Source organism: Sphingobacterium sp. IITKGP-BTPF85 (assembly GCF_001006065.1).
In the GTDB taxonomy this organism is placed as follows: Bacteria; Bacteroidota; Bacteroidia; order Sphingobacteriales; family Sphingobacteriaceae; genus Sphingobacterium; species Sphingobacterium anhuiense.
Genome location: NZ_ASZT02000024.1, coordinates 1 through 52,499, shown reverse-complemented (window position 1 = coordinate 52,499; position 52,499 = coordinate 1). Strand labels below are relative to the sequence as shown.

Sequence of the window (52,499 nt, the reverse complement as noted above, 5' to 3'; positions counted from 1 at the left end):
GAGTGATACAATAAAAGTAAAGCAGCTATTCCGTTAAAGAATAAGCTGCTTTACTTTGTCCCCAATTCAATGATTGGTAATAGACAATGATAAAAGCTCGCTTACTCTAAAATATGCTATTTTTTAACCATGTTTTAGTTTTACTTGCTTCTTGTCTTACCATCGTTATTGAATAAATTTGGAAGTTATATTTCTCTTTTTTATGTAAAAGTCTAAAACGCGTCCCGCTTCTAGGGGTCTATCGGTGCTCAAAATATCTGCGCCATTTTCAATAAAGCGGGCATATAGTTGATCTCCTTTTTGTTTAGCCTGGCGGTCTAAATTTCCTAGTGTACCTAATATACACATGATACCATGTTCATGAAGTAGCTCTATTAAGTTTTTATCCGCTTCTCTGGTGCCGAGAAAGGCAATAATGCGATTATCTGGAATATCTCGATCATTGAGCCGCACTAAATCTGCTTCATTTTTTATAGGTGCAGATAGCATGAGGTCAGGGGCTAAATTATGCACAACAGCAGCCTGATTTGCGGAATACGTAATGATTATGGCATTACTTTCAGCTTTTTGACTGCGAATAGCACGGATCACCAAATCATAGGGAACTCCTTGTTTAATATCTAAGGTGAAGATGACTCTACCTTTGCCCCATGCTAAGGCTTCTTCCAAGCTCGGAATTCGATAAGGGGTTAGCTTTCCATTAGGATCTTTTAATCTTAAACCTTTTAATTCATTTTTAGTTTTAGAATCTACTGATCCCGAGCCATTAGTTGTTCTGTTTAAGTTGCTGTCATGCATCAATATTAAAGCAGAGTCCTTAGTCAACCTAACATCACATTCCACAATGACAGGTCTGTAGCTCGCGTTAAATGCAAAAGTTTCTACTGCATTTTCAGGATAACCGGTTGTAGGGCCTCCTCGATGTAAGCTGATGAGCGGATATCGGTTTTCATCGTATGTTAAAAATTGATAAAGCTCCTCTGCTGTTTTTAAATTGAGTGTTTACTACCCGCCAGAACATCCGAAGATGTGCCGGTCCGAAAGCAGGATGCTAAAAGTGCGGTTGTAAAAATTAAAAAAGGGAAGAGATTTATTCTTCTAAACATACAGTGATTTGTTATTGGTTTTTCTTTAATAAAATGATGAGATCATCTATTGGCGTATTGATATGATCAATAATTAGATGAGCTTGTTGATAAAACGGTTCTCTTTCAGTTAATTTTTCAGTAATAAAATTAAATAGTTCCTCTTCAGTTTTACCGATTAAAATAGGTCTTTTATTCGGTTTTGACTGAGACAATCTATCAAATAGCGATTTTGGTGACATCTGTAAATATACCGAAATACCATTTTCATTCATCCACTGCATGTTATCAAAAAACATGGAGAGCCACCTCCGGTAGAAACGATTGCATTTTGTTGCGCAGTTTTTAGTAACTGCTTGCGTTCTAATTCTCTAAATTTTTCTTCCCCGTGCAACTGAAAATATTCTGTGATGGACATGCCTATCTCTTTGACAATTTCATCATCAGTATCGATAAAAGGTAACTCTAATTTACTTGCTAACTTTTTGGCTAAAGTGGTTTTTCCACTTCCCATATAACCAATTAAAAAAATAGGTTTTGGCATATTATTATTTATCTAAACTTAAGTATCGCTCTTCTATATCTTTTGCATCGGGTATAGCATTGTAATGCCATTTGTCGATTACGGTTCCTGATTTTAATAAAAGTACCCCAGGATTTGCACGGATCATGCTTTTCAACGGAATAAGATCAGCATAGAATATTTCTGAAATTAAGTGTAATTTATCACTTAGGTAGTCTGAATCTTCAGAAGAACTGGCCGTCAATAACACTATTCGTAGATTGTAATCTTCAGTTAATTTTGTCGCTATTTTATTGATTTTATCTAAAGCCTCTACATTAGCTTTGGACAGGTCTTTAGCAACAATAATTAAATTATAATAAGGATTATTGATTATTTCTTGGGTATGGTCATTTCCTTCAGCATCTGTAATCAGTAGATCTGTAATCGGAATCTGATAGCCTTTCTTCACCAATTTACTTTGCGGTTCGCCAACGATTTCCCAGTTTGTGTCTTCCCAGACTTTTTCAGACATGTAAATTTTATCGGTAATGGTTTTTGTTTCCCCCGTTTTAACATTTTTCATGCTGTAGATCTGTTCATAAACATCGCCTTCTTTTCCTTCAGGTAGAACCATTAGGGATGGGATATTATTACCGATTTTATAAGGTAAAAAATCTATAAACGGTAAATACATGAACGTATAGATTCCAACGCCAAAAGATAAGACTGCTGTAAATGTTGCTACGAGGCCACGATTGGTCGGATCTTTGATGAGTGGTGTAATTTGATTGCGGTAAACAAAAATGATTAAGATCAAAGCAAGCAATACGAGATCCTTGCCAAAGGACTGCCAGGGTGTCAACGGAATAGCGTCGCCAAAACAACCACATGAAGTAACAACTTCAAAAAAAGCAGAGTAAAAAGTAAGGAAAGTGAAGAAAATGATCAGCAGTAATAAACCCCACGCTACAAGCTTTTTGTAAAAACCTAACAAAAGCCATATACCCAATATTATTTCTAGTGCACAGACAACGATAGCAATCGCTGTAGCATAGTCATTTAAAAAGTCGGTATGAAAAACATGAAAATATTCTTCGAGTTTATAACCAAAGCCAGTAGGGTCATTCGCCTTTATAAAACCGGAGAAAATAAAAAGAAGACCTGTAAAGATGCGCGCAAAGCAAAGTAGATAGTTTGTTTTTTGCGATTTATTATTGATGACTGCTGACATAATTTTAGTTTGATTGAGCTAACCCCATTTTTATAAGTGCAAAAACGGCATAATTTAACATATCTTGATAATTGGCATATATTCCTTCGGAGGCGATGGTGGCGCCGTTATTGTCTTCAATTTGTTTCACACGGTGAATTTTCATGAGTATCAGATCTGTTAACGAAGAAATCCGCATATCGCGCCATGCTTCGCCATAATCGTGATTTTTAGCAAGCATAAGGTCACGTGTTTCATTTACTTTTTCCGTGTATTTTTCATTTACAAATTCTGGACTTAAATTTTCTTCACCATCTTCACCTAATTCGAGCTGAATCATACCCATAATACAATAATTGATGATACCCACATATTCTTCCAAAATACCTTCCCCAACTTTAGATACTTTTTTGACCTCTAAAGTACGAATGCGTTGTGCTTTAATATAAATTTGATCGGTTATAGAAGGAAGTCGCATAATACGCCAGGCTGTTCCATAATCTTTCGTTTTCTTGATAAATAAATCTTGGCAGTGCTCGATAACTGTATTGTATTCCTGAGTCGTATTCATAACTATTATTTGCGTATTTCACGAGAAAGTGAGTGAACTATTGTTACAAATATAATTAGAATTAACCATTTTTATACGTCACAATTATGTCCAATTTAGCTGAATATCGCTAATAAAAAATAAAAATGTTGATATTTGATTTAAGGATTTATCGCTTGAGTATCGGTAAATTATAAAAGGATGACAGATGATAATTAAAAAACCTGAAATAAGAGAAGTTAGAATTACCCGCTACATACAGCCTTTTCGTGAAGGAGGTTCTTTGCCGGCATTGGCCGATGCAGATGATGGCTTTAGTTACGTGATTAAGTTCAGAGGTGCCGGACAGGGAAAGAAAGCTTTAATTGCAGAGTTGATAGGCGGAGAGATTGCCCGTGTTCTTAATCTCAGAATGCCTGAAATGGTTTTTGCAGATTTGGATGAATCTTTTGCCAGAACCGAACCTGATGAGGAAATTCAAGATTTATTAAAATTTAGTGTTGGCAAAAATCTAGGTGTTCATTTTTTAAATGGGGCCATTACTTTTGATGCCAATGTTGATCAGATAAGTCCTGAAGAAGCATCTCGAATTGTCTGGCTCGATGCGTTGTTGATGAATGTTGATCGTACGGTCCGTAATACAAACATGCTGATCTGGCATAAAGAATTATGGTTGATTGATCATGGAGCTTCCTTATATTTCCACCATAGTTGGGACAATTGGGAAGAGCAAGCTATAAAACCCTTTGTGCAGATAAAAGATCATGTGTTATTAAAGAACGCCAACCAAGTTGAATCGGTGGACCGACAATACCGTTCTTTATTAACCGAAGAAGTGATCCGTAATATAGTGGATATCATACCAAGTGAATGGTTAGTTGATGAATCGAGAGATTTATCTGCAGCTGAGGCGGGAGAAGTTTACGTGTCCTTTTTGATGAAGCGCTTAGCACATGCTGATCATTTTTTAAATCAAATTGAAGATGCCCGAAAAAACATTATATGAGTATGCGGTGGTACGCTTAGTACCACGTGTGGAGCGTGAAGAGTTTATTAATGTTGGTGTGGCGTTATATTGCCGGAAATACCGATTTGCAAATGTTCTGTTTGATATCGATGAAGTGCGCGCCAGATCTTTATTTCCGGATATGGATATAGAAATGATAAAGGCTCATCTTGAATCTTTTGTGAAAATATGTACAGGAGCAAAAGATGGTGGCAAATTAGCTGCGTTGGATCAGACAGAACGTTTCAGATGGTTGACCGCCAATCGAAGCACAATTATCCAGTGTTCTCCGGTACACCCCGGATTATGTGAAGATCCGGCAGAAACTTTACAACTTCTTTTTAACAAGCTGGTTTTATAAATTGTATATTTTATCTACCATATAAGTATAGTATATTTGTACTATTACATAAAGGGATTACACCCATGAATGATTTTTACGAACACATTTATCAAAAACAATTGGAGGTATTTGAAATGCCTTCCAATAAAAAAATATCAGGCTGGGCGGTAGGGATCTTAGATCTGTTATTTCCAGAGCGAAATGCAGGTGGGATAAAATCTGTCGCAGAAGTGCAACTTGCTTTTCAGCAAGCTGAGCTTGAATTAGAGCAACTGTTAAGTAAATCAAAGGCTTGTGAAGCATGTGATCACTCGCTTGTTGCACGTGATTTTTTTCAATCATTACCACAATTATATGAATTGATGTGTTCAGACGCTGACGCTTTAATCGCAGGCGATCCGGCGGCAAAGAATCAACGGGAAGTTATTCGTACATATCCCGGTTTTTTCGCAATAAGTATTTTTCGGATCGCAAATAGACTTCACCGTCTTGGTGTTCCTTTGATACCCCGTATTTTAACAGAGCACGCGCATTCGAAGACGGGTATTGATATTCATCCGGCAGCAACTATCGGCCATCATCTTTATATTGATCATGGTACAGGTTTAGTCGTAGGTGAAACCTGTGTTATCGGTAATTATGTAAAGCTTTATCAGGGGGTGACGCTAGGCGCATTGAGTGTAGAGAAAATTTTATGCAATGTGAAAAGGCATCCTACAATCGAAGATCATACCATTATTTACTCGGGAGCAACCATATTAGGTGGCGATACTGTTGTAGGCCATCACTCCGTTATCGGGGGAAATGTGTGGTTGACAAATTCTGTAGAGCCTTATACAACTGTCTATCATCAAGCAAATTCTAAATTTATAGATTCCAAACCTTTAATTTAATATGGGAAATATCATTGATACCATTGGCAATACTCCTTTAGTTGAAATCACAAAATTTCATAGTAATCGAAATGTGAAGATTTACGCTAAAATGGAAGGAAATAATCCTGCAGGTAGTGTAAAAGACCGTGCTGCATTGAATATGATTCGATCGGCTATGGAAAGAGGTGAAATTACGAAGGATACAAAGTTGATTGAAGCAACGAGTGGAAATACGGGTATTGCACTCGCTATGATTGCAGGTATTTATGGCCTAAGTTTAGAACTAGTAATGCCCGTTACTTCTACGCGCGAACGGACATTAACGATGCAGGCATTTGGTGCACAGGTCACATTATTAGAGAGCATGGAGATCTGTCGTGATTATGCGGAAGATAAAGCTGCCACAGGAGATTATTTTATTTTAAACCAGTTCGCAAATCCCGATAATTATAAAGCACATATTAAAACTACAGGTCCGGAGATCTGGCGTGATACCGGAGGAAAGATTACACATTTTGTTAGTGCAATGGGTACTACAGGTACGATAATGGGGAACTCTATATATCTGAAGGAGAAAAATCCGGAAGTACAGATCGTCGGTTGTCAACCAACTGAGGAGTCATCCATTCCGGGGATTCGTCGTTGGCCTGAGGAATATCTTCCGAAGATATTTGACGCTTCTCGTGTCGACCGTATTCTAGATATCTCGCAGAAAGAATCTACTGAGATGGCTCGTGAGTTAGTGAAAAGGAGGGTATATTTGCAGGTATGAGTTCCGGAGGAGCATTTGCAGCCGCATTGAAGGTAGCAAATGAAATTGAAGAAGGAACTATTGTATTTATTGCATGTGATCGGGGTGACCGTTATTTAAGCTCAGACTTATTTGCCTAAGTAGCATTTTTATAATTTTAAAAAAAAGAGTCATCCGTCCGGATGACTCTTTTTACCTTGCTATTTCATTTTCTAGATCTTTACTTTTTAAAAAGATTTGATGATTCTCTACTTGAAGTTATCAACATTGTGAATTAATATTGTTGATAACTATAGGGCTTGTATTTTATGTTATCCACATTTTATAACAAAAATGTGAATAAGGTATTTGCCGGATTTATTGCTTTGTGGCTGATTAAATGGTATTTAATGCTGTATTTTTTAAATTTAGGTTTTACAAAAAAAGTATTAAACATTTATACTTCTTTTGATAATCTTTTTAAACTCATTTATACTGTCCATAAATAACTAGAATATATGTGAATAGCCAAGTGTTAATAAGTGGAGTTTACTACAATTATTAACACGTTATGTTAGTTATTAACATTAAATTGTTAATAACTTATTGCAACTAAACATCTGTTACACGGTAAAAAAACTCTTCAACTTTTACTTTCCTGGTAATGAGAAATTTAACTATTTTTTTTATAAAAGGATATATTTTTCTTTTTAGACAACTTTAATTTGATATAACTTAGTTGGTGTACATAATACAGCCTTAGTGTTTTGTATACATTACCAATTTAAACCGATTAAATTAAATAACGGTCTTGTTTAATAGACTATTGGTATACTTCCAATAGAAACAGTCTGTTTACCTAATTTAATTAACATCAACTATTTTAAACCAAACTAAAAAATTATGAGCAATCTTAATTTAGGTCAACAGCAATGGAAGAAAGCCTTTTGGATGGGAGCTATCGTCTCTTTATCTACAATCTGCCAATCACCAGTGCTTGCAAATCCAAAGAGTTTAACTTTTATGAGTTCGGCTCAAGAAAAGATTTCAGTTAGTGGCATTGTCACTAATACAGATGATGGTTCACCAATTGAGGGTGTCACTGTATCTGTTGTAGGGACAAATATCGCTACCAAGACAAATCAAAAAGGGGAGTACGTTTTGACAAATGTTCCAAGTGACGGAAAGTTGAATTTTCGAATGATCGGAATGACTTCTACAGATGAAGAAGTTAAAGGAAGAACCAGCATTATGGTGAGTCTCATTAGTTCCAGCGCCAACCTAGAAGAAGTGGTTGTCGTTGGTTATGGGGTGCAAAAGAAGGAAACTGTTACAGGATCTGTAGTCGCTGTAAAAGGTTCTGAACTATCAAAATCACCAGCTCTCAATGTTTCCAATGCTTTAGCAGGCCGGGTGCCGGGGGTAATTGCGACGAATGGATCTGCAGAACCCGGCTATGATGGGTCAACTATAAGTATCCGCGGAACCAATACCTTAGGAAATTCGAGTCCACTAATTGTTATTGATGGAATTCCCGCGCGCCAAGGTGGTTTTGAACGATTAAATCCGGCAGATATTGATAATATTTCAGTTTTAAAAGATGCCTCTGCAGCCATTTATGGTGCCAGAGCGGCAAATGGAGTTATTTTGGTAACGACAAAAAGGGGAACAAACGGAAAACCTAAATTATCGTATAATTTTAATAAGGGATTTTCACAACCGACGGTCATTCCAAAACTGACAGATGCCGTTGAATATTCCGAATTGCGAAACGAACTCGAGATTTATAAATTACCGGTAGCAGAGTGGGCAGCGGCACAAAATGCCTTCAAAACGACCGGTACTTTTATCCGTCCAAACAGTACAACCGTTTCCGCTCCTTTTACACCAGAAGATGTTCAATTATTTAAAGATGGCAGCGATCCCTGGGGACATCCTAATACAGATTGGTATGGGGAAACCTTAAAGAATTGGTCTCCTCAAGAGAAGCATAATGTCCAGATTACCGGAGGAAATGATGCGGTGAAATATCTAACTTCAATTGGATATCAGAATCAAGATGCCTACTATAAAAATCTGCAACCGGATATAAGCAATATGACTTAAGAATTAACTTGGATGCCAAGATAAGTAAATACATCACAACCAAATTTGGAGTTTTGGGGCGTCAAGAAAATAGAAATTTCCCAACCAAAGGAGCGGTACCATCTTTAGAATGTTGATGCGAGGTAACCCTACACAACCTGCTTATTGGCCAAATGGAATGCCTGGACCTGACATTGAAAATGGTGAAAATCCGGTGGTGATCACGACTAACGAAACAGGTTATGAACGCGATAAAAGATATTATTTTCAAACCAATGGACAGATTGATATCACAATTCCTTGGATAGAAGGTTTGAAGTTTTCTGGTAATGCAGCTGTCGATAAATACATTAAGAAAATTAAACGTTGGGAGACGCCGTGGTACCTGTATACTTGGCAGGGAGCTTATGAAGCTGATGGAGTAACTCCACAATTGGTACCGGGCAAAAGAGGTCCGGCAGATCCACGGTTAAACCAATCTGATGAAGATCAGTTGAATATATTGCTGGGCGGTGTGCTGACTTATGATAAGGTCATTGGTGATCACACGTTCAATATACTAGCTGGGGTAAACAGAGAAACAATCCAAAATGATAACTTTTCAGCTTATCGACGTTATTTCTTGTCAGATAATATTGATTATTTATTTGCTGGTGGTGATGCTGAGAAGAATAATGATGGTAGTGCATGGCAGCGAGCAAGATTGAATTATTTCGGAAGGGTAAATTACAATTATAAATCGAAATACATTGCTGAGTTGCTATGGCGTTATGATGGTTCTTATATGTTCCCTCAGAAAACGCGTTACGGATTTTTTCCTGGCGCAATGTTGGGATGGGTAGCATCAGAAGAAAAGTTTTGGAAAGATAATATCAAAGTTGTCAATTATTTTAAAGTTCGTGCTTCTTACGGTCAGATGGGTAATGATAATGTTGAATATGATAATATTCTTCAAGAATATCAATATTTTTCAACGTATAAATTTGGATCTTATATTCTTGGCGATGAAATGATTAAAACTCTATACGAAAGCCGTGTCCCAAATAATTTCATTACTTGGGAGGTTGCTAATAACTATAATTTAGGTATTGATGCGCAGCTTTTGGGGGGCAAGATTAACTTTGAGTTTGATGTTTTTAAAAATAGAAGAAACTCAATCCTATGGAGACGTAATGCATCTATTCCTCAAAGTACGGGTATGACGCTACCTGCTGAGAACATCGGCAAAGTTGATAACAAAGGATGGGAGTTTAATTTAGGTTATCGCGATCAGAAAGGCGATTGGGGATATAGTGCTTCCATCAATGGCGGGTATGCTAAAAATAAAATTGTATTCTGGGATGAAGCTGCTGGAGCACCATCTTGGCAGCAGACAACTGGTAGAGTGATCAATTCCGGGTTGTATTATCAATATGATGGTGTATTTAAAAGTCAGGAAGAGATCAACTCTAATACCTTGGATTATTCGGCAATTACGAATAATCTAAGACCTGGTGATATGAAGTATAAAGATTATGATGGAGACGGAAAGATTACGCCGGATGATCGTGTGCGGACAAATAAGAATACTAATCCAACTTTTCAAGGTGGTTTGAATCTGGGATTACGGTATAAGAATTTTGATCTATCCATCTTATTTCAAGGGGCTATGGGTGGAGAAGTTCGGATAGCGACAGATGAATCTGGTGCAATTGGTAATTACTTACATGAATTTTACGAAAATAGATGGACGATCGATAATCCTAGTTCTGAACATCCGCGTATCACCGATCGTTCGGATCAGTATTATTCCAAAGACAATACCTATTGGTTGCATTCAAACAATTACCTGCGTCTAAAAAATGTGGAAATAGGATATAATCTAAGTGCGAAACTTGTGGAACGCTTAGGTATTTCAAGTTTTAGAGTTTATGCGAGCGGTATGAACTTAGTTACTTGGTCCAAATTGAAAATGTATGATCCTGAATCGACTAATACTTTAGGACATTACTATCCTCAAGCTCGATTAATCAACACCGGGATACTTTTATCTTTTTAATTCGCTATCATTATGAAAACAATAAAATTATTTTATATACCGATTTCTGCATTATTATTTACAGGATTATTTGCCAGCTGTAATGATGATTTTGTCAATACCAAACCATTGGCAGAGGTTCCAAAAGAGCTTGTATGGACTGATGCAGGACTCGCTCAAGCATTTGTAAATGATCTATATAATGGATTTGGACAGGGAGGTTTTAATGAACAGATGTTAGCTTCGTTAACAGACGAGTCCATGTTTACCCATCCGGGTAGAGGAATCAATACCATTACGGAGAGTAGGTCCAATCCAGCGGATCAGGCTGGATTGTTGATTCATATGAGTATGGGAATATGTACAAGCGTATCCGCGCGACTAATATTGCGATCGAAAATCTTATTACGCCAAAATTCAATAATGAAGCGCTAGCGAAACAGATGTTGGGAGAGGCTTATTTCTTAAGAGCCTATTACTATCAGCAACTTTTGCGTTTCTATGGTGCAATTCCATTGATTACCAAGATTTATACGCTTGAAGATACGGATTATACTGCTGCTCGAAATACGTATGAAGAGTGCGTCAATTTCATTGTTAAAGATTGCGAACAGGCAGTTACTTTATTGAGTGGGGTGGCAAAAGTAGATGGTCGTACCAATGAGGCTGCAGCTTTAGCTCTAAAAGCTCGTGTGTTACTTTATGCGGCTTCCGATTTGCATGATGTACCAACGGCAAAGACCAAATCTTCAACTATATCAGCATATGCTAACCCAGAACTGCTAGGTTATGTATCTGGAAATCGTACAGAGAGATGGACAAAAGCTAAAGCAGCAGCAAAGGCGGTGCTGGATAAATCTGAACTGGCATATAAACTAAACTTATCAGAACCGGTTTCTCCTTTAGAAGGGAGAGCAAATTATATCGCGTTAGCGATGGGAGGGAATTCAAAAATTGCCGATGCTGATGCAAAACGGGATTTAATTTTAGGAAGATTCTTTAATGACTTGAAAGATGAAGGTGGTGCTTATGTAGGGCGTAACAATGGACCTAATGGCTATCATAACTGGGCAGGGAATAGTCCTACGCAATTGCTGGTTGATGATTATGAAACTTTGTCCGGTGAAAAATTTAATTGGAATAATTCTGTTCACGCAGCAAACATATATACCAATCGTGATCCTCGCCTTGGAGCTTCTATATTATATGACGGTGCTACTTGGAAACCAAGAACAGATGATGTTAAGAAGAGAGATCCTGCGAATCAAATCCAAACAGGTCAATATGAGGTAATCAATGATAAGGGAGCGAAAGTCATCCAGTATGGGTTAGATACGCGTAATTCTCCGGTTGAAGATTGGAATGGTAGTTATACGGGATATTATATGCGTAAGTTTGTTGATGCGGATCCTGCGATTGTTGATCAAAATACCAGACAACGTGTGCCGTGGCCAGTACTTCGTTATACTGAGGCCGTACTGAATTATGCAGAAGCTTGTCTTGAATTGGGAGAGGATGCTGAAGCACGTACATGGCTCAATAAAATTCGGTTCAGATCCGGAATGCCTGCAATTGATAACGATGAATCTGGACAAAAATTAAAAGATCGGTACCGTAATGAAAGACGTGTTGAATTGGCTTATGAGGAACACCGCTTCTTTGATACACGCCGTTGGATGAATGCCAAGGAAACGATAGGGAGACAAGTTACTTTAATTAATATTTTTGGGACTTTAAAAGCGGGTAAGCTTGTGAGTCTTTACCAATATAATACAGACAATTATAGCTACTCTTATAAAGTGAATACAATTGCACCTGGGATAGAAAATAGAAATTGGTTGGATAAAATGTATTTCATATCCATTCACCGAGATGAAATGAATAGAAATACCAAGTTGATTCAAACCCGGGTTACTAGTTTTAATTAGCTAATTAATAAATGGGTTATCTTGAGTAAGTCATGACTTTAATTATAAAAGTTTCATCGTGCTTATTTGAGATAACCTTTTTTTTGTTAAAATAAATGAATGCGAACCAATTGTTCCCATTCGTCGTCAAGTGAGCCTATAAATTCAGATTTCTTAGCTCGGTTATACCAGTAGCGTGCATTCCAAAGATCTTTTTCTTTGCGGTGTAGGTAAGCATGCACATGTGCCGATTTTGAATCTTGTAGATGATCGATTAAATCATGGGCTTTTTGCCAATCACCTTTTTTATCCCACCAAAGTGATTCGAGCCATATAGAAAGTTCAGACGGTGGAACTGCCAATACGGTGGAAGATGAAAATTTTTCAAATGTTAACATGCTTCTAAAATAGCGAATAATGTCAACATAAAAGGGTGATTTTATTAAAATCACCCTTTTATGTTATTTAAATCTGCTTGCTAATGCGGCTAATTTTGAAGCCATATCAGTCTCAGGTTCTTTTTCTTTTCGCTCTTTGTTGTGACTTTTTGGCTCACGCTTCTGTTTTGGTGATGAGGTTGCGTCATTTGTTTTCATAGAAAGGCCGATACGATTTCTTTTCTCATCAATTTCGGTTACTGTAACCTCTACATGTTGTTGTACTTTTACTACTTCGTGCGGATCAGAAATAAAACGGTTCGACAGTTGCTCAAATGTACCAGTCCATCTTGGTGAACGCCAATATCAACGAAAGCACCAAAATTGGTAATATTAGTGATGATACCCGGTAATTTCATTCCTACCCTTAAATCCGATACTGCATTTACACCATCAGTAAAAGCGAAAGCTTCGAATTTTTCACGTGGATCCAGTCCTGGTTTTGCCAATTCGGCGATAATATCATTCAGTGTCGGAAGACCAACTTCATCTGAAATATAATTTTTTAGTGGTATTGTTTTCCTTAGTTCGGCATTATTCAACAGCTCCTGAACACTTGTTTTAAGATCTTTAGCCATTTGCTCGACTAATTTATAGCGTTCAGGATGTACTGCTGATGAATCTAAAGGATTTTCAGCATTGCGAATTCGTAAAAATCCGGCGGCCTGTTCAAAAGCTTTATCTCCCAACCTAGGTACTTCTTCAATTCACGACGTGATTTGAAAGGTCCGTTTTCTTTTCTGTAATTGATGATTGATTGTGCCAAAGCAGGACCTAAACCAGATACGTAAGCTAGAATTTGTTTTGATGCGGTATTTAATTCAACACCTACATTATTCACACAGCTCATAACTGTATCGTCTAGTGAGCTCTGTAATTTGTTTTGATCAACGTCATGTTGATATTGTCCTACACCGATCGATTTTGGATCGATTTTCACTAACTCTGCTAACGGATCCATCAACCTGCGACCAATAGAGACAGCGCCACGCACCGTAATATCCTGATCCGGGAATTCATCTCGTGCAGTTTCTGATGCAGAATAAATAGAAGCGCCACTTTCATTAACCATCACAATAGTAACTTGATCTAGATTCAGTTTACGGATGAAATCTTCTGTTTCCCGACCTGCTGTACCATTGCCGATAGCAATGGCTTCGATATCATATTTTTTACCAAGTAAGGTATAGTCCGCGTTGCTTCTGCCAGACCTCCGGCACCACTATGTGGAAATATAGCAGTATTTTCTAGTAAAGCACCTTGCTGATCCAACACGACAGTTTTACAGCCCGTTCTAAATCCAGGATCGATTGCTAAAATTCTTTTCTGTCCTAATGGGGCCGCCAAAAGTAGTTGACGTACATTATCTGCAAATACTTTGATAGCTTCTTCATCCGCTTTCTGACGTGTCAAAACTCGAATTTCAGTTTCCATAGAAGGTTTTAATAGTCTCTTAAAGCTATCTGTTAAGGCTAAGCGAACTTGCGCAGCTGCTTCATTATTCGCTTTGATATAAATGTGGTCAATTGCAGGAATAACTTCTTCTTCAGCAACTTCGATATCCAAATAAAGAAGTTCCTCTTTCTCACCACGTCGCATGGCCAAGACACGATGTGAAGGTGCATTTTTTAATGATTCTGACCATTCGTAATAATCTTTATATTTTAATGCAGCTTCTTCTTTTCCTGGAACTACTCGAGATACAAATTGACCTTTGTCCACAAAAATTTTACGCGCTTTATCTCTTACTTCAGCATTTTCAGCAATAGTCTCTGCAATAATATCGCGGGCACCTGATAGTGCCTCCTCGATCGAGTTGACACCTTTTTCTTCATCAATAAGTGATGCCGCTAAATCGGTGAAATCTGTACGTTCCTGCGCTAATAGCAGGTCAGCAAGCGGTTGCAGTCCCTTTTCTCTGGCCATACTTGCACGTGTTTTACGCTTAGGCTTATAGGGAAGGTAAATGTCTTCTAGATTTGCCATCGTCTCTACATTCTGGATTTTTAACGCTAGTTCTGGAGTTAATTTTCCTTGATCTGAGATGGATTTTAAGATGGCTTCCCTTCTTTTATCTAAGTCACGTAATTGCTGAATACGGTCACGGATGGTCGTAATTTGTACTTCATCTAGACTGCCCGTCATCTCTTTTCTATAACGTGAGATAAAGGGTACAGTAGCACCTTCATCTAATAATCCGATTGTTGTTTGTACTTGTTTTTCGCTAATCGCTAATTCCTTCGAAACTATAATTTCGTGTGTCATAAATAGGGAATGTAATATTTATTAAAATAGAAAGCTGCTGGAAATAATCCAACAGCTTTATTTGACGATATCTTATTGAAAATAATAGGCTTAAACTTATGCTTCTTTAGAAGGCTCTTCTGCTTTTTTAGCTGGATCAACTGCTGTTTTTTCAACAGATTCAGTTGTATTATCCTCAGTTGCCGCTGTTTGTCCGTTATCTGCAAAATGATCGTTGTAACCATATTGAAAATGGTTTGGCTCTTCACCATATTCAGGCTGACGGCTATACTGCATAGTCCCTTCAGGTGGTGTAAACTGAGGCGTCTTCTTTTCGGATTCTTCTTTGTTTTCAGCTTCAGCTTCTTCTTTTACTTTTTGTTCTGCTGCTTGAGCTTCTGCCAAAGGATTTTCCTCTATTTTTAAATCAATGTCTTTTTCGAAATTATTAATTTGATCGGAAATTTCTCTTTTGATACCTTCTGAAGCATCTTTAAACTCTCTGATCCCACGCCCTAGACCTCTTGCCAATTCAGGAAGTTTTTTACCCCCAAATAATAAAAGAGCGATGACCAGAATCAACATCATTTCTGATGTTCCTATGTTAAGAAATGCAAATATTTGACTGTACATTTTACTATCGTTTTAATAAATTATAAATGCTAAGTTACAGCAATATTTTAAAAATGAAATAGTGTTTAAGGAAATATTAACATTTCAATTGTAAAAATTTAGTGTGCTAATTTGACATTTTCATTATGATTTATTGATAGATAAGAAATGTAGGATTGGGAAAAATCTCGTACTTTTGGAATCTTTTCAAATTAAGTAGCGGGAAAATATGTTGAAGCGATTAAAATCTTACAAGCCTTATTATTGGAGCACTTTTATACTGGCAGGACCAGTTGTGATCTCCCAACTTGGTCATACCATGGTACATATGGCAGACAGTGTCATTGTAGGGCATTTTGCAGGTACAGTTCCTTTGGCTGCGGTATCATTGGTCAATGCGGTCTTTATGGTCGTTATGGTTATTGGTTTGGGTATTGCTTACGGAATTACCCCATTAATTGCTCAGGAAAATGGACGTGGTAATAAAGAAGAATGTGCCAAGTTGCTTTCGAATAGTATTTGGATGAATGCCATAGCAGGGATACTCTTATTTTGCCTCGTATATTTTGGTTCTATGTTGGCTATTGATCATCTAGACCAAGATCCTGCGGTGGTAAAAGAGGCGAAACCTTATTTACTTATTCTGAGTTTATCTATTTTTCCTTTGATGATTTTCAGTGCATTTAAGCAATTTGCTGAAGGTTTAGGTTTTACTAAACAAGCCATGAATATTACTATATGGGGCAATGTTCTGAACATTATCTTGGCCGTTATTTTTGTTAAAGGAATGTTTGGTATCAAACCTATGGGAGTCAGTGGGGTAGGATACAGTACGTTGATCGACCGTATTATGATGATGGTCGTCATGTTGTTCTATGTTATGAAATCTTCTTATTTTCAGCCTTATATCAGTAAATTTAAACTATGGGCTGTTGATCTTATCCGGGTTCGAAAAATCTTAAAAATAGGAGCACCTGTTGCCATGCAATATGTCTTTGAAATCGGCGCATTTGCAGGGGCCTCATTGATTGCTGGTACTATTGGTGCTGTTGAGCAAGCTTCACATCAGGTTGCTATTCAATTAGCTGCTATGACTTATATGATGGCAAGTGGAATTGCGGCGGCTGCAACTATTAAAACAGGGAATAGCTTTGGTAACAAAAACTTCTTTCGTTTACAGCGTTTTGCAGTTTCCTCTTATCAATTGGTTTTAGTATTTATGATACTGACGGCTTCACTTTTTGCTATCTTTAATAACTACCTTCCTTTTATTTTTACGCAGGACATGGCAGTCGTTACTATTGCAGCTCACTTGTTGATTATAGCTGGATTATTTCAGCTTTTTGATGGAACTCAGGTTGTAGGTTTAGGCATATTAAGAGGTATGGGGGATGTCAATATCCCGACATTAATCACTTTTATTGCCTATTGGATCATCGGATTGCCAAGTGGATATTTTATGGGAGTTCATTTAGGAATGGGCGTAGAAGGAATCTGGTATGGTTTAACTTTGGGCTTGCTCACATCGTCTGTTTTATTATACTGGCGTTACCGTATTGTAATTCATAAACATTTGAATGCTTAGCATAACAAAAAGGCTTCTTTTAATTTAAAAGAAGCCTTTTTGTTATGCTATAAAACGTTAGATTTCGCGATTAATATCCCAGTTCTCTAAATAATCGGCCACTCTTTTCAAAAATGTTCCTCCCAATGCTCCATCTATGACACGGTGATCATAAGATAGCGAAAGATACATCATCTGTCTGATACCAATTAGATCACCATGTTCTGTTTCAATAACAGCAGGTTTCTTTTTAATAGTACCAACGGCCAGAATAGCTGCTTGAGGCTGATTGATAATGGGGGTACCCATGATATTTCCAAAAGCACCAATATTAGTAAAGGTAAATGTCCCACCTTGGGTATCATCAGGTTTTAACTTGTTAGCACGTGAGCGATTAGCCAGATCATTGACAGATTTGCTAAGTCCCACTAAGCTTAATTGATCTGCATTTTTGATTACAGGAACAATTAGATTACCATTTGGAAGTGCGGCGGCCATTCCAATATTGATATTTTTCTTTTTGATAATATGATTCCCATCAACAGAAATATTAACCATAGGGAAGTCTTTTAGCGCTTTAGCGATTGCTTCAATAAAAATAGGAGTGAAGGTGATATTTTCGCCATCTCTCTTTTTATACACCTCTTTCGCCTTATTGCGCCAGTTGACCAAATTAGTAACATCTGCTTCCACAAAAGAACATACATGTGGTGAAGTCTGTACACTTTTCACCATATGATCTGCGATGATCTTGCGCATACGGTCCATCTCGATGATTTCATCCCCGCCTGAATTTATAGTATGAGCAGTTTCAACTGGAGTTGCAGCATACTGTTCTTTTTTCTCGGGAACAACAGTTGCTACTGGTTGAGTTGCACGTGTGCTAGTATAATCAGTGCCAGTCTGCTCTCTTTTGCGTGTTACATATTTTAAAATATCTTCTTTGGTTACACGTCCCTCAGAACCTGTTCCAACAACCTGATCTAACTCTTGTTGACTTAAGCCTTCATGAGAAGCTATATTTTTGACTAAAGGAGAATAGAATCTAATTCCATTATGAATGCTGGACTGATGATTTTCAATAGCAGGTTGAATCTGATTTAATCCTGGTATTTCTATTTTTTATCTTCAATCTGAATCGTAGTCGGAGTAACTTCTATTTTGTCTTGATTTTTCTCTAATGCTGATTGTGTATCTACTGTTGGAGATTCTATTCCATCTTGGTCACCTTCGATCTCAATAATGGCAATTATATCACCTACTTGTGCAACTTGATCAATTGAAAAAAGTTGTTCTTTTAATATTCCTTTTACTGGAGAAGGTACATCCGAATCGACTTTATCAGTTGCTATTTCTAAAATTGCTTCATCTTCACTAATGGTATCACCTGGTTGTTTTAACCATTTTGTTACAGTAGCTTCAGATACACTTTCCCCCATTTTAGGAAGTAATAATTTATATAATGCCATAATAATTCAACTGCAATCCTTTTAAATACTAAGTTAGTTATTTTAAGGTTTATATTTTACAAAGTAAAATATAATTTTTGATAAATCAATTTTTGCGGAATAATATTTTACAAATCAATGCCTATCTGATGTTCTTTGACAAGTGATTGCCAAAGCATGAAAAGCGCTAATTGTCTGGTTCGTTCGATATTTATTGTTCTGTCATTTTGAAATTGGAACTTTCTGGCAATGGTTTCTTTTTCACCGGCAATTGCGATCCAAACTGTACCTACCGGCTTTTCTGGAGTACCTCCTGTTGGCCCTGCAATTCCACTGGTTGCAACCGCGTAGTTTGTATCAAATTTATGTTTAGCACCTTGAGCCATTTCAATAACAGTCTGTTCACTTACTGCTCCGTATTGACTCAGTGTTTCTTCTTTAACATCCAAAGCTGTTGCTTTAGCTTATTCGAATAAGGAACGGTACCACCCACATACATCGTACTACAGCCAGGCACTGCCGTTATCATAGCGGCAAGACTGCCTCCCGTACAGCTTTCTGCTGTTGTTAACGTTAACTGGAGACGAATAAATTTGTGAATTAAAAACTTTTCTATTGAGGTGTCATGATTTGCAATGACATGATCAGCAAGTCTGTCGATCAGCTTACTTGCGAATTCTTTTGTTTCTTTTGTAATGTCGTCTTTATGAGATCCAGTTCCCGATAGCCGTAACCTAACAAAGGCAAGGGTGGGCAAGTATGCGAGTTTAATATGTGCAGGTAATTCAGATTCTAGATCCGCTATTTTTTCAGCGAGATAAGATTCACCAATTCCTCCAACGATAATATTTTCCTGTGCCAGATAAGTTGTGTTATCTTGTTTACAAAGTATGGGTAATACTTGTGTGTTCATGAGATGTTTCATTTCAAAAGGAACACCAGGCATAAAGATATAGGTGGTAGCACCTTTTTTTATGAGCATACCCGGAGCAGTACCGTATTGATTGAACAGGATAGTACATCCTTTTAACACATCCGCTTGCTGTCTGTTGATTTCCAGCATTTCTTTTCCACGAGCTTCAAAAAATTGCGTTACATGCTGTAAGACTTTTTCATCGCGTTGCAGGAAAATATTAAAATACTTCGCCGCAGTTTGCTTGGTTATATCATCTTTCGTAGGACCTAATCCCCCTGTAATAAGTACAACATCCGTCTGATCCTGACTATTGGATAATGCATTGAAGATGGCTTCCTCTTTGTCCGAGATCGAAAGGATCTGTGTTACGGAGATATTATTGTTTTGAAGCTGAGTCGCTATCCAGGCTGAATTGGTATCAATAATTTGACCGATCAGGATTTCATCTCCTATGGTTATAATTTGTGCTTTCATGGATATATAATAAAAGAAACGTACTGGTGTTGCGAGCAAAAGCTACCGAATTTCAACGTTGAATCTTTTAGGTCAATTAAAAATGTTAAAAAAAAGCAGTTATTAAAAATAACTGCCACCTGAACTATTCCTTTTCGAAAGTTTTAAATCTTGCAGGATTGAAGATTTAGCTCTTATCGTAATGTTATAACTTTGGTATCTTCCAAAAGGTGTCCATCCAATTGCCATATCCCAACAGTGAAGGTCTCTATAGATATTAAACTGTGTCAACGATATCTCTTTTGCTTTTAGATCGTAGCCCGAGTTAAAGGTTACTTTCCATTTCGGCGTTAAACTAAAATCACCATGAATATTTACCGTGCTCGTGATGGTCGAAACATGACCTGGCTTAGAATATTGGAAACTAAATGATCCGGCTAAGTTCCAAGGTATATTGAAATTCACAAACGCATTCGGGTCGGCACTGATGCGGGATAGAGCCTGTGCCTGTTCCGGAGTCATATTGGCTCCCATTTGGTTACGTAAAGAATCGATGTTATTATTTCTGTTTTTTGAGGCCTTTGGATTGAAACTATAATCAAATGAAAGACCGAAATTGGTCAAACGTGCAAGTTTACCATCACTGAACATATATTTGTTATAGCGTTGTCCTGCTTGATCAATTGCATAGGGATCTAATGTTCCGTTGAAGTTAATGTTAATTTTTTCACCAAATACGGCAGTTCTTCCAGAGAAAGAGATGGGTGATAATTTCATGGAATCGGCCACAAAATTGTAGTTTCCACTAAATGATAAACCCTGTAGGATCGGAATCTTTTTAAACCCACCATCTGTGGTATCCGATTTACTCTTTACTTTTGCTTCGATATTATTATCAACAGAGAAACCGATTCCCATAGATTTACCTGCCGAAGGTGAGCCGTACACATTATCCTGAAAAATAGAGTACTGGTTTAACATACCATATTGATCAACATAATTTTTATAGAAGCCATATTTCGAATCAGAAAAATCAGGTCTGTAGTTTAAATTGACAGATGGGGTGATGACATGCCTTATAGCCTGTATTTTACCGATTTTTGGATACATACCATAGATTTTGGTAGATACTCCGGTTGATACAGAATAATCATAAGCCCTTTTAAATCCTTGTACTGTATCTTTGGCCGCAACATAACCTTCTTTGGTATTCTCCATTCGCTGACGGGTACTCTGTAAATACCATCTTTCCGTGTAATTCACACTTGTGTTGAATTGGAAATGACTAACATTTAGGGATAAACTGATCGGGATATTATGTTGAAAACCGTTTGTAAATTGTTTTAAGGTCTGTTTTGAAAATAAGGTTGAGTCGCCAGTATTTAAGGTATTAGTTCCCTGTAGACTATATCCTACGTTGATACGTTGGTACCACTTTTGTTCATTTACACGGTCTTTAGAATCAAAAGGATTGAAAGAAGAAACGTTTAAACTGAAATTAGGAAGTTGCAAATAGACATTGCCTGTACTCATGTCCTGGCGATGGCTCAGACTCGAGGTAAAGTTAACTTTTCCGTCAGCAAATACACGACCATAACTAATGGAGGAAGACATGTTATTTTTGGTGATATCGTTATACGTATTGGTTCCGTTTGCACCTGTATTTCTAAAATATGATCCCGTTCCAAAATTCACATTTGCTGAAAAAGAGGTTCCCGGATTTGCTTCCTGACGCTGTGTATGGTTCCAAGTAACATTGAAATCTTTGTTAGTCCCATAATTATCTGTTCCTTCAACTCCGGCTTTGGTTGAGGCATAACGGATATTGAATCCACCATTATATTTATAGTTGACCGTATATCTTGTATTGATCGATGCTTCCCATGATCCTTTCGAATATAAGCTTCCTCGAACTTCACTATCCCAATAATCATTGAAAGCTAGATACCAACCGATGTCACGCATGGCAAATCCACGGGTATAGTCTTCTCCAAATGACGGAAATAAAAAACCTGAAGATCTTTTGTCCGGTTTAGGGAAAAAGGCAAACGGGAAACCGATAAATTTTAAAGGGATGTTCTGTAATACGAGATAGGATGGACCTGCGATAATTTGGTTTTTAGTCACAATACCTTTGCTGAGAAAAATCCCGAAGTGTGTGTGTGGTTCTGGAAGATTACAGGTACTATACAGTCCATGATACAGCGACATTTCATCGTAAATATTCTTACGAACTACCTTTGCCTGGATATAACCTCCTTCTACATCAGTCATGATTCCGTAGGTATTACCCTCTTGTTTTTCGTAATCATATAGGAGGGAGTCGACCGTTTTAGGACTTTCAGCTCCAGTCATTATAATAGGACGCCCTACATACTTGCCATTATGGTCGATAATACCTGATGCAAATATTTGTTTTTTATTTCGGTCTAATCGAATATAATCGGCAGATAGTTCAAAATCTTGATACTTAACTTTAGCACCTCTATATAAGTGACTTATATTTTTATCGACTTCCGTACGTTGTGAATCTCTGGCGATGATACTGACCTCCGCCTGCAATCCACCCTTATTTTTGGTACTGTCTTTGCCGATAATTGTAGAATCTCGTTTAACACGAACGGAATCAGTTGTTCCTTTGACCGAAACAGAGTCTTTTAGACTCTTTGACGTTGTTTTTACGGGGGTTTTTTCTTGCGAAAATGTTGCAGAAACACTTAGCGAAAGAATAAGAAATATTGTTAAAATGTGTGTTAACGACTTCAAAATTAAAGACAAATGTTATTTTTGTAAAAATATTTAAACTAAGCTTGACAAAATTAGTCAAAAACAAATAGAAAGTGATGTTTTTTAACGAGATTAACATTTCCTATTTTTGTACCACAATATTACTCATAACATTTTGTTATTAAATTACAGAAATCAAAAAAAATATACATGAAATTAGATTTGAATATTAGAAAGCGGAAACTTATATTTTTTTAGCTCCAGCGATTTTTCTATTTATGGTTTTGACGAGTGCTACTCCTCCAAGCAATACTATTTCTAAAGCGCATGTTACTCCACCCCAGGATTATCAAATTAAAACAATTGTAATTGATGCCGGCCACGGTGGGAGGGATTCCGGAGCCAAAGGATCACGTTCTTTGGAAAAAATATAGCTTTAGAGGTGGCTTTGAAATTAGGTAAAGAAATCGAAAGACAGTTGCCTGGAGTACGCGTAATGTTTACCCGTAGAACAGATGAGTTTATTGATTTATATAAGCGTATCCGAATGGCTAATGCTGCGAAGGCTGATATTTTTATATCGATTCACTGTAATTCTGCACCAGGAAGATCCTCAAGAGGTACAGAAACAATTGTATCAGGTTCACATCGCTTAGGTGAGCAGACTGCTGCCATTCGTGAAAATGCGTCCCTATTATTAGAGGAGAATTATAAAGAAAATTATCAGGGATTTGACCCAAAAGATCCAGAGAGTTATATCATCTTCTCTTTGATGAAAAATCAATACCGCGAGAAAAGTGTCAAATTAGCAAATCTGATGCAACAAGAATATGTTAAATCAGGAAGAGTAAGCCGAGGGATTCTTGAACAGGGATTGGCAGTATTAGCAGAAGCAGGAATGCCAGCGGTTTTGACCGAAATTGGTTTTGTAAATAATCGTGCAGAAGAAGACTATATGCTATCGGATGAAGGACAAAGTGAGATCGTACAAAACTTAGTCTCAGCAATCAGCGCATTCAAAAAAAGCGTAGAAAGATAAACTTATTTGCCATTGTCTTGTTTAAATGATAAATTGAGTTCAATAAAAACACCTTAAGGAAATATTATTTTGAAAATATCAAACGAGACTAAAGTCGGAATTTTAGCTGTAATAGCAGTAACATTATTATTTATAGGATATAGCTTTTTAAAAGGTAATGATGTATTTAGCAGTGATAATACCTATTATACATCTTATCAGGCAGTGGATGGTCTTACAGCCTCTAAGCCTGTATTAGTGAACGGATATCAGATTGGCCGTGTTTCTAAGATGACATTGCAACCAGATGGAAGCATTCTCACAGAATTTAAAATTAAAGCCGAATACAAAGTTCCGAAAAATACCGTTGCACGTATAGCAAGTACAGATCTCCTGGGTGGAAAAGCAATTGTATTTGATATGGGCAATAGTACAGAAATGGCTAAAGATGGTGAAACATTAGCTTCAGGTATTCAGGCAAATATAATGGACAAAGTAGAGCCTATTCAGAAAAGAGTTGAAACCATCACCATAAAATTAGATTCTGTACTAACAGTTGTCAATTCTGTTTTGGACGATCAATTTCAAGAAGACTTTAAGCAAAGTGTTCATAGTATTTCAACATCTTTAAAAAATGTGGAGCTAATTACGAAAGATGTAGAAGGTCTGGTTGGTTCGGAACGTAAAAGATTAACCACGATTATCTCTAATCTTGAAGTTATTACCAATACATTTAAAAATAATAGCGGTCAGATCACAGCTATCATGTCCAATTTGAATACTGTAACAGATAAAGCAGCTAAATTAGATTTCCAACAAACTATGGATAAAGCTAATATGGCTATGACAGACTTCCAAACAATCGTAGATAAGATCAACAAAGGGCAGGGTTCAATTGGATTATTGATCAATGATAATAAGCTCTATGATAATTTGAATAATGCTTCAGAAAGCCTTGATCACCTGATGAAAGATATTAAAGAGAAGCCGGGAAAATACATTAAGCTTTCCATCTTTGGTAAAAAGGGAGAGCAGGAGAAATAAAATTAAAAAGGCTTGAAGGTAAACTTCAAGCCTTTTTAATTTATAAGGTTTCTTTCAGCCATCCGAAAAATTCTCTTTGCCATACCTGAGCATTATGCCCTGATAGCACCCAGTGATTTTCGTCGGGTAAATAAACTAATCTACTTTTGATTTTCTTCAATTGTGCAGCCTGAAAAGCGCCTAGTCCCTGGCCAATCGGCACGCGGTAGTCATGACCTCCTTGAAAGATTAATATTGGTGTATTCCACTTGTCAACATATTCAGAAGGGTTGAATTCGGTATATGATTTTACATTTGCTTTATCCCAATAAGGACCGCCTAGTTCGTGGTTCGCGAAAAACAATTCTTCTGTCGTACCATACCAACTTCTCATATCGAATAAGCCGTTATGTGCAATTAATGTTTTAAATCTATTTCATGTACTCCAGCTAGCATATATACTGAATAACCACCATAACTAGCACCGATAGCAGCACGACGTGTTGTATCTACATATTTCTCTTTAGAAATATCATCAATGGCAGATAAATAATCCCGTATAGCTGTCCGCCCCAATCTTTGGATATTGCTTCATTCCATTTGACTCCCCAGCCAGGCATCCCGCGACGATTTGGAGCGATCACAATATAACCTTGAGAAGCGATAAGCTGTAGATTCCAACGGAATGAGTAAAACTGGGTCAGTGCAGACTGAGGGCCACCTTCGCAATATAAAATCGTTGGGTATTTTTTGTTGGGTCAAAATCTGGCGGATAAATTACCCAAGAAAAAAGATCTTGGCCATCAGAAGCTTTTGTAATTCTGGATTCAATTTTATTATCACTGATATGAGCATACATTTTATCATTGACAGTCGTCAATGCCGTTAACGTTTTATTCGCTAAGTCATATTTGTAAATCTCTGTAGCTCTTGTGAATTTTGTTGATGTTACGATCAACTGATTGGCTACCTGTCCCACAATTCCTATGATATCAAAATTTCCTTCAGAGATTTGTTTAATCGATGCTAAAGATTTGTTTTTTAAATTAGTAGGAACAGTCAGTTCGAAAATTTGTACGGTACCTTTGGATGGTGCCACAAAATAAATCTTACGATTGTCCTTGCTCCATATGAAAGAGTTTACTGTGCCGTCCCAATGTGCAGTAAGATTTAAACGCTGAGATGATGCTTTATCGAAAATAATGATATCATTTTTATCGGCTTCGTAACCATCTTTTTCATACTTAGCCAAGTTAACTTAGTTCCATCTGGACTGTAAGTCGGGTTGGTATCATAGCCATTCATACCCTCAGTCAGATTTGTTGTTTGCTTAGAAGTAAGATCATAGCGGTAGATATCCGTATTTGTACTCACGGCATACGCTGTTCCAAACCTTTTTTTACTGACATATAGCACAGCTTTACTATCTGGTGTCCATTCAAAATCTTCAGAACCGCCAAATGGCATTTGAGGGCTATAGAAAGGCTCATCCTGCAATAAATCAATTGCTTCGCCAATCTTACCGTTGTTATAGCTGGCTACAAATGGATGATTGAATTTTCCATTATTGAACGTGTCCCAATGACGGTAGTCAAGATTGTCAAAAACATAAGCGTCAGATTTTGGTAAATCAGGATATTTGTCGGTACTGTGATATTTTTTGATTAAAACTGCTTTGCTAAATAAAATATATTGACCATTTGGAGAGAGTTTTACATTTTCTAGATCAGTTTCGCTGTGTGTCAATTGTATAGCTTCACCTTTATATCTATTCTTTTTCCAAAGTTGCCCTTTGAACAAGTAAATGATATCGCCATTTTCTGTAATCTGTACAACAGACTCGCCGCCCTTTTCACTTGTTAGAGGAGCTGTGTTACCTGTTTCTAGGGATAATGTGTAAAGGTTTTTTTCCGAACTGTTTGTTTCTATAGCATAATTAGAGACACCATATATTAAAGTTTTTCCATCTGTTGAAATTCCTTCTCCAGAAACTCGGCCTAATTTCCAAAGTGTCTGCGGATCTAATGGTGCTTTTGTGGTGTTTTCCATATTAAGAACCATTTTGGTTTCTTTGTTTTCCTGAGCTATTGATGCCGAAGCGCATAATAAAATGGAAAGCGTTATTAAAGATTTTTTTTCATAAAGAATACGAATATGAACAGGCAAGATACAAAATCTAAGATCATTTAACATATTAAATAAAGTATTGGAGAAAGAAAACAAGGTGAAGGAATTGTTCAGAATGACGCGATATCACTTTGTGTTAAACTATTGAAGGGAATTGGAGAAATTATAAAATACTATCTTAACGCATTAAAAAAAGCATACCATTGATATTAGTGACTGAAAATTATATAGAATTAGTTGGATAAAAAAAGCTTCACTCAGTGCTCAAAAAGGAAGGGCTATTTAACCTTTTTAGCGCTGAGTGAATACGCAATTTTAAAGCTGTCTTTGCTCTTATTGGAGAATCGGGATAAGCGTATTTTCCTCTAATCTTACTGCGACATACTTTACGGAAGTAAAACCATCTTCTCTAGAAATGATGTTGGAAAGATCTAGCCCTCTTTTAGAAAAAGTACTTATGAGCGCAGTGCGGAATGTAGATTTGGAAGAACCCCAACCTTTTTCCGATACCGTATCATTGTTGAGCTGTATCAGTTCGTTGATTGAATAATAACTGAATTTTTCCAGTAAATGTTGATAAAGATTTGGTGTTGACATACAATTTAAAAATTTAAAGGATTAAACCATAAACTGTATCCAGATATTTTTGGTCGAAACCCATATTAATTTACCACCGCGGTTATGTAACTCGGTTGGTATTGCAACGTGCAATTCTGAATACTCTACAAAGTTAGTAGATTTTATTTTGTTTCAAAATTTATTTTAAAATAATTAATTCATGATGAGAATTTTATGAATGATGTCGATCCGATTATTATTTCTTTATGGCAGCAATTATAATAAATATTGGCCTTCTCATCTCGTCTTTCATTTCCGGATAAATTTTTAAAACTTCCTCTGAAGGTTTGGATTCCGATATTTGTTGAATATCAAAATTAGATTTAATAACTGTGTTGATGATAGTTTCTAAATTTCGATGGTATTTAGTTACCTCGTGTCCAAGAAATCGAGTGTTTCTTTGACCTTCTTCCTGATAATTGTCCATCGGCCAATGCAGACGATTTCCATTTTCATCCTTAAACCAATCCTGTTCAGCTCTTGAAGTAAAAGCAGGGTGCTCCATTGAAAAGACAAAACTTCCTCCTTTTTTAAGAATTTGATTTATTTTCATAAAAACACTGCTTAAATCTTTTAGGTAATGGAATGCAAGTGAACTAATAACGACATCAAATTCTTCATGGTCAAAATTAATATCCTCGATGGCCATTTTTTTATATTCAATTTCAAGGTTTTTGGAAAGCTCTTTTGCTTTATCAATCATTTTTTGAGATAAGTCAATTCCAATTACATTTTTAGCCCCTTTTTGCTTAGCATAAATACAGTGCCATCCATATCCGCAACCTAGATCAAGCACTTTCTTATTCTGGAAATCAGGTAACATTTTCTGTAAAACATGCCATTCTCCAGCAGCATTTAAACCATCTATAGAACGTTGCATCTTTCCATAGCTTTCAAAGAAGTCATACTAATACTAATATGCGACCTCACAATTGTGAAGCGTGTTCTACTGAGCAGTTGCTCAGGTGTAGGTGCTCGCTTTTTAACGCGAGGGAGAGAACGTACATAATTTCCTGTTTTCGTTAAGACAAATACAACAGAACCTGCTTTTCCGGAAACAGTCCCATTAACGCCATTTTTGATGATTGCCATAATTACGTGATTAGTTTATAGATAATTAAGATAAACATTAAAACGGGGACATCCTAATACCAAATTATAACTAATAACAATTTTTAATCAATTTTTAGACAGTAATCAGACAATATTGATACAGTCGACACTGAGTAATCACTGTATAAGCACTGAACAAGTAGTGTACAAGTAATGTTAAAAAGCATAATCTGGTAATCATCTGATCTTCGTTTGTTGCACCTAAAAATTAAAGAGATGAACCTACGTTTGTGTAACAAAAATATTCTGGCTGAAACTCATTGCACTTGAGTTCAGAAGCTGCCAAGTATTATAGGTCGCTCTTCGGTATATGGAAAATTTATAACGGATTCGGTCGGGACAGAGAGGGAGCGTTATAGAGTTACTGGCTTATGTCATTGAAAAATCCTGTGCTTGGAACGAGGGGGCAGCGATCTCCATAGAAGGCAACTTGGTTTGGGAAGATGAACAATTTTCAGATGATGAGGATCAAGTGCATATATATATATGTCGGTTTTTACAATATGCTTCATGATAAATTTTCAGATTCGGTATATGGTGGTTGCGTATAACTATTCTTTATGCAGTCTTATCAAGTCATAAGTAACACTTTCTGTCCAATACTTTTTAGCGACAACGGGATATCGCGGACAGAAAGTGTTAATAATATTATCACTACATGATTATGTCAAACTGCCTCATCTGACCCAATAGTTTTCTTTGAATGTAATGATGTTTTTATAAATATCTATTGTTGTTTCAAACTCACGGGAGTCATAATACCTTCTTCCATTTTCTGTGCTTATATAGTGGTTATATTCAATTGCATAGAATTGAAAGTTCCCCTTTTTTGTCTCTATCCATATAGGAGGTTTGTCCCATTCTAAATCCTTGTAGGTTGTTTTGTAGTAGATGCTATCTCGTAGAATGGTGAATGTAATAGATCATTAATAACTTTTTGCATTTCTTTTTTTGTGAGATCTATTTCAAATGAAGCAACATGCCCATCTATACCAATGCTAAATATATTATTTTTGATAGTGAAGTCTTGAGGCAGTTTAATTTTAGTTATATTTTCAAATCTGGAATAATTTTTACTCTTTTCATATGCTTCACAACTCGAAAATAGCAAAATGAACATCATTAGAAATATGCAACGTTTTTTTACATAGATATAAATAAACGTCAGATATATCTGAATATATATTAAGCTTTTCATGACATTATTTTCTATCGTATTGATACCAGTTGATTTTTGTGGATACGCGCATCAATATAGCCAATATGATAAAGATACCTACTGTGCCTACGATAAGTGAATAGTCGCGCAATTGCATCAGAATAAATATGAAACTATAGAAAATGGAAAGTATTCCAGAAAAGATAAGTGCTGACCTGCTATCATTGGTAATGGACTTAATGAATGAAGCGATAAGAATAATAGTAGCTAATGCGGCTAGTAGGTAAGCGAGGTTGAAACCCAGATGCTCACTAATAGAAAGAAGCAGGGAGTAGAAGAGTACCATAGCAAAACCAATCAACATATATTGGATAAGATGTATGCGTTGCTTTTTAATGATTTCGGTAAAAAATAGCGCAGCAAATGTTAGTATAATAATCAATATTCCGTATTTGGCTACACGGGTAGTTTTTTGATAATTATTGACTTCCTCTAAGAAGTTGATTTGAATCATATCTTTTTCTGTCGCTATATTGCTCTCAGTGGTAGCGGCAGGTTCGGTAGTACTGCTATATCCTTCACTGACGGCATTACTGATTTCATAATTGTTTTTAATTTCATACAGTTTCTCTGGTTCACCAACCCATTGTTGCGAAAATTTACGGTTGAAACTTGGAATATTCCAGGTTGCCTCAAAATTGTTCCCTGTTATATTTCGGTCATCGGCTAAAACGGCACCGTTAAAACTTGGATTAGCCCAATTTCCCTGGGTATGGATCTTAGTCTGTTTTGCCAATGGAAGGAAGTTAATGGATTGCGAACCTCTTACATTAAATTTAATCTGAAAATTACCTAAGGTTGTTTTTGTTTGAGAAAGATCGATGGCTGCAATCATGTTATTCTCAAAAGGATTTAGAGCAGACATATTAGGTTCGAAGTCAATTTTCGTTTGATTGAAAACCAAACTTGGAGATGCTCCAAGCCCTTTAAGATCACTTAAACCAATCAGTATTTTGGCATTTTTCCATTCTAGTTCCTGACCGCTCAAGTCTATTTTGTTAAAATCGATCGCATCAAAGGAACCTTTTAAATCAAGTTGGGCATTGTAGACGACGCTTTTATAAATACCTCTTTTAAGCGATTCTGGTGAAATCACACTATTAATGTCCAATGATTTTGGCATTAGGTAAACGTATTGCGTTATGTAGGTATTCTTAGTGGAGATGATGTTCTTATCCGTAGTGACAATTTCTTTTACAACCTGATAGGGGATGGCAATAATAGGGCCTGATATTACCTGTTGACCAGCCCATTTAAATGCAATTTCACTGCTTACTTCTGACTGTCTATTTTTTCTTTCTTCAATAAGATCCTTCACCCAGAATAATGGGATTAGCAGTAATAGAACCAGTACAACAATGGTACTCAGTTTGGCGAAAATAGATGAACCAATACGTTCTAAGAGGGGTGTTTTATTTGTTTCCATGATTTTAAATTTATAATGCTGTTAAATTATGATGGTTAAGGTGTGTTTTTAAATTAAAAGATAAGCTGTTTTTGATTTCAGCTAAAGGAATTTTCAATAATGCCTTAAAATCCAGATCATAGAATTTTTGCATAGAATTTCCTTTTGCTAATGCTCTGAAGTACGTTTTTAGATATTCGGGATATATACAGGTCCCTATTCCAATCATGCAAATTGGTATAAACTTATCTTTCCATTGCCAAGTAATAGATACTGCATAGCAACTTCGTCCTGTATTTCTGTGCCGCACTCTGTGATGACATGAAACACATCGTGATTCTCTAGTTTTGGGATAACATCAAAACCTTTCACTTGATAGAATATGCCTATATGATATCCCAAAGAGTCTTTCGGGAATTTTAGGAAATCTTCTTTACTGATTTTCCAAGCTGATTTATTTTGCTTAAATAACTCTGTGTAAATCTTTTGACTGGAGTTGTACAAAGCGAGCATTATGGTTAATCGTATTTTCATATTTTTTATTTTAAAAGTACTTTGAAATTCAAAGTAAATAGATAAAAAAATTATTTGTATTGTTGTTTGATCAATTTTTCAAGAGCCTTTAAATGTTCTTCGAAAGCCCTTTCACCTTCGGTTGTTCTTCTATATCGTGTATTTGGTTTTCTGTCGACAAAGGTTTTAAAAACTTCGATGTATTTTTCCTTTTCCAATGTTTTCAAATTAGAAGCCAGATTTCCATCAGTGACATCCAGTATGGATTTTAATGAATTAAAATCATATTCGTCATTAGCCATCAATACGCTCATGATCTGTAAGCGGACTTTATTTTCAAATACTTTATTATACTGTGTTAAGTCTAAATTCACTATTCGTATTTTTTATGAACGATTACTCCATATATGATATGTAGAACTCCAAATCCCAATGCCCAAAAAATAATTCCATTGCCTGGAAAAAGCAAAGCTAATAGTCCTAAGACAATTTCTAAAATTCCAAGACCTTTTATTTCACTAAATGTATAATGACTACCGGCTGTAAGTGCCAGACCGTAAAAAATCAATAGGATAGAGGATACCACCGCATAGTTTTCTTTAAAGATAGCTATGATGGCAAATAGGCCTCCAGTACAAAGCGGAACTGCCATTGCAAACAATAAAGCCCGGCTTGTGGTATTCCATATATTTTGGCGGTTAGCTTTAGCTTTTTTTATGGCCATGTAGACTCCTGTAAAGATAGAGGCTATTAAAACGAGTATAGCTGTTGTTAGAAGTTTCATGATAATCAATGGTTCATTGACATAATGATCCCGATAACCCAATTGACTATCAAAGCCATAAACTTCATAGTAGGCATATGCTGCTCCTAGTAGTGCATATGTACCAATAAGAACACTTGAAACCCCGCTAATGGAAATAAATTTGCTAGATTTTTCCATTAAATTCCGAATACTTGCTATTTCTTTTACTAAATCTTCTTGTTTCATAAAAGTACTTTGTTTTTCAAAGTAAATGAATAAGAATGAATTATGCAAATTTATTTTTTACCATAAAATATAAATTAGAAAATAATGAAAATTTATTGAGAAAAGACTTGCATCATATACGTTTCGTTTCTATCTTTGTGCCAACAAGAAATCCTAATGCGGAAGTGGCGTAATTGGTAGCCGCACCAGACTTAGGATCTGGCGTCGCAAGACGTGGGGGTTCGAGTCCCTTCTTCCGCACTTGAATGTCCTCCCGAAATTAAATCATCGGGAGGATTTTTTTTATCAAAATAATGCGTAACGGTTTAGAAAGAGTATGAACATTTCACACGAAAAAGTTGACGCGATCAACGCAGTAATTAAAGTTGATTTAGCGCCAGAAGATTATAACCCACAAGTAGACAAAGAAATCAAGGATCAAGCTAAAAAAGCTAAATTACCTGGATTCCGCCCTGGTTTAGTGCCTGCAGCACATATTAGACGTACTTATGGTAAATCAATTTTGTTGGATACAGTAAACAAATTGTTAATGATAAAATTACAGCGTACATCGGCGAGAATAAATTAGAAGTTTTAGGTCAACCTCTTCCTATTGAAGAAACGGCTACATATAACTGGGACTATAAAGATAACTTCCAATTTAAGTATGAAATTGGTTTAGCTCCAGAATTTGTAAATCCTTTCACAAAAGAAGCGGAATTTACAGAATATGACATTAAGGCTGATGATGAAACTTTAGAGTCCCGTATTAAAAATTTACGCCGTAGCTATGGTAAAATGACCAACCCTGAAGTTTCTGAAGAAGGTGATGTCTTATACGCTACGTTGAAACAAGATAAAGAAGACGGTATTGAGAAAACAACTTCGGTACGTACTGATATTATCGAAGATGCAAAAATTAAAAAATCTTTAGTAGGTCTTAAACAAGATGATACGGTTAAGATTGATATTAAAAAAGCATTCAATGCTGAAGATATCTCCCGTATTTTAGGAATCACTCCTGAGGAGGTTGAAGCTTTGGACGTTACTAAATTTGAGTTAACGGTAAAAAATATCAACCGTTTAGAAGAATCTGATTTAAATCAGGAGTTCTTCAATAAATTGTTTGCTGAAGGCGAAGTTACTGAAGAAGCTGAATTCAGAACAAAAGTAAAAGAAGAAGTTGAAAACTTATTCAAACAAAATTCTGACCAACGTTTACGTAATGATATGTATACTTTCGGTATGGAAAAAGTTGATGTAGCTTTTCCAGAAGAGTTTTTGAAAAGATGGTTAAAAGCAACGAACCCAAGTATCTCTGAAGAAGAGTTGAACGAAGGTTTTGCTGATTTCTTGAATAATTTGAAATGGACGATCATTGAGAACCGTGTTGTTACTGAAAATGGTCTTGAAGTTAAATATGATGAAGTAATCAATTTGGCAAAAGAGCGTATTTATGCGCAGATCAAAATGTACAACATCAATGAGGAGCCAAGTGATGAGCAATTATCGCAATATGCAATTCAAATGTTGCAAGATAGAGAGCAAGGAAACCGTTTGTTCGAAGAAGCAAAAGCACTTAAAGTGTTCGAATTCTTAAAAGAGCAAATTAAAATCAATAAAGAAGAGATCGAATATAGTGCATTCGAAAAATTAGCGTAAGCTATTCAACTTCTAATCATATAAAAGCTTTTCCATATTTTGGAAAGGCTTTTTTAGTTGCAATTAATGGTTTCTAAGCTTGATATATTATCAAGTGAGCCTTTGACAAGAAGTTTTAGTATGACTACACGAGCTTTTATATAACCTTCATGTTGTTTGCACCAAAATGGTCTATCTGTTTTTAATTGAATAAATTATTAAGCTGTTGAAGGGCTATTGCTATTTCGCTTTTTTCTTTTTTCCAAATGGAAACATCCGCGATAGAAATTCTGAAAAGGAATTGAACTCCTGACGGTATACTAAACCCACGGCACTTACATACTCCTCACCATTAGGATTGATAAGGAAATTCCGTGTATTTAGACGGTTAGACCCTCTTAGAAGTAAACGACCATCTTTACGAAGATAAAACAGGGCTTCTGCATCCGTAGTTACACGGTCCGAGAATACATTTAAATCCGTCAGCTGGTTGCTCCTGTTATCTGTGATTCCACCCGTCAAGATTAGGCGATCATTAAAAAGTCTCAGGGATGCTGAAGCATCATTTAAACTTTTAATATTGATGTCGAAAAAATTGATATTTAGAGATTCTGCAATTATATTATTTAATTGATTGAACGCAATTTCAGTTCCGGCAGATAATAAGGTATTGTTGACTTCTTTACCGAAGTCAGTCTGTGATCCTGGCGTAAAGCTTCTGCGAACGATTAAACTGAGGGCTTGCTGATTGATGTTGTTAACATCTGAAAGATAACCTTGAAGTTCATCTTTGACATATGGATCCTGAGGAAAGTTGAGATCAAAATTTATTTCGGGCTGACTCAATAAACCTTTAAGATTCATATCCGCCTGTGCTAGAATTCGTTGTGGATTGTCTGTTTGTCCTGCCGCATTATAAAGAGGGGACAAGGAAGTTCTTTGTTGGTAAATCGCAGTCAAATTAATGTTGGCTTCAGCGGGTTTACCAGCCCAGCGAATAGTTCCTCCTTCTTTAAGATCGAAGATCTTATTCAGATAATCCTGTGCTTTAAAATTGAATTTACCAGAACTGATGATATAATCGCCGAACATTCCAAAGTCACCTAGAGAGCTGATATTCATTGTGATATTTCCTGTTCCGCGTCCAGATACACCACCTAAAGTGGTATATAAATTCATTTCTGCATTTGGACTTAAAGAAAGATCCATATTCATCGTGATACCGTTGAAACTTTTTCTTTTTAACTGTTCCGAGGTAGTTGCGCTATCTGGAGAAACGAAATAGATAAAATCGTTATCACTGATTGTCATCGAACTATTGAAGGGAATGTTAATAACTGTATTGTCTTCCGACTTAGCTTTGATATCGATATTGATAGCTGAGGTTAGACCTTTGAAGTTGAAATCACCACTGGCATATGCTGTTCCATAATAAAGATTGTTGTCCTTAAGCGTAGTGTTGAGCGTTAAAAAATTATTCGCTCTTACCTTAATATCAATAGTCGGATCGGAAAGCTTATTTAGATCGACCATACCATTGACAAAGGCTTCATTGTTTTTAGGATCAAGAATTTTAAAATTGTTGAGGAAAATACCATTTGATACGATAATGGCTTTATCAGTAAGATGGTAGGGAGTCCTTAAATAGTTGATGATAAATGAAGCATCGCTGAAATTAGCATTTCCACTTATTTTTGGCTTGTCAATATTTCCTTTGATATCAAGCTCACCATGGACTCTTCCTTGAAGATTTGAAACTAATGATTTCAAAAAGGGTTGGAAAAGGATAAGATCAGTATTCTTTAGGGAAGCCTTGAGATTTATTTTATCCTCCTCCTCTTTGATATTATAGGTGCCGGCAAGTGTAATGCTTTTGTTCCCATCATCGATTTTACTGTCTAAATGGACAATATTGGCATTTTGGTCGTAATTTGCCTTTAAGCTAAGCTGACCAATCGGAAGTTGATTATAAAGGATCGGATTTGTCTGTAGGTTAGCAATAAAATATGGGGATTTAAAAAGAGAATTGATTTCAAGATTACCATTCATTGCGCCAGACATAGTAATGCCAAGTGGCTTTGTAATACCATTTAAAGAACTTAGATTAAAATCTTTGAATAAAATATTCAATTGGTCGCTTTCAGCATTAGACAATATCCCATTGAGCAGTACTTTTTGTTCATCATGCTGTAATGTCAAATCTTGCAAGAACCATTTCCCTTTGGAAACTTTAAGTTCTGAACCCTGGGTAAGTGACCATTGGTTTTTATTAATAATAATAGTTGATGGATCAAAACTGATAAATGCAGGCTTCTGGTGAGCAAAACGAATAACACCATTAAGATCAAGGTTATTACTAGCATCTAGTTCGGATAATTTTATATTGAAACGTAAACTATCATTGGAAAGAATGTTAGCAATATTTACATTTTTAATATAGGTGCTATCCGTGAGATTTATACGGTCTGCTGAAGCTGATACAGACATGGATTCTGTATTGGAGATCTGATCTACAATAAGGTTAGAAATCTTTATGCCACTATATTTGAAAATGGGACTATATAAATTGAATTGTGCAGCGTTTTCCTCGCTTGAAAATTTAGCGTGCATAGTTGCTCCGCTATCGAGGCTGATTTCCTTTTTAAAGAAGGTCGCGATGGGTTCAAATGATTTGATTTGAAGGTCCAGTTCAAGTTTTGATTATTGTACAGCTCTGTTTCAAAACCAATTGCAGGTGCATAGCGCATGGCAAGCATTTTAAAATAAGGAACAATTGTTTTTAGATCAATCTGTCCAATAAGCGACGCAACAACAACATCGGAAGATACCGTCAGTAATCGGTTGATTTCATCTCCGGACGCTTGGAATACAACTTCTTTGATATCAAATGTACCTTTTTTTGTACTGAAATTGATGTTGTTTGCTTTCAGATCGCCGACAAGATTATTGATGTTTGATCCTTTTAAATTAGTTTCTATCGTTGTGTTGTGAACAATTATACTATCTTGTTGTGAAAGATGAAGTGCATATAAATTGGTTTCATGAATACCTGCTACTAGATTGTACAGAACGGAGGTATCTGACCAGTCCACATCTGCTTGAAAGTCTATACTTGCATTTGGGTCTTTAATGGAACCAGATCCTTTAAATTTTTCTTCAGCTATAATTCCCGATATTGGAATCTGTTGATAGGTATAATTTCTGAAATTAAAATTTTCTAAATTACCATCTAGATCTATTGAAAGTGTTTTTGATGAACTTCCTTTACCTTTTAAATTGAGGTTAAACCCTGTTGTTTTTAAAAGACTATTGTTCAAAAATCTTCCTATATCAAAAGATTTCGATTCGTAAAGACCAGAAAATTGTGTTTCATTTTGAAAGTTTAAAGATGACTTGGTACTAAGCGCTCCTAACTCTGTTTTTAATTCTCCATCAATATGAAAATTATTATAAAGCCCATGTAAATCTCCCTGGTACGAAACTGTATTTAATATTTTTACAATTTCTGGCAGTTTAAAATTCTTGTTATTGCTCAGTTTTGGAAGAATAACCTGCAGGTCAGCGTAGGTTGATTGTAATGATAGGTCTGTTAGTTTAAAATCTGTCTGATCAATATCCGGTAGACCAATGATCTTAACGTTGCCCTTTAATTTAGTTGCTTTTTCTGTCTCAATTTGTATATTCTTTGCATCAATATGATTTACGCGACCTTGAGCTGTGGCCTGCTTTATTTTTAAATCAAACTTGACCCGGTGCATTGATGAAGAAAAGAAGGCTATATCTTCTGAATTTAAAATGGAATTTTTGATTCTTAGGCTTACATTAACCCGATTGTTAAAATCAGAAAAGTCATCAAAACTATTAAATTCTAATTTGACAAAGTCTTTTATCGTTGATTTATTCGTGATCAATAAAAGCTTATCCAATTGAATTCTCTTGTTGCTCACAAATGCTTTTGCAACTAATCCTTTAACCTCCAATCCTTTTTTTTCCCGAAGATTTAATTGCTTAATGTCAACTTGTATGGATTTGTCCGTAAGTTTTATATTTCGAAAGTCGGCATTTAATTGTTTAATGTCTAGGTCGCCAAAATCCACAACTTTCGCATAATGTTTCTTGGTATGATCAAGATAGCGAAACTGATTATTTATTAATTCCAGTTGTTTTAAATCAAAATTTAAATTTTTACTGACTTTCTTTTCCTTTTTCTTTGGTGGAGTAAAGTACTGTAATAAAAACTGAATGTTTGAGCTGTCTTTATAAGCCTGATAATAAGCTGTGGTATTTTCTAGTGTAAGTTTATTGATAACAATCTTTTTGTCATCCCAGTATTGATTTAAATCTACCGATGCATTTAGCTTTTCAGCAATCAAAATCGTATCACCATGTGGACTGTATAATTCAAACCCTTCTAGAATCAAAGAACGAAAGGGTTTGAAATATATTTTTTTAGAGCGATTTTTGTATTTAATTCTTTGGAGAGATAAGAAACAGCTCGCTTGGCAATAAAATTCTGAACGGGCTCTAATTGTAACGATAGTAGCAATACCCCTAGCAAAACGAGTATGCTAGCCAGTGTAATCAGTGCTATTTTAATTATTTTTTTGATACTTTTGTACAATTATTAATTACCCCAAAGCTATGGCTGTTATTTTAGGTATTGAATCATCTTGCGATGAAACATCTGCTTCAATTTGTATCGACGGTGAAATATTTTCTAATGTTATTGCTACTCAGGCGATTCATGCTAAGTATGGGGGTGTTGTTCCCGAATTAGCATCGCGTGCGCATCAACAAAATATTATTCCTACAGTAGAAGAAGCCATTCGCACTGCAAAAATACATAAAAATCAAATAGATGCAGTAGCTTTTACACGTGGTCCTGGATTATTAGGCGCATTGTTGGTTGGAACTTCATTTGCAAAGTCTTTTGCTCTTGCTCGTAATATCCCCTTGATAGATGTCAATCACATGCAAGCTCATATATTAGCGCATTTTATTGAAGATCCTAAACCTACTTTCCCATTTTTATGCCTTACTGTATCGGGAGGACACACACAAATTGTGCTGGTGAAAGATTATTTCGAAATGGAGATTTTAGGGCAGACGTTAGATGATGCCGCCGGCGAGGCGTTTGACAAAACAGCAAAAATTCTAAATTTACCATACCCGGGTGGGCCGCTAATCGATAAACATGCACAAAACGGTAACCCAGATGCCTATAAACTTCCTGAACCTCAAATACAGGGTTTAGATTTTAGTTTTTCGGGACTGAAGACAGCGATTCTTTATATGGTGCAAAAGGAGGAAAAAGCTGACCCCGATTTTCTGAAAAATCATATGGATGATGTGTGTGCTTCAGTTCAATCGCGTATTGTATCTATATTGCTTAATAAACTGAAAAAGGCAGCCAAAGAAACTGGAGTGAGAGATATTGCGATTGCTGGTGGCGTTTCGGCAAACTCTGGTTTAAGAAGAGAGTTGCTAGCAATGGGTGAACGGTATAAATGGAATGTGTTTATACCTAAGTTTGAGTACTGTACTGATAATGCAGCTATGATTGCAATAGCAGGATTTCAAAAATATTTAATTAACGATTTTGTTGGACAAGATGTCGGCCCATTGGCGCGTATGCCTATGTAGCACACGGATCCCGATCATAAAAAAAGACTAGTTTTTTAACTAGTCTTTTTTTGTTTTTATAATGGGGCACTATAACCGTATGCTTCAGCAATGTTTTTAAAAACTCCATCTACTGATTCGTAAAAGTTGAGATTATAACCCTCTGCTCCCCAAAATACGGTTGCTATTTTGATGGATTTATCGGATTGAAAAATTGATAGTAATTGTAGATTTTCAAAGTCAAATACGCCACCATCATCTACGCGCCAAGTACTCATTTCATCATATTTTGCAGGAAAATCTAACGTGATTAACTGATCATTATGCAGATAAGTCAGTACAGCAAGTGCTGAATCATTTTTAACCTCAAATAATGTTATATTTATCTGAGCTTTATTATTGAGTTCTGCTAGGGTTGAACTTTGTGATATCTTTCGATTATACTGCTTCGCTATTTTTAATTTTATCTGTTCATTTGTCTGTTTGTTAATCTTCTTGAATGGTAGAATTTGATTTTGATCAATGAATTTTTGATTCACTATTAAAGCAAAATCACCCTCTTTTATTTGCTCCTTTAAACTGAAAAAAGTACCACCATTATTCGAGAAATTGTTGCTTGTTTGTCGACCGTTAGAGGATTCACTTTCAGGTTTAGTACCTGAAAAATCAATAGAAGTGATTTTGTTTTCAATAATAGCATGTGTTGCCACCTCAGGTTTAATTTTTTCGTCTTCAACAGCCAAACTAACTAAAGAATCTTTTTTTTCATTTAAAAAAGCAAAACCTACAAAGGCTTCAGCCTTGTCTGTTTTGAGATTGCTTTCTTTTTTTTCTTGCTTGATTTGTTTTGGTTTTTCGTTCATGCAACTTATTAATAATGAAGAAGCTATGATGGCCGATAAGAATGTTGTAAAGTTTTTAACCATTTTCTATTTTATGGATTGATTTGTTCTCTATGGTTTAAAAATACGGGAAATTTTATAAATGAAAAATTTTCTTTTATGGAATTTTAATTACTGTGCATCATATGTTAAAATGTAAACTTAATTTTTAAAGCTATGCTAAACTCCAAATTGAATATTTACAAATCGGAATGGTTAGAGGTCGTTTTTGCAGGACGTAACCAATCTTATGGCGCTTTTGAATTGCGTAATTTATCGAATAAGGCAACGAACTGGTCGGTCGTAATTGTTTTAAGTGCAGTTGCTTTAATCGTGCTAAGTAGTAGCATATACAAAACATATTTCAAATCAGAAGCGCCAATTATAAATGAACGAATAACAGTTGTCGATTTACCTCCCCAGGTTGAACAGAAGGAAAAAGAGGAGGAAGACAAAATTGTAGAACCTATTCCTATTGAAAAAGAAGCACCACAACAGGTTGCTATAGATTTACCAAAGGAGGAAGTAATTCGTTTCGTTGAACCTAAAGTTGCTCCTCAAAGTATGGTAAAAGAAGATGTGGTGACGCAAGATGAACTAAACAAAACCAATAAATTGGCGGGACGCTTGAGTTTGAAGGCAAATCCTAATGGAACATCTATTGCAAGAGGTGAGTTTGGTACAGTAAAACGGGATGGTGGAATAACCGGCACGAACAAAGATGGTGCATTACATGGAGATCCAGATGCTATTGTTGGGTTTGAGCATATAGAAATTCAGCCAAGACCGCAGGGTGGGATGGAAGCTTTTATGAAATGGGTAGGCGAAAATTATCAGTATCCTGAAGCCGCTTTACAACAAGGTGTTAGTGGAATTGTTGAGGTTTCATTTGTAATAGAGAAAGACGGTACACTAACAGATATCCATTTAAAGCGTGATGTTTCCCATGGAACAGGGAAAGCTGCTGTTGAATTGCTTGTCAAAGCAAAAAAATGGAAACCAGGAGTTCAAAACGGTCGTCCGGTTCGGGTAGCCTATACATTGCCTATTCGGTTAAATACAGTCTCTCAATAAATATATTACTATTAGGGTTTAACTTTATTTAACAGTGGACGATTTAAACTTTAGGTAGTTTTCAACATCTTATTAACAAATGTCTGTAAACTCATCAATTAAAAACGAGTAGACAAAGTTGTTAATAGTATTAAATAGAAAATATCATGAAAAAGTTAATGTTAAGTTTGTTGCTATCTGGAGCAATGTTTGCGGGTTTTGCACAAGAAAAAGGTAATATTAAAGAAAACGTAAACCATGATGGTCACCGTTCTGGAAAACGAGAATTTAAGTTAGATAAAAAATCAGCAGAAGAAATTGCTCAATTGCGTACGGATCGTATGGATCAAAAATTAAAATTTACGGATAAGCAGCGTAAGGAAATCTATTCATTGCAATTGGATCAAGCGAAAAAGGATAAAAAGAACTTTGCGGATCGTAAAGCTGCTATGGAACAGATGAAGAAGGATCGCATGGCTCAACGTGAAAAGTTGATGAAAAATCTAAATCCTGATCAACAAAAACTGTATAAAGAGTCATTTGCTGAAAATCATAAACAGCACCGCATGCGTAAATCTGAAGATCGTCCAATGCGTCGTGATCGTTTGGACAGAAATAATAAAGGTGAAAAAAATAGTATAGAGGTTAAAAAAGATATAACCGAAAAAAATAGTTAGTCTGTTTTAATGGTTTGGTTTTAATTGGTTTTTGGTAAAAAAGGTCCGTTCGTAAGAGCGGACCTTTTTTTATTTAACAAATCTTCTTGTTATGGAATTGGTGTCAAATAGCTTAGTCACTAGGTAACTTAAGACAAAACTAATAATAGCGATGAGAATTATTTTTAGAGCCGTAGGTAGATATGGAATTTTGAAAAACAAGTCTGAAATGCCCTGTACTATTATAAAGTGACAAAGGAATATACCGAATGTAGCAAGAGACCAATCTTTAAGTGCTTTTGATTCACGGATTTTTAATCTTTGAAAAATAATAAACACCGAAAAAGTCATCATCGCGACGTTTATGGAGCAGAAATACCACACGATCTCTAAATTAGCATAGTTGGCAGGAAAATATTTTTGTGTAATTAGGAAACCTGAAAAAGTAATAACAAATCCGATTAAAAAGAGCGGAATAGCGATTGATAATGTTTTGTTCCAAGACCAATTTAAAGGGAATTTTACTAAATAATAGGCGAGAACGATGTAGCCGATAAAACCAGAAAAATAATAAAAAGTTCCAAACTCATTCCAGGTACAGACTCCCCAGATACCCGTATTGCCATAGTTGCCGTTGTAACCTAATAGTGGAGCAGCCATTTTAATGTAGGGCAAAACTAAAGTTACAATCCAAAACGCTAAAAAAATCTGAATGTCTTTTTTCGAAGCGCGATCCAGCCATGAACCAAATATGGGAATGATTAAATAAATGCCAATGAGCATGTAAATGTACCAAAGGGGTGTTGTATCGTAATTGAAGTTAAAAATTGAGGTTATTATTTTTGTTATAGTTCCTTCTACAGTGTATTTTTCAATTGAAATCAACCCATTGGGGCTTGATTTAATAAAATAGGCGTATAATGCAAATGCTATCGGAAGTGCAATGGACCAAAATAATAATGGAATAATGATGCGCCCGATACGTTTTTTATAAAATGTAGCGAGGTCGGTCTTAATCGGAAATAATAAAATACCGGACATCATGGCAAATAAAGGAACGCATGGTCGCACAAGACTTCCTATGAATACTGCTGTATGAAAAGAAAAGCTATTATCAAAAGAAGCGACAAATGCATCGCAGCTATGGCAGAGTACGACTAAAAAGCAAGCGAAGATTCTTAAAAAATCAATCCAGGGAATGTAAGTTCTTTTTGTTTGTAAATCCATAAATAAATTAGGTTTTTATTGATGGAGCTAAGCTAGGAAAAAAATAGCAATTGATTTCAAATCAATTGCTACAATCTTGTTAATCTTTATTTTTTTGTTGCTCTTTCCACTGTTTGGAAAATGATTTGTCTGCGATTTTTGGTAATTGTCGATTATTTCCCCATGTTTTTTTGAAAAATTTACTAATAAAGAAGTTCTTGATCTTTCCGCCGAATAAATCGATCAGCTTTCTCCTTTGTATTAAGTAAGTAAATCCTTTCCATGCTTTTTTCTCGATTGCTGGTGATAGATCCTCTGCTACGGAATCTCTACGGTTTAGCAACAGCATACGTTGAATATCGATACCAACCGGACATACTTCTGTACATTTACCGCAAAGCGATGAAGCATAGCTTAAGTGTTTAAACTCTTTCATGCCACTGAGGTGTGGAGATATGAGTGAACCGATTGGACCTTGATAAGTCGTTTCATAAGTGTGTCCACCAATATTTTGATAAATAGGACATACATTCAGACATGCTCCGCATCGGATACAATAAAGGCCCTGACGTTGGTCTTTTTGCGCTAATAGATTGGTTCGTCCATTATCCAGTAAAACGACATACATCTCTTCTGGTCCATCAGATTCATAAGCTTGTCTTGGACCGCTCAGTAGTGTGTTATAAACTGTTAAATTTTGACCTGTTCCATGAGTGGCAAGCAAAGGCCAGAATAAATCAAGGTCATTGATCGATGGTAATATTTTTTCAATACCTACAATAGCAATGTGGATTTTTGGGAAAGCTGTTGTTAAGCGGGCATTTCCTTCATTTTCTGTAATGGCAATACTACCGGTGTCTGCTATTAAAAAGTTTGCTCCGGAAATACCGATATCAGCAGTTTTATATTTTTCACGTAAGAGTTCACGTGCTTTCATCGTCAATTCTTCAGCTGTTGCTTCGAGCGGAGTGCCAAATCTTTCGTTGAATAATTGCGCTATATCCGCAAGACTTAAATGCATCGCCGGTGTAACGATGTGGTAAGGTTTTTGATCCAATAATTGAATTATAAATTCACCGAGATCACTTTCTAATGCCTCTATTCCTTTATTTTCTAGAAAATGATTGAGTTCAATCTCTTCAGAAGCCATGGATTTGGATTTGATAACACTTTTTGCATTATTTCGTTCCATGATCTTCCAGATTTCCTGACGCGCTTCTTCTGCGTTATTGGCCCAGATTACTTTACCTCCTCGTGCTATAAATTTGCTTTCAAATTCGAGTAGATATTTATCTAAATTTTCAATAGCTCTCCATTTTGTTAGATTGGCTTCTAAACGGGAGTTCTCCAGATTTACAAATTTACTCTTCCCTTTTTCGAAAGCAATAGTATACTTGTCGATATTATAGTTAATAATATCGCGATGTTTACTGTCGAAAGATTTTGTCGCACTTCTTTTAAAAATTTATCTGCAGAGCTTACTGACATCTAATTCTTTTAATTTTACAAAAAAGTTGGTAATAAATTACCAACTTTTAAAGATAACGCTTATAAATTATTTATCGCATGATGCGATCAAATTATTTAACTTTTAAATTCAAATTTAAGCTCAATTCGTTCAATTGATCCTGATGGATAGTTGAAGGAGCATCGATCATCACATCTCTTCCTGAATTGTTTTTAGGGAAAGCAATGACGTCACGAATAGAGTCTATTCCAGCTAATAATGCAACTAAACGATCAAATCCAAATGCTAATCCACCATGCGGAGGAGCACCGTAAGTAAATGCTTCCATTAAGAAACCAAATTGTTTTTGTGCCTCTTCGGGTGTGAACCCTAAATGTTTGAACATCAAAGATTGCAATTCACGATCGTGTATACGAATCGAACCACCACCTACTTCAGTACCGTTGAGTACAAAATCGTACGCATTTGCTCTAACTTCACCAGGATTAGTATCCAATAATGCAATATCCTCCGGTTTTGGAGAAGTAAAAGGATGGTGCATCGCATGGTAACGTTCAGACTCTTCATCCCACTCTAATAGCGGAAAATCAAGTACCCAAAGTGGTGCAAATTTGTTTTTATCACGAAGACCCAATTGATTGGCCACTTCAAGACGAAGTTCATTTAATTGTTTACGTACTTTATCCTTTGGACCGGCCATGATTAGGAATAAGTCACCAGGTTTAGCATTAAATAATTTTGCAAATTCTAATAATTGCTCAGGTGTATAAAACTTATCAACGGAAGATTTTACCGTACCGTCTTCATTGTAGCGCGCATATACAAGACCTGTTGCACCGACTTGAGGACGTTTTACAAAATCGGTCAATGCATCGAGCTGTTTACGAGTATAGTATGCACAATTTTCTGCGTTAATACCAACTACTAATTCAGCTGCATCAAACACAGGGAAGCCTTTGTCTTTTGCAACTTCATTTAATTCTACGAATTGCATACCGAATCGGATATCTGGTTTATCAGAACCGTATAAACGCATCGCATCGGCGTACGTCATACGAGGTACTTCTCCCAAATCAATATTCTTGATTTTTTGAAAATATGCTTTGCTAAACCTTCAAATATATTTAAAACATCTTCTTGCTCTACGAATGACATTTCGCAGTCAATCTGTGTAAATTCGGGTTGACGGTCTGCACGTAGATCCTCGTCGCGGAAACATTTTACAATTTGGAAATACCGGTCGAAACCAGATACCATCAATAATTGCTTGAATGTTTGTGGCGATTGTGGTAAGGCATAGAATTCTCCTGCATTCATACGAGAGGGAACAACAAAATCACGAGCACCTTCCGGTGTTGATTTGATCAAGACAGGGGTTTCAACTTCTAAAAAGTTTTGCTCGTCAAGAAAACGACGAACTTCCTGAGCTGTTTTGTGACGTAAAATTAAGTTTTCACGAACTGGGTTACGACGTAAGTCTAAGTATCTGAATTTCATTCTGATGTCTTCCCCGCCGTCGGTTTCATCCTCGATGGTAAATGGTGGCGTTTTCGCCGAATTTAATATTTCTAAAGAAGAAACCTTGATTTCAATTTCTCCAGTTGGAATTTTTAGATTTTTACTCGAACGTTCGATAACTGTTCCAGTTACTTTAATCACATATTCACGGCCTAGTTCACGTGCGCTAGCGCGTAAAGAATCGTCGTCATCCGAATTAAAAGTTAATTGTGTAATGCCATAGCGATCTCTTACATCTATGAAAGTCATTCCGCCTAAATCGCGAGATTTTTGAACCCAACCGCTAAGTGTTACTGTTTTACCTAAGTCAGCTATTGTTAATTCTCCGCACGTGTTTGTTCTATGCATACGCTAAATTTTAATTTTACTACAAAATTATCTGTTTTTAGGGAGAATAACGAATGGCAATTTTGTTTTTTGAAAGAAACTCCATTACACTTTTGGAAGCTGCTATTATTTCCATGGTAAATTAAATTTTTCATTCTTAGAATTGGTGAATTTTGAAACTAGTTGGTGTATTTTAAGGATGAATTTTAATGTTTTTATTTATCTGTTTTTTTATCCCACATTCTCCCATTTTTGAGTCATTTTTTGTAAAAAATATGTTTTTTGACGTAGTTTCAGTCCAGTTTGACGAAAATAAAAGTGATTTTTGAGGTCTTTTTTTTCGTGTTATACCGTTTTTTGAAACGGTATAAAAACTGTATTTATGCGCTGATATTTAGCTTTTTGCCTGCTTTTTCCTCAAGTAATTTTCAATTAAATGTAGCGGTCGGGCTATGTGGAAAACTTTTTTGTGGGTAAAAGTGGGTAAAAGTGGGTGAAAGTGTATACTTTTACATTGAATTTGAAACCAATGTGTACAAAATGAGTTTTTTAATTGGCGAATATGAATGCAAGTTGGACACCAAAGGAAGAATGGTGTTGCCCGCTGCGCTCAAAAGGCAATTGCCTGATGTTGAGCGTGAGGGACTTGTGATCAATCGTGGATTTGAAAAACATTTGGTGATCTATACGCGCGAGGAGTGGAATGCGATTACAGCTCGGTTAGCTCAGTTGAATCAGTACGTTGAAAAAAATAGGATGTTTATCCGAAATTTTACACGTGGTGCAACGGAGCTAAGTTTGGATGCTGCTGGTCGTGTTTTGTTGCCAAAGGGTTTGCTAGATTATTCAGGTATCACAGGTGAAGTTGTTTTGGCTTGCCAGGTTAATAAAATTGAAGTTTGGTCCAAAGACGGATATGAAGAGTTTATGAATGGAGATCTTGGAGAGGATTTTTCAGCTTTGGCCGAGCAGGTTATGGGAGGTTTTGATTTAGGAGGATTAGCGAATGGATAATGTTTATCACGTACCAGTAATGTTAAAAGAGTGCATGGATGCTTTGGCGATTAAGCCAAATGGTATTTATGTAGATGTTACTTTTGGTGGCGGAGGGCACTCAAGAGAAATTTTGAAACACTTGGGACCTGAGGGCAGGTTATTTGCTTTTGATCAGGATCCAGATGCATTAAATAATGTGATTGATGATGCTAGATTTACCTTGATCCATCAAAATTTTCGTTTCTTAAAAAACAATCTTCGTTTGAACGGGGTAAAGCAGGTGGATGGTATTTTAGCTGATTTGGGAGTTTCGTCTCATCAGTTTGATGCCGCTGACCGCGGCTTCTCTATTCGTTTTGATGCGGATCTGGATATGCGTATGGATCAGATTTCTGATGTTGACGCTCGTACAGTATTAGCGACTTACGCTGAGGAGGATCTTCATCGTATTTTCGGAATGTACGGGGAGATCGTTAATGCAAAAACATTGGCAAAGACAATTGTGACAGCTCGTTTGACTGCTCCTATTAATACGGTTGCGGAATTAAAGGAAGCGATCAAGAAGTTAGTGCCTAGAGGGAAAGAGCATAAATATCATGCGCAGGTTTTTCAGGCTTTGCGTATTGAAGTTAATAAAGAGTTAGAAGCTCTGCAGGAGTTTTTATTACAGACGGTCGATGTTTTAAAATCAGAAGGACGTCTTGTGGTCATGTCTTATCATTCTTTAGAAGATCGCTTGGTTAAGAATTTTATGGCTAAGGGCAAGTTTAGAGGTGATGTAGAGAAGGACTTTTTGGGAATGAAATAAAACCATTTCATGTTATCAGTCGTAAAGCAATTACGGCTAATGATACAGAACTGGTTGAAAATAATAGATCGCGTAGTGCGAAACTGCGTATTGCTGAAAAGTTGGAGATAGCTTAATGCTTTAATAAAGTGTCGAGATGGGCAAGAATACAATAAAACAGCAGGGATTAAGCGAGGAGCTTCAAGAGGAACTACAGGAAGCAGTTGAGGAAAAAGCCGAGGAAACCCAGAAGTTTCTGCGGACGCTACTTACTGCTGGTAATTTGTCTATATATTCCATCGTCAATTATCTGCCATTTATTGGGTTTGTAACGCTGCTCATGTTGCTTTATATTACAAATAGGCATTTTGCGGAGCGTACGATTCGTAATATCGATAAGCTGGGGAAGGAAGTTAAAGAGTTAAGCTGGGATCATAAATCACTTTCAGCAGAACTCATGAAAATGTCCACTCAAACTGAAATTGCGAAACGTGTGGATTCTTTAGGTTTGAAAGAGCGGGTAGAGCCACCGATCAAGATTGAAATTGTAAAAGAAAAAAAGAAGTAGGAGACGTTTATGAATATCAGAACTACCATTCTATTTCGTGTTTATATCGCATTCGGTTTAATCGTCCTTGTGGCGATTGCTGTGTTTACGAAGCTTTTTCATTTACAATATATTGACGGTGATAAATGGCGGGAGTTGTCAGATAGTTTATCCATTCAGGAGCGTGAAGTAGAGGCTGCTCGTGGAAATATCTACTCTAATGATGGAAGCTTATTGGCGACATCTGTACCTGAATACGAATTGCGCTTTGATGCTATGGCTATTCCGGAAGAGGAAAACGATTATTTCAATCTGAAAGTTGATTCTTTGGCGATTAAACTGTCGGGATTTTTTAAGGATAAATCTTCTAGACAGTATTTGACATTATTAAAACAGGCAAGAAATAAAAAGCAACGTTATGTCTTGATTAAGCGAGCTGTTTCGCATCAAGATCTGAAAGTTATTAGGAATTTTCCGTTGCTTAAAGCTGTTCGTGTTGGTAAAGAACGATATCCTGGTGGTTTGATTACAGAGCGTCAGAATAAGCGTATTCTTCCGTTTGTTAATTTGGCTGCGCGGACAATAGGCTATAAAAATGTCAAAGAAAATATTCATGTTGGACTTGAAGGTGCCTATGGTGAATATATTGACGGAAAAAGTGGAAAACGCCTGATGCAAAGAATTGCAGGGGGTGTATGGATTCCAGTTAACCGAGATATTGAAGTGGCTCCTGTAGATGGGGCTGATATTATCTCAACCATTGATATCAATATGCAGGATATGGCACAAAGGGCCTTGGAGAAGCAGATGATAGCTAGTAATGCTGATGAAGGTTGTGTTGTGATGATGGAGGTTAAAACGGGAGAAGTTCGTGCTGTTGCAAATTTTACGAAAGACAAAGATGGTGTCTACCGTGAAAAAATGAATATTGCGATTGCACAGAGTGCTGAACCAGGATCTACATTTAAACTAGCATCTTATCTGGCTGCTATTGATGATGGGTTGATCGATTCGAGTACTCATGTGAATGTTGGAAACGGAAACTGGCCGATCTACCGTCATACGATTAAAGATTCACATGCGCCTAAAAAATCAATAATGAGTGCGCAGGAAGCTTTTGAACAATCGTCAAACGTAGGTATTACGAAATTGATTTATGAGCATTATAAAGATAATCCAGGGAAATTTTCAGCTAAGCTGCATTCTTTTGGATTAGATCAGAAATTAAAATTACAAATAACGGGAGAAGGAGCTCCCTTGATAAAAACTCCAAAAAGTAAGAGTTGGAGTGGTCTGTCACTTGTACAAATGGCTTATGGCTACGAGCTAAAAGTGACACCATTACAGATGTTGACATTGTATAATGCCGTAGCGAATAATGGAAGAATGATTTCTCCGCTTTTTGTAAAAGAAATCAGACACCTAGGTAATACGGTTGAAAAATTTGAAGCAAGGGTTATTAATGAGAAGATTGCTTCTGATAAAGCCTTGGGACAAATTAGGGGAATGCTGGAAGGTACGATGAAAGATGGAACAGGGAAAACCTTGAGAAATCCATTGTATAGTTCCGGTGGTAAAACAGGAACGGCTCAAATGGCAGACGGTGCGATGGGATATCGTAATCGTAAATATCAATCTTCTTTTGCAGGATATTTTCCTGCTGAAGATCCAAAATATTCGATCATCGTGGTGATTCGAAATCCGAGAAACGGATATTATGGTGCGTCAACAGCGGGACCGGTTTTTAAAGAGCTAGCTGATATGGTGTATGCAAATGATTTGGATATGCACAGTGCTTTTAATAGAAAAAAACTAAATACGTCGGCCTTGAATACGAAGGCTTTAACATTAAAGGGATCGCGCGAAGCGACTCAGAAAGTGTACGAGCAGTTAGGTTTAAAAATTGTGAATTGGAATTCAATTGCACAGAATGATTCAACAAGTTCAACGCTTGGAGTTCCATTTGTGGAGTATCAAATAAAAGAGGGTGTAGTGCCAAATGTTATGGGAATGGGGTTGATTGATGCTTTGTTTGCTCTGGAGAATTCTGGATTTAAAACAAGCGTGATTGGAAAAGGAAAAGTGATTAAGCAATCTTTGATTGCAAGTCAGAAATTACCAATTGGTACAGGTGTAACAATAGAACTGAAGTAGAATGAAGAATTTAAAATCAATATTACATGCTATTCCTGTACAGGAGGTAGTCGGTCAACTAGATGTTGAGGTAGTATCGCTTTGCTTTGATTCGCGTCAGGTCGTGTTCGGAAGTTTGTTTATTGCCGTTAGAGGTGTACATACTGATGGGCATTTATTTATTGAAAAAGCAATTGCATTTGGAGCAAGAGCAGTAATTGTAGAAGAGTTGCCGACAGAGACGTTGGATTCTGTCGTTTATATTGTTGTAGCCGATTCAGCATTAGCTTTGGGTATTGTTGCATCTAACTTTTATGATAATCCGTCAAAGAAATTGAAATTGGTTGGCGTGACGGGAACGAATGGTAAAACAACTGTTGCAACGTTATTGTTTCAGCTGTTTTCAGAATTGGGTTATCATGTTGGGCTTTTGTCAACTGTACAGAATCAGATCGGTGATCGTATTATACCTGCAACACATACAACTCCTGATCCTATTCAATTAAATCACTTATTGAGTGAAATGGTTGAAGAGGGATGTGATTACTGTTTTATGGAGGTAAGTTCGCATGCAGTAGTACAACAACGGATTGCAGGTTTGAAATTTACAGGCGCTATTTTTACGAACATTACGCATGATCATCTAGATTTTCATAAAACTTTCAGTAGTTACATTAAGGCAAAGAAAAAGTTTTTTGATGATTTAGATACAGCTGCTTTTGCACTGACGAATGAAGATGATCGTAATGGACAGGTGATGTTGCAAAACACATTTGCTTATAAAAAGACATATGGCTTGCATTCTGGTGCAGATTTTAGTGCTAGAATTGTGGAAAGTCATTTCGATGGGATGTTGATGAACATCGATGGTCATGATGTTTGGGTGAAATTGGTTGGAGGCTTTAATGCTTATAATTTACTGGCAGTTTATGGAGCTGCTATTT

The 52,499-nt window shown here is 36.3% G+C and carries 43 protein-coding genes, 1 tRNA gene, 8 pseudogenes and 1 riboswitch; of the genes and pseudogenes, 23 read left to right on the top strand and 29 right to left on the bottom strand.

Annotated features, from left to right (window positions below; translation table 11 throughout):
- Nucleotides 1-165: 165 nt before the first annotated feature.
- The 5 genes from L950_RS07130 to L950_RS07115 form a co-directional block, all read right to left on the bottom strand.
- Complete coding sequence (locus L950_RS07130; protein ID WP_231576947.1) at nucleotides 166-933, bottom strand: glycerophosphodiester phosphodiesterase family protein; 768 nt, start codon at nucleotides 931-933, stop codon at nucleotides 166-168.
- Between the two features lie 184 nt (nucleotides 934-1,117).
- A complete protein-coding gene (locus tag L950_RS37155; RefSeq protein ID WP_410528103.1) occupies nucleotides 1,118-1,369 on the bottom strand; it encodes a shikimate kinase in 252 nt (83 codons plus the stop codon).
- Nucleotides 1,357-1,629, bottom strand: coding sequence for a shikimate kinase (locus L950_RS37150; RefSeq protein ID WP_410528102.1), 273 nt, complete (start codon nucleotides 1,627-1,629; stop codon nucleotides 1,357-1,359). The genes L950_RS37155 and L950_RS37150 overlap by 13 nt, the downstream gene beginning before the upstream one ends.
- Nucleotides 1,630-1,633: 4 nt before the next feature.
- Nucleotides 1,634-2,824 (bottom strand): BT_3928 family protein, encoded by a 1,191-nt coding sequence (locus L950_RS07120; RefSeq protein ID WP_410528104.1) that lies wholly within the window; start codon nucleotides 2,822-2,824, stop codon nucleotides 1,634-1,636.
- 1 nt (nucleotide 2,825) lies between these two features.
- A complete protein-coding gene (locus L950_RS07115; protein ID WP_021189642.1) occupies nucleotides 2,826-3,371 on the bottom strand; it encodes a DUF1599 domain-containing protein in 546 nt (181 codons plus the stop codon).
- 187 nt (nucleotides 3,372-3,558) lie between these two features.
- Here L950_RS07115 and L950_RS07110 point away from each other — a divergent pair, with 187 nt between their 5' ends.
- The 8 genes and pseudogenes from L950_RS07110 to L950_RS07080 all read left to right on the top strand — a co-directional run bounded on the left by L950_RS07110 (nucleotide 3,559) and on the right by L950_RS07080 (nucleotide 12,334).
- Nucleotides 3,559-4,356: a HipA family kinase gene (locus L950_RS07110; protein ID WP_021189641.1), complete on the top strand. Its 798-nt coding sequence runs from the start codon at nucleotides 3,559-3,561 to the stop codon at nucleotides 4,354-4,356.
- Nucleotides 4,334-4,717 (top strand): DUF3037 domain-containing protein, encoded by a 384-nt coding sequence (locus L950_RS07105; protein ID WP_021189640.1) that lies wholly within the window; start codon nucleotides 4,334-4,336, stop codon nucleotides 4,715-4,717. Before L950_RS07110 ends, L950_RS07105 begins: the two co-directional genes overlap by 23 nt.
- 65 nt (nucleotides 4,718-4,782) lie before the next feature.
- The gene (locus tag L950_RS07100; protein ID WP_021189639.1) at nucleotides 4,783-5,592 is read left to right on the top strand and encodes a serine O-acetyltransferase; all 810 of its coding nucleotides are present in this window, start codon (nucleotides 4,783-4,785) and stop codon (nucleotides 5,590-5,592) included.
- Between the two features lies 1 nt (nucleotide 5,593).
- A pseudogene (gene cysM, locus L950_RS07095) lies at nucleotides 5,594-6,465 on the top strand (cysteine synthase CysM).
- A 742-nt stretch (nucleotides 6,466-7,207) separates the two neighbouring features.
- Entirely contained in the window at nucleotides 7,208-8,410 is a 1,203-nt protein-coding gene (locus tag L950_RS29675) for a TonB-dependent receptor plug domain-containing protein (protein ID WP_197086300.1), read from the top strand.
- Between the two features lie 109 nt (nucleotides 8,411-8,519).
- A complete protein-coding gene (locus L950_RS29670) occupies nucleotides 8,520-10,427 on the top strand; it encodes a SusC/RagA family TonB-linked outer membrane protein (RefSeq protein WP_197086299.1) in 1,908 nt (635 codons plus the stop codon).
- Nucleotides 10,428-10,439: 12 nt separating this feature from the next.
- Nucleotides 10,440-10,841: a hypothetical protein gene (locus L950_RS29665; protein WP_197086298.1), complete on the top strand. Its 402-nt coding sequence runs from the start codon at nucleotides 10,440-10,442 to the stop codon at nucleotides 10,839-10,841.
- Entirely contained in the window at nucleotides 10,766-12,334 is a 1,569-nt protein-coding gene (locus L950_RS07080; protein ID WP_197086297.1) for a RagB/SusD family nutrient uptake outer membrane protein, read from the top strand. The genes L950_RS29665 and L950_RS07080 overlap by 76 nt, the downstream gene beginning before the upstream one ends.
- Nucleotides 12,335-12,420: 86 nt before the next feature.
- Here the strand turns inward: L950_RS07080 and L950_RS07075 are convergent, their stop codons facing one another.
- From L950_RS07075 to L950_RS27640, 3 genes and pseudogenes are all read right to left on the bottom strand, one after another.
- The gene (locus tag L950_RS07075) at nucleotides 12,421-12,711 is read right to left on the bottom strand and encodes a hypothetical protein (RefSeq protein WP_021189637.1); all 291 of its coding nucleotides are present in this window, start codon (nucleotides 12,709-12,711) and stop codon (nucleotides 12,421-12,423) included.
- Nucleotides 12,712-12,774: 63 nt separating this feature from the next.
- A pseudogene (locus tag L950_RS07070) lies at nucleotides 12,775-15,015 on the bottom strand (Tex family protein).
- Nucleotides 15,016-15,111: 96 nt separating this feature from the next.
- Nucleotides 15,112-15,627 carry a twin-arginine translocase TatA/TatE family subunit gene (locus L950_RS27640; RefSeq protein ID WP_021189632.1) on the bottom strand — a complete coding sequence of 172 codons (516 nt, stop codon included), beginning with the start codon at nucleotides 15,625-15,627 and terminating at the stop codon, nucleotides 15,112-15,114.
- Nucleotides 15,628-15,835: 208 nt separating this feature from the next.
- Between L950_RS27640 and L950_RS07060 the strand changes: the two genes are divergently transcribed.
- Nucleotides 15,836-17,191, top strand: coding sequence for an MATE family efflux transporter (locus L950_RS07060; RefSeq protein ID WP_021189631.1), 1,356 nt, complete (start codon nucleotides 15,836-15,838; stop codon nucleotides 17,189-17,191).
- Nucleotides 17,192-17,248: 57 nt separating this feature from the next.
- Here L950_RS07060 and L950_RS07055 read toward each other — a convergent pair.
- The 3 genes and pseudogenes from L950_RS07055 to L950_RS07045 all read right to left on the bottom strand — a co-directional run bounded on the left by L950_RS07055 (nucleotide 17,249) and on the right by L950_RS07045 (nucleotide 22,753).
- Nucleotides 17,249-18,639: pseudogene (locus L950_RS07055) on the bottom strand (dihydrolipoamide acetyltransferase family protein).
- 107 nt (nucleotides 18,640-18,746) lie between these two features.
- Nucleotides 18,747-20,008 (bottom strand): annotated as a pseudogene (locus tag L950_RS07050) (competence/damage-inducible protein A).
- 102 nt (nucleotides 20,009-20,110) lie between these two features.
- Nucleotides 20,111-22,753: a putative LPS assembly protein LptD gene (locus L950_RS07045; protein ID WP_021189628.1), complete on the bottom strand. Its 2,643-nt coding sequence runs from the start codon at nucleotides 22,751-22,753 to the stop codon at nucleotides 20,111-20,113.
- A gap of 239 nt (nucleotides 22,754-22,992) precedes the next feature.
- On the opposite strand from L950_RS07045, the gene L950_RS36330 reads away from it, so the two are divergent.
- The 3 genes from L950_RS36330 to L950_RS07035 all read left to right on the top strand — a co-directional run bounded on the left by L950_RS36330 (nucleotide 22,993) and on the right by L950_RS07035 (nucleotide 24,776).
- Nucleotides 22,993-23,148, top strand: a complete 156-nt coding sequence (locus tag L950_RS36330; protein WP_316930564.1) for a hypothetical protein — start codon at nucleotides 22,993-22,995, stop codon at nucleotides 23,146-23,148.
- Nucleotides 23,149-23,156: 8 nt separating this feature from the next.
- Complete coding sequence (locus tag L950_RS07040) at nucleotides 23,157-23,753, top strand: N-acetylmuramoyl-L-alanine amidase (RefSeq protein ID WP_316930563.1); 597 nt, start codon at nucleotides 23,157-23,159, stop codon at nucleotides 23,751-23,753.
- Between the two features lie 69 nt (nucleotides 23,754-23,822).
- The gene (locus L950_RS07035) at nucleotides 23,823-24,776 is read left to right on the top strand and encodes an MlaD family protein (protein WP_021189627.1); all 954 of its coding nucleotides are present in this window, start codon (nucleotides 23,823-23,825) and stop codon (nucleotides 24,774-24,776) included.
- Between the two features lie 40 nt (nucleotides 24,777-24,816).
- Here L950_RS07035 and L950_RS35125 read toward each other — a convergent pair whose 3' ends face one another.
- From L950_RS35125 to L950_RS06990, 12 genes and pseudogenes are all read right to left on the bottom strand, one after another.
- Nucleotides 24,817-25,149 (bottom strand): alpha/beta hydrolase family protein, encoded by a 333-nt coding sequence (locus tag L950_RS35125; RefSeq protein ID WP_021189626.1) that lies wholly within the window; start codon nucleotides 25,147-25,149, stop codon nucleotides 24,817-24,819.
- A gap of 23 nt (nucleotides 25,150-25,172) precedes the next feature.
- Nucleotides 25,173-25,399 (bottom strand): annotated as a pseudogene (locus L950_RS35120) (prolyl oligopeptidase family serine peptidase).
- A 56-nt stretch (nucleotides 25,400-25,455) separates the two neighbouring features.
- On the bottom strand, nucleotides 25,456-26,007 hold the full coding sequence (locus tag L950_RS32295; RefSeq protein ID WP_231576946.1) for a hypothetical protein: 552 nt from the start codon (nucleotides 26,005-26,007) through the stop codon (nucleotides 25,456-25,458).
- A complete protein-coding gene (locus L950_RS32290; RefSeq protein ID WP_231576945.1) occupies nucleotides 25,926-26,804 on the bottom strand; it encodes a hypothetical protein in 879 nt (292 codons plus the stop codon). Before L950_RS32290 ends, L950_RS32295 begins: the two co-directional genes overlap by 82 nt.
- Nucleotides 26,805-27,215: 411 nt before the next feature.
- Nucleotides 27,216-27,479, bottom strand: coding sequence for a hypothetical protein (locus L950_RS07025; RefSeq protein ID WP_021189623.1), 264 nt, complete (start codon nucleotides 27,477-27,479; stop codon nucleotides 27,216-27,218).
- 35 nt (nucleotides 27,480-27,514) lie between these two features.
- Nucleotides 27,515-27,608: riboswitch (SAM-I-IV-variant riboswitch) on the bottom strand.
- An 88-nt stretch (nucleotides 27,609-27,696) separates the two neighbouring features.
- Nucleotides 27,697-28,380, bottom strand: coding sequence for a class I SAM-dependent methyltransferase (locus L950_RS07020; RefSeq protein ID WP_021189622.1), 684 nt, complete (start codon nucleotides 28,378-28,380; stop codon nucleotides 27,697-27,699).
- Complete coding sequence (locus tag L950_RS07015) at nucleotides 28,365-28,592, bottom strand: hypothetical protein (protein ID WP_021189621.1); 228 nt, start codon at nucleotides 28,590-28,592, stop codon at nucleotides 28,365-28,367. The genes L950_RS07020 and L950_RS07015 overlap by 16 nt, the downstream gene beginning before the upstream one ends.
- 1,223 nt (nucleotides 28,593-29,815) lie before the next feature.
- Entirely contained in the window at nucleotides 29,816-31,258 is a 1,443-nt protein-coding gene (gene creD, locus L950_RS07005; RefSeq protein ID WP_021189619.1) for a cell envelope integrity protein CreD, read from the bottom strand.
- Nucleotides 31,259-31,268: 10 nt separating this feature from the next.
- Nucleotides 31,269-31,466, bottom strand: coding sequence for a hypothetical protein (locus L950_RS26100; RefSeq protein ID WP_021189618.1), 198 nt, complete (start codon nucleotides 31,464-31,466; stop codon nucleotides 31,269-31,271).
- Nucleotides 31,463-31,771 carry a hypothetical protein gene (locus L950_RS26095; protein ID WP_021189617.1) on the bottom strand — a complete coding sequence of 103 codons (309 nt, stop codon included), beginning with the start codon at nucleotides 31,769-31,771 and terminating at the stop codon, nucleotides 31,463-31,465. The genes L950_RS26100 and L950_RS26095 overlap by 4 nt, the downstream gene beginning before the upstream one ends.
- A gap of 50 nt (nucleotides 31,772-31,821) precedes the next feature.
- Nucleotides 31,822-32,124 carry a winged helix-turn-helix domain-containing protein gene (locus tag L950_RS06995; protein ID WP_021189616.1) on the bottom strand — a complete coding sequence of 101 codons (303 nt, stop codon included), beginning with the start codon at nucleotides 32,122-32,124 and terminating at the stop codon, nucleotides 31,822-31,824.
- Nucleotides 32,124-32,741, bottom strand: a complete 618-nt coding sequence (locus L950_RS06990; RefSeq protein ID WP_031288072.1) for a hypothetical protein — start codon at nucleotides 32,739-32,741, stop codon at nucleotides 32,124-32,126. The genes L950_RS06995 and L950_RS06990 overlap by 1 nt, the downstream gene beginning before the upstream one ends.
- A gap of 158 nt (nucleotides 32,742-32,899) precedes the next feature.
- On the opposite strand from L950_RS06990, the gene L950_RS06985 reads away from it, so the two are divergent.
- The 3 genes and pseudogenes from L950_RS06985 to L950_RS06980 all read left to right on the top strand — a co-directional run bounded on the left by L950_RS06985 (nucleotide 32,900) and on the right by L950_RS06980 (nucleotide 34,382).
- Nucleotides 32,900-32,981, top strand: a tRNA-Leu gene (locus L950_RS06985).
- Nucleotides 32,982-33,057: 76 nt separating this feature from the next.
- Nucleotides 33,058-33,440: pseudogene (locus tag L950_RS36325) on the top strand (trigger factor); the annotation flags it as partial.
- Nucleotides 33,441-33,518: 78 nt separating this feature from the next.
- The gene (locus L950_RS06980) at nucleotides 33,519-34,382 is read left to right on the top strand and encodes a hypothetical protein (protein WP_316930561.1); all 864 of its coding nucleotides are present in this window, start codon (nucleotides 33,519-33,521) and stop codon (nucleotides 34,380-34,382) included.
- Nucleotides 34,383-34,601: 219 nt separating this feature from the next.
- Here the strand turns inward: L950_RS06980 and L950_RS26090 are convergent, their stop codons facing one another.
- Together L950_RS26090 and L950_RS26085 are read right to left on the bottom strand one after the other, a co-directional pair.
- Complete coding sequence (locus L950_RS26090) at nucleotides 34,602-36,971, bottom strand: translocation/assembly module TamB domain-containing protein (RefSeq protein ID WP_021189614.1); 2,370 nt, start codon at nucleotides 36,969-36,971, stop codon at nucleotides 34,602-34,604.
- The gene (locus tag L950_RS26085) at nucleotides 36,893-38,782 is read right to left on the bottom strand and encodes a hypothetical protein (protein ID WP_021189613.1); all 1,890 of its coding nucleotides are present in this window, start codon (nucleotides 38,780-38,782) and stop codon (nucleotides 36,893-36,895) included. The genes L950_RS26090 and L950_RS26085 overlap by 79 nt, the downstream gene beginning before the upstream one ends.
- Before the next feature lie 220 nt (nucleotides 38,783-39,002).
- Here L950_RS26085 and tsaD point away from each other — a divergent pair, with 220 nt between their 5' ends.
- Complete coding sequence (gene tsaD, locus L950_RS06970; protein ID WP_021189611.1) at nucleotides 39,003-40,004, top strand: tRNA (adenosine(37)-N6)-threonylcarbamoyltransferase complex transferase subunit TsaD; 1,002 nt, start codon at nucleotides 39,003-39,005, stop codon at nucleotides 40,002-40,004.
- A 56-nt stretch (nucleotides 40,005-40,060) separates the two neighbouring features.
- Here the strand turns inward: tsaD and L950_RS06965 are convergent, their stop codons facing one another.
- Nucleotides 40,061-40,909, bottom strand: coding sequence for a hypothetical protein (locus L950_RS06965; RefSeq protein WP_156169580.1), 849 nt, complete (start codon nucleotides 40,907-40,909; stop codon nucleotides 40,061-40,063).
- Between the two features lie 132 nt (nucleotides 40,910-41,041).
- On the opposite strand from L950_RS06965, the gene L950_RS06960 reads away from it, so the two are divergent.
- Together L950_RS06960 and L950_RS06955 are read left to right on the top strand one after the other, a co-directional pair.
- Nucleotides 41,042-41,938, top strand: a complete 897-nt coding sequence (locus L950_RS06960) for an energy transducer TonB (RefSeq protein WP_021189609.1) — start codon at nucleotides 41,042-41,044, stop codon at nucleotides 41,936-41,938.
- Between the two features lie 146 nt (nucleotides 41,939-42,084).
- Nucleotides 42,085-42,594, top strand: coding sequence for a hypothetical protein (locus tag L950_RS06955; RefSeq protein WP_156169578.1), 510 nt, complete (start codon nucleotides 42,085-42,087; stop codon nucleotides 42,592-42,594).
- 69 nt (nucleotides 42,595-42,663) lie between these two features.
- Here L950_RS06955 and L950_RS06950 read toward each other — a convergent pair whose 3' ends face one another.
- From L950_RS06950 to aspS, 3 genes and pseudogenes are all read right to left on the bottom strand, one after another.
- Nucleotides 42,664-43,800 carry an acyltransferase gene (locus L950_RS06950; protein WP_021189607.1) on the bottom strand — a complete coding sequence of 379 codons (1,137 nt, stop codon included), beginning with the start codon at nucleotides 43,798-43,800 and terminating at the stop codon, nucleotides 42,664-42,666.
- Nucleotides 43,801-43,879: 79 nt separating this feature from the next.
- Nucleotides 43,880-45,244, bottom strand: a complete 1,365-nt coding sequence (locus tag L950_RS06945) for a LutB/LldF family L-lactate oxidation iron-sulfur protein (protein WP_031288069.1) — start codon at nucleotides 45,242-45,244, stop codon at nucleotides 43,880-43,882.
- A gap of 115 nt (nucleotides 45,245-45,359) precedes the next feature.
- Nucleotides 45,360-47,113: pseudogene (gene aspS, locus L950_RS06940) on the bottom strand (aspartate--tRNA ligase).
- A 519-nt stretch (nucleotides 47,114-47,632) separates the two neighbouring features.
- Here aspS and mraZ point away from each other — a divergent pair.
- From mraZ to L950_RS06915, 5 genes and pseudogenes are all read left to right on the top strand, one after another.
- Nucleotides 47,633-48,106 (top strand): division/cell wall cluster transcriptional repressor MraZ, encoded by a 474-nt coding sequence (gene mraZ, locus L950_RS06935; protein WP_031288067.1) that lies wholly within the window; start codon nucleotides 47,633-47,635, stop codon nucleotides 48,104-48,106.
- Nucleotides 48,099-49,012 (top strand): annotated as a pseudogene (gene rsmH, locus L950_RS06930) (16S rRNA (cytosine(1402)-N(4))-methyltransferase RsmH). The gene mraZ and the pseudogene rsmH overlap by 8 nt, the downstream one beginning before the upstream one ends.
- Before the next feature lie 20 nt (nucleotides 49,013-49,032).
- Nucleotides 49,033-49,443, top strand: a complete 411-nt coding sequence (locus L950_RS06925; RefSeq protein ID WP_021189603.1) for an FtsL-like putative cell division protein — start codon at nucleotides 49,033-49,035, stop codon at nucleotides 49,441-49,443.
- Between the two features lie 9 nt (nucleotides 49,444-49,452).
- Nucleotides 49,453-51,576, top strand: coding sequence for a penicillin-binding protein (locus tag L950_RS06920; protein ID WP_021189602.1), 2,124 nt, complete (start codon nucleotides 49,453-49,455; stop codon nucleotides 51,574-51,576).
- A gap of 1 nt (nucleotide 51,577) precedes the next feature.
- The coding region (locus L950_RS06915) for a Mur ligase family protein (RefSeq protein ID WP_021189601.1) at nucleotides 51,578-52,499 on the top strand (922 nt) is incomplete at its 3' end.

Excerpts from the sequence above, each read along its gene's own strand:
- L950_RS36330 (WP_316930564.1), top strand. The coding sequence starts at position 22,993 with ATGGTTTTGACGAGTGCTACTCCTCCAAGCAATACTATTTCTAAAGCG.
- L950_RS07110 (WP_021189641.1), top strand. The coding sequence starts at position 3,559 with ATGATAATTAAAAAACCTGAAATAAGAGAAGTTAGAATTACCCGCTAC.
- L950_RS07100 (WP_021189639.1), top strand. The coding sequence starts at position 4,783 with ATGAATGATTTTTACGAACACATTTATCAAAAACAATTGGAGGTATTT.
- tsaD (WP_021189611.1), top strand. The coding sequence starts at position 39,003 with ATGGCTGTTATTTTAGGTATTGAATCATCTTGCGATGAAACATCTGCT.
- L950_RS07115 (WP_021189642.1), bottom strand. The coding sequence starts at position 3,371 with ATGAATACGACTCAGGAATACAATACAGTTATCGAGCACTGCCAAGAT.
- L950_RS37155 (WP_410528103.1), bottom strand. The coding sequence starts at position 1,369 with ATGCAGTGGATGAATGAAAATGGTATTTCGGTATATTTACAGATGTCA.
- L950_RS06980 (WP_316930561.1), top strand. The coding sequence starts at position 33,519 with ATGACCAACCCTGAAGTTTCTGAAGAAGGTGATGTCTTATACGCTACG.
- L950_RS32290 (WP_231576945.1), bottom strand. The coding sequence starts at position 26,804 with ATGGAAAACACCACAAAAGCACCATTAGATCCGCAGACACTTTGGAAA.
- L950_RS27640 (WP_021189632.1), bottom strand. The coding sequence starts at position 15,627 with ATGTACAGTCAAATATTTGCATTTCTTAACATAGGAACATCAGAAATG.
- L950_RS35125 (WP_021189626.1), bottom strand. The coding sequence starts at position 25,149 with ATGAGAAGTTGGTATGGTACGACAGAAGAATTGTTTTTCGCGAACCAC.
- L950_RS07015 (WP_021189621.1), bottom strand. The coding sequence starts at position 28,592 with ATGGCAATCATCAAAAATGGCGTTAATGGGACTGTTTCCGGAAAAGCA.
- L950_RS29670 (WP_197086299.1), top strand. The coding sequence starts at position 8,520 with ATGTTGATGCGAGGTAACCCTACACAACCTGCTTATTGGCCAAATGGA.
- L950_RS06925 (WP_021189603.1), top strand. The coding sequence starts at position 49,033 with ATGGGCAAGAATACAATAAAACAGCAGGGATTAAGCGAGGAGCTTCAA.
- L950_RS07060 (WP_021189631.1), top strand. The coding sequence starts at position 15,836 with ATGTTGAAGCGATTAAAATCTTACAAGCCTTATTATTGGAGCACTTTT.
- L950_RS37150 (WP_410528102.1), bottom strand. The coding sequence starts at position 1,629 with ATGCCAAAACCTATTTTTTTAATTGGTTATATGGGAAGTGGAAAAACC.
- L950_RS29675 (WP_197086300.1), top strand. The coding sequence starts at position 7,208 with ATGAGCAATCTTAATTTAGGTCAACAGCAATGGAAGAAAGCCTTTTGG.
- L950_RS06950 (WP_021189607.1), bottom strand. The coding sequence starts at position 43,800 with ATGGATTTACAAACAAAAAGAACTTACATTCCCTGGATTGATTTTTTA.
- L950_RS07105 (WP_021189640.1), top strand. The coding sequence starts at position 4,334 with ATGCCCGAAAAAACATTATATGAGTATGCGGTGGTACGCTTAGTACCA.
- L950_RS26095 (WP_021189617.1), bottom strand. The coding sequence starts at position 31,771 with ATGAAAATACGATTAACCATAATGCTCGCTTTGTACAACTCCAGTCAA.
- L950_RS07025 (WP_021189623.1), bottom strand. The coding sequence starts at position 27,479 with ATGTCAACACCAAATCTTTATCAACATTTACTGGAAAAATTCAGTTAT.
- L950_RS06965 (WP_156169580.1), bottom strand. The coding sequence starts at position 40,909 with ATGGTTAAAAACTTTACAACATTCTTATCGGCCATCATAGCTTCTTCA.
- L950_RS07080 (WP_197086297.1), top strand. The coding sequence starts at position 10,766 with ATGTACAAGCGTATCCGCGCGACTAATATTGCGATCGAAAATCTTATT.
- L950_RS06920 (WP_021189602.1), top strand. The coding sequence starts at position 49,453 with ATGAATATCAGAACTACCATTCTATTTCGTGTTTATATCGCATTCGGT.
- L950_RS07075 (WP_021189637.1), bottom strand. The coding sequence starts at position 12,711 with ATGTTAACATTTGAAAAATTTTCATCTTCCACCGTATTGGCAGTTCCA.
- L950_RS06990 (WP_031288072.1), bottom strand. The coding sequence starts at position 32,741 with ATGAAACAAGAAGATTTAGTAAAAGAAATAGCAAGTATTCGGAATTTA.
- mraZ (WP_031288067.1), top strand. The coding sequence starts at position 47,633 with ATGAGTTTTTTAATTGGCGAATATGAATGCAAGTTGGACACCAAAGGA.
- L950_RS06960 (WP_021189609.1), top strand. The coding sequence starts at position 41,042 with ATGCTAAACTCCAAATTGAATATTTACAAATCGGAATGGTTAGAGGTC.
- L950_RS26090 (WP_021189614.1), bottom strand. The coding sequence starts at position 36,971 with ATGCACGCTAAATTTTCAAGCGAGGAAAACGCTGCACAATTCAATTTA.
- L950_RS07020 (WP_021189622.1), bottom strand. The coding sequence starts at position 28,380 with ATGCAACGTTCTATAGATGGTTTAAATGCTGCTGGAGAATGGCATGTT.
- L950_RS26100 (WP_021189618.1), bottom strand. The coding sequence starts at position 31,466 with ATGATTGGAATAGGGACCTGTATATATCCCGAATATCTAAAAACGTAC.
- L950_RS06955 (WP_156169578.1), top strand. The coding sequence starts at position 42,085 with ATGAAAAAGTTAATGTTAAGTTTGTTGCTATCTGGAGCAATGTTTGCG.
- L950_RS29665 (WP_197086298.1), top strand. The coding sequence starts at position 10,440 with ATGAAAACAATAAAATTATTTTATATACCGATTTCTGCATTATTATTT.
- creD (WP_021189619.1), bottom strand. The coding sequence starts at position 31,258 with ATGGAAACAAATAAAACACCCCTCTTAGAACGTATTGGTTCATCTATT.